The organism is Ruegeria sp. G10, assembly GCF_056533645.1.
Window position 1 is genome coordinate 342,539 of the sequence record NZ_JBQFOQ010000002.1, and the last position, 57,501, is coordinate 400,039.

The 57,501-nt window shown below is 58.6% G+C and carries 52 protein-coding genes and 2 pseudogenes (2 of these 54 only partly in view); 40 read left to right on the forward strand and 14 right to left on the reverse strand.

Annotated features, from left to right (window positions below; translation table 11 throughout):
- Positions 1-1,465: the 3' portion of a sulfatase-like hydrolase/transferase gene (locus tag ACR0KM_RS05385; protein WP_480858097.1), read on the forward strand. The gene continues 17 nt to the left of window position 1, outside the view; the window shows 1,465 of its 1,482 coding nt (coding positions 18-1,482); its start codon lies beyond the left edge, outside the window; its stop codon occupies positions 1,463-1,465.
- On the opposite strand, the gene ACR0KM_RS05390 is transcribed toward ACR0KM_RS05385, so the two are convergent.
- Genes ACR0KM_RS05390 through ACR0KM_RS05400 form a run of 3 tightly spaced genes read right to left on the reverse strand, consistent with a single transcriptional unit; the run spans position 1,462 to position 4,120 of the window.
- Complete coding sequence (locus tag ACR0KM_RS05390) at positions 1,462-2,283, reverse strand: amidohydrolase family protein (protein WP_480858100.1); 822 nt, start codon at positions 2,281-2,283, stop codon at positions 1,462-1,464. The genes ACR0KM_RS05385 and ACR0KM_RS05390 overlap by 4 nt on opposite strands.
- Before the next feature lie 13 nt (positions 2,284-2,296).
- Positions 2,297-3,457, reverse strand: a complete 1,161-nt coding sequence (locus ACR0KM_RS05395; RefSeq protein WP_480858101.1) for a mandelate racemase/muconate lactonizing enzyme family protein — start codon at positions 3,455-3,457, stop codon at positions 2,297-2,299.
- A gap of 9 nt (positions 3,458-3,466) precedes the next feature.
- Positions 3,467-4,120 (reverse strand): GntR family transcriptional regulator, encoded by a 654-nt coding sequence (locus ACR0KM_RS05400; protein ID WP_480858103.1) that lies wholly within the window; start codon positions 4,118-4,120, stop codon positions 3,467-3,469.
- Between the two features lie 203 nt (positions 4,121-4,323).
- On the opposite strand from ACR0KM_RS05400, the gene ACR0KM_RS05405 reads away from it, so the two are divergent.
- From ACR0KM_RS05405 to ACR0KM_RS05430, 6 genes are all read left to right on the forward strand, one after another.
- Complete coding sequence (locus ACR0KM_RS05405) at positions 4,324-5,433, forward strand: ABC transporter ATP-binding protein (protein ID WP_480858105.1); 1,110 nt, start codon at positions 4,324-4,326, stop codon at positions 5,431-5,433.
- 28 nt (positions 5,434-5,461) lie between these two features.
- On the forward strand, positions 5,462-6,739 hold the full coding sequence (locus tag ACR0KM_RS05410; RefSeq protein ID WP_480858107.1) for an ABC transporter substrate-binding protein: 1,278 nt from the start codon (positions 5,462-5,464) through the stop codon (positions 6,737-6,739).
- Positions 6,740-6,801: 62 nt separating this feature from the next.
- Positions 6,802-7,713, forward strand: coding sequence for a carbohydrate ABC transporter permease (locus ACR0KM_RS05415; protein WP_480858109.1), 912 nt, complete (start codon positions 6,802-6,804; stop codon positions 7,711-7,713).
- Between the two features lie 7 nt (positions 7,714-7,720).
- Positions 7,721-8,611 carry a carbohydrate ABC transporter permease gene (locus ACR0KM_RS05420; RefSeq protein WP_480858111.1) on the forward strand — a complete coding sequence of 297 codons (891 nt, stop codon included), beginning with the start codon at positions 7,721-7,723 and terminating at the stop codon, positions 8,609-8,611.
- Entirely contained in the window at positions 8,608-9,561 is a 954-nt protein-coding gene (locus tag ACR0KM_RS05425; protein WP_480858113.1) for an aldo/keto reductase, read from the forward strand. The genes ACR0KM_RS05420 and ACR0KM_RS05425 overlap by 4 nt, the downstream gene beginning before the upstream one ends.
- Complete coding sequence (locus tag ACR0KM_RS05430) at positions 9,558-10,490, forward strand: alpha/beta hydrolase (protein ID WP_480858115.1); 933 nt, start codon at positions 9,558-9,560, stop codon at positions 10,488-10,490. Before ACR0KM_RS05425 ends, ACR0KM_RS05430 begins: the two co-directional genes overlap by 4 nt.
- An 89-nt stretch (positions 10,491-10,579) precedes the next feature.
- On the opposite strand, the gene ACR0KM_RS05435 is transcribed toward ACR0KM_RS05430, so the two are convergent.
- From ACR0KM_RS05435 to ACR0KM_RS05445, 3 genes are all read right to left on the reverse strand, one after another.
- Positions 10,580-11,761 carry a Hint domain-containing protein gene (locus ACR0KM_RS05435; RefSeq protein WP_480858117.1) on the reverse strand — a complete coding sequence of 394 codons (1,182 nt, stop codon included), beginning with the start codon at positions 11,759-11,761 and terminating at the stop codon, positions 10,580-10,582.
- Positions 11,762-12,153: 392 nt separating this feature from the next.
- Positions 12,154-13,035, reverse strand: coding sequence for a CobW family GTP-binding protein (locus ACR0KM_RS05440; RefSeq protein WP_480858118.1), 882 nt, complete (start codon positions 13,033-13,035; stop codon positions 12,154-12,156).
- A complete protein-coding gene (locus ACR0KM_RS05445; protein WP_480858120.1) occupies positions 13,032-14,660 on the reverse strand; it encodes an amidohydrolase in 1,629 nt (542 codons plus the stop codon). Before ACR0KM_RS05445 ends, ACR0KM_RS05440 begins: the two co-directional genes overlap by 4 nt.
- Positions 14,661-14,757: 97 nt before the next feature.
- On the opposite strand from ACR0KM_RS05445, the gene ACR0KM_RS05450 reads away from it, so the two are divergent.
- The 5 genes from ACR0KM_RS05450 (at position 14,758) to ACR0KM_RS05470 (ending at position 20,442) form a co-directional block, all read left to right on the forward strand.
- Positions 14,758-15,696, forward strand: coding sequence for a LysR substrate-binding domain-containing protein (locus tag ACR0KM_RS05450; RefSeq protein ID WP_480858121.1), 939 nt, complete (start codon positions 14,758-14,760; stop codon positions 15,694-15,696).
- 241 nt (positions 15,697-15,937) lie between these two features.
- Positions 15,938-16,936 (forward strand): TRAP transporter substrate-binding protein, encoded by a 999-nt coding sequence (locus ACR0KM_RS05455; RefSeq protein ID WP_480858123.1) that lies wholly within the window; start codon positions 15,938-15,940, stop codon positions 16,934-16,936.
- A gap of 57 nt (positions 16,937-16,993) precedes the next feature.
- Positions 16,994-17,533 carry a TRAP transporter small permease gene (locus ACR0KM_RS05460; RefSeq protein ID WP_480858124.1) on the forward strand — a complete coding sequence of 180 codons (540 nt, stop codon included), beginning with the start codon at positions 16,994-16,996 and terminating at the stop codon, positions 17,531-17,533.
- Positions 17,530-18,819, forward strand: a complete 1,290-nt coding sequence (locus ACR0KM_RS05465) for a TRAP transporter large permease (RefSeq protein WP_480820344.1) — start codon at positions 17,530-17,532, stop codon at positions 18,817-18,819. The genes ACR0KM_RS05460 and ACR0KM_RS05465 overlap by 4 nt, the downstream gene beginning before the upstream one ends.
- A 9-nt stretch (positions 18,820-18,828) precedes the next feature.
- Positions 18,829-20,442 carry an N-acyl-D-amino-acid deacylase family protein gene (locus ACR0KM_RS05470; RefSeq protein ID WP_480858125.1) on the forward strand — a complete coding sequence of 538 codons (1,614 nt, stop codon included), beginning with the start codon at positions 18,829-18,831 and terminating at the stop codon, positions 20,440-20,442.
- 421 nt (positions 20,443-20,863) lie between these two features.
- Here ACR0KM_RS05470 and ACR0KM_RS05475 read toward each other — a convergent pair.
- The 4 genes and pseudogenes from ACR0KM_RS05475 to ACR0KM_RS05490 form a co-directional block, all read right to left on the reverse strand.
- Positions 20,864-21,616: pseudogene (locus tag ACR0KM_RS05475) on the reverse strand (integrase core domain-containing protein); the annotation flags it as partial.
- 167 nt (positions 21,617-21,783) lie between these two features.
- Complete coding sequence (locus ACR0KM_RS05480) at positions 21,784-23,220, reverse strand: NAD-dependent succinate-semialdehyde dehydrogenase (protein ID WP_480858127.1); 1,437 nt, start codon at positions 23,218-23,220, stop codon at positions 21,784-21,786.
- 94 nt (positions 23,221-23,314) lie between these two features.
- Entirely contained in the window at positions 23,315-24,280 is a 966-nt protein-coding gene (locus ACR0KM_RS05485) for a LysR substrate-binding domain-containing protein (protein WP_480858129.1), read from the reverse strand.
- Positions 24,281-24,289: 9 nt separating this feature from the next.
- The gene (locus tag ACR0KM_RS05490) at positions 24,290-25,060 is read right to left on the reverse strand and encodes an aspartate dehydrogenase (protein WP_480858131.1); all 771 of its coding nucleotides are present in this window, start codon (positions 25,058-25,060) and stop codon (positions 24,290-24,292) included.
- Between the two features lie 144 nt (positions 25,061-25,204).
- On the opposite strand from ACR0KM_RS05490, the gene ACR0KM_RS05495 reads away from it, so the two are divergent.
- From ACR0KM_RS05495 to ACR0KM_RS05530, 8 genes are all read left to right on the forward strand, one after another.
- Positions 25,205-26,158: a dihydrodipicolinate synthase family protein gene (locus tag ACR0KM_RS05495; protein WP_480858133.1), complete on the forward strand. Its 954-nt coding sequence runs from the start codon at positions 25,205-25,207 to the stop codon at positions 26,156-26,158.
- Positions 26,159-26,300: 142 nt separating this feature from the next.
- Positions 26,301-26,864 (forward strand): 3-hydroxyanthranilate 3,4-dioxygenase, encoded by a 564-nt coding sequence (locus ACR0KM_RS05500; RefSeq protein ID WP_480858135.1) that lies wholly within the window; start codon positions 26,301-26,303, stop codon positions 26,862-26,864.
- Positions 26,865-26,957: 93 nt separating this feature from the next.
- Positions 26,958-28,121, forward strand: a complete 1,164-nt coding sequence (locus ACR0KM_RS05505; RefSeq protein ID WP_480858137.1) for an ABC transporter substrate-binding protein — start codon at positions 26,958-26,960, stop codon at positions 28,119-28,121.
- 80 nt (positions 28,122-28,201) lie between these two features.
- Positions 28,202-29,128: a branched-chain amino acid ABC transporter permease gene (locus ACR0KM_RS05510; protein WP_480858138.1), complete on the forward strand. Its 927-nt coding sequence runs from the start codon at positions 28,202-28,204 to the stop codon at positions 29,126-29,128.
- A complete protein-coding gene (locus tag ACR0KM_RS05515) occupies positions 29,125-30,126 on the forward strand; it encodes a branched-chain amino acid ABC transporter permease (protein WP_480858140.1) in 1,002 nt (333 codons plus the stop codon). Before ACR0KM_RS05510 ends, ACR0KM_RS05515 begins: the two co-directional genes overlap by 4 nt.
- A gap of 3 nt (positions 30,127-30,129) precedes the next feature.
- Positions 30,130-30,885 (forward strand): ABC transporter ATP-binding protein, encoded by a 756-nt coding sequence (locus tag ACR0KM_RS05520; RefSeq protein WP_480858142.1) that lies wholly within the window; start codon positions 30,130-30,132, stop codon positions 30,883-30,885.
- Complete coding sequence (locus tag ACR0KM_RS05525; RefSeq protein WP_480858144.1) at positions 30,885-31,586, forward strand: ABC transporter ATP-binding protein; 702 nt, start codon at positions 30,885-30,887, stop codon at positions 31,584-31,586. Before ACR0KM_RS05520 ends, ACR0KM_RS05525 begins: the two co-directional genes overlap by 1 nt.
- 5 nt (positions 31,587-31,591) lie before the next feature.
- Positions 31,592-32,461: an alpha/beta hydrolase gene (locus tag ACR0KM_RS05530; protein WP_480858146.1), complete on the forward strand. Its 870-nt coding sequence runs from the start codon at positions 31,592-31,594 to the stop codon at positions 32,459-32,461.
- A gap of 21 nt (positions 32,462-32,482) precedes the next feature.
- Here the strand turns inward: ACR0KM_RS05530 and ACR0KM_RS05535 are convergent, their stop codons facing one another.
- Positions 32,483-33,475 (reverse strand): AraC family transcriptional regulator, encoded by a 993-nt coding sequence (locus tag ACR0KM_RS05535; RefSeq protein WP_480858148.1) that lies wholly within the window; start codon positions 33,473-33,475, stop codon positions 32,483-32,485.
- 148 nt (positions 33,476-33,623) lie between these two features.
- Here ACR0KM_RS05535 and ACR0KM_RS05540 point away from each other — a divergent pair, with 148 nt between their 5' ends.
- From ACR0KM_RS05540 to ACR0KM_RS05590, 11 genes and pseudogenes are all read left to right on the forward strand, one after another.
- On the forward strand, positions 33,624-35,123 hold the full coding sequence (locus tag ACR0KM_RS05540) for a flavin-containing monooxygenase (RefSeq protein WP_480858150.1): 1,500 nt from the start codon (positions 33,624-33,626) through the stop codon (positions 35,121-35,123).
- Between the two features lie 23 nt (positions 35,124-35,146).
- A complete protein-coding gene (locus tag ACR0KM_RS05545; protein ID WP_170715180.1) occupies positions 35,147-35,596 on the forward strand; it encodes a cupin domain-containing protein in 450 nt (149 codons plus the stop codon).
- A 138-nt stretch (positions 35,597-35,734) separates the two neighbouring features.
- Positions 35,735-38,020, forward strand: a complete 2,286-nt coding sequence (locus ACR0KM_RS05550) for a bifunctional salicylyl-CoA 5-hydroxylase/oxidoreductase (RefSeq protein ID WP_480858152.1) — start codon at positions 35,735-35,737, stop codon at positions 38,018-38,020.
- Complete coding sequence (locus ACR0KM_RS05555; protein WP_480858154.1) at positions 38,017-38,772, forward strand: SDR family NAD(P)-dependent oxidoreductase; 756 nt, start codon at positions 38,017-38,019, stop codon at positions 38,770-38,772. Before ACR0KM_RS05550 ends, ACR0KM_RS05555 begins: the two co-directional genes overlap by 4 nt.
- Complete coding sequence (locus tag ACR0KM_RS05560) at positions 38,769-39,230, forward strand: MarR family winged helix-turn-helix transcriptional regulator (protein WP_480858156.1); 462 nt, start codon at positions 38,769-38,771, stop codon at positions 39,228-39,230. The genes ACR0KM_RS05555 and ACR0KM_RS05560 overlap by 4 nt, the downstream gene beginning before the upstream one ends.
- On the forward strand, positions 39,223-40,023 hold the full coding sequence (locus ACR0KM_RS05565) for an enoyl-CoA hydratase family protein (protein ID WP_480858158.1): 801 nt from the start codon (positions 39,223-39,225) through the stop codon (positions 40,021-40,023). The genes ACR0KM_RS05560 and ACR0KM_RS05565 overlap by 8 nt, the downstream gene beginning before the upstream one ends.
- The gene (locus tag ACR0KM_RS05570; protein ID WP_480858160.1) at positions 40,023-41,183 is read left to right on the forward strand and encodes an acyl-CoA dehydrogenase family protein; all 1,161 of its coding nucleotides are present in this window, start codon (positions 40,023-40,025) and stop codon (positions 41,181-41,183) included. Before ACR0KM_RS05565 ends, ACR0KM_RS05570 begins: the two co-directional genes overlap by 1 nt.
- A complete protein-coding gene (locus ACR0KM_RS05575) occupies positions 41,183-42,802 on the forward strand; it encodes a benzoate-CoA ligase family protein (RefSeq protein WP_480858162.1) in 1,620 nt (539 codons plus the stop codon). The genes ACR0KM_RS05570 and ACR0KM_RS05575 overlap by 1 nt, the downstream gene beginning before the upstream one ends.
- Positions 42,803-42,811: 9 nt before the next feature.
- On the forward strand, positions 42,812-43,213 hold the full coding sequence (locus tag ACR0KM_RS05580) for an acyl-CoA thioesterase (RefSeq protein ID WP_480858163.1): 402 nt from the start codon (positions 42,812-42,814) through the stop codon (positions 43,211-43,213).
- Positions 43,214-43,633, forward strand: coding sequence for a RidA family protein (locus ACR0KM_RS05585; RefSeq protein ID WP_480858165.1), 420 nt, complete (start codon positions 43,214-43,216; stop codon positions 43,631-43,633). It abuts the gene before it with no gap.
- A gap of 197 nt (positions 43,634-43,830) precedes the next feature.
- Positions 43,831-44,064: pseudogene (locus ACR0KM_RS05590) on the forward strand (transposase); the annotation flags it as partial.
- 60 nt (positions 44,065-44,124) lie between these two features.
- Here ACR0KM_RS05590 and ACR0KM_RS05595 read toward each other — a convergent pair.
- The 3 genes from ACR0KM_RS05595 to ACR0KM_RS05605 form a co-directional block, all read right to left on the reverse strand.
- The gene (locus ACR0KM_RS05595) at positions 44,125-45,540 is read right to left on the reverse strand and encodes an FAD-binding oxidoreductase (protein WP_480858167.1); all 1,416 of its coding nucleotides are present in this window, start codon (positions 45,538-45,540) and stop codon (positions 44,125-44,127) included.
- A gap of 116 nt (positions 45,541-45,656) precedes the next feature.
- The gene (locus ACR0KM_RS05600) at positions 45,657-45,914 is read right to left on the reverse strand and encodes a DUF4242 domain-containing protein (protein WP_480820297.1); all 258 of its coding nucleotides are present in this window, start codon (positions 45,912-45,914) and stop codon (positions 45,657-45,659) included.
- Between the two features lie 28 nt (positions 45,915-45,942).
- Positions 45,943-49,542, reverse strand: a complete 3,600-nt coding sequence (locus ACR0KM_RS05605) for an adenylate/guanylate cyclase domain-containing protein (RefSeq protein ID WP_480858169.1) — start codon at positions 49,540-49,542, stop codon at positions 45,943-45,945.
- Positions 49,543-49,760: 218 nt separating this feature from the next.
- On the opposite strand from ACR0KM_RS05605, the gene ACR0KM_RS05610 reads away from it, so the two are divergent.
- The 9 genes from ACR0KM_RS05610 to ACR0KM_RS05650 form a co-directional block, all read left to right on the forward strand.
- Positions 49,761-50,657, forward strand: a complete 897-nt coding sequence (locus tag ACR0KM_RS05610) for a LysR family transcriptional regulator (protein ID WP_480858170.1) — start codon at positions 49,761-49,763, stop codon at positions 50,655-50,657.
- A gap of 75 nt (positions 50,658-50,732) precedes the next feature.
- Complete coding sequence (locus ACR0KM_RS05615) at positions 50,733-51,548, forward strand: putative hydro-lyase (protein ID WP_480858172.1); 816 nt, start codon at positions 50,733-50,735, stop codon at positions 51,546-51,548.
- 31 nt (positions 51,549-51,579) lie between these two features.
- Positions 51,580-52,614, forward strand: a complete 1,035-nt coding sequence (locus tag ACR0KM_RS05620) for a TRAP transporter substrate-binding protein (RefSeq protein ID WP_480858173.1) — start codon at positions 51,580-51,582, stop codon at positions 52,612-52,614.
- 116 nt (positions 52,615-52,730) lie between these two features.
- Positions 52,731-53,279, forward strand: a complete 549-nt coding sequence (locus ACR0KM_RS05625) for a TRAP transporter small permease subunit (RefSeq protein ID WP_480858175.1) — start codon at positions 52,731-52,733, stop codon at positions 53,277-53,279.
- Positions 53,276-54,562, forward strand: coding sequence for a TRAP transporter large permease (locus ACR0KM_RS05630; RefSeq protein WP_480858176.1), 1,287 nt, complete (start codon positions 53,276-53,278; stop codon positions 54,560-54,562). Before ACR0KM_RS05625 ends, ACR0KM_RS05630 begins: the two co-directional genes overlap by 4 nt.
- Positions 54,563-54,568: 6 nt before the next feature.
- Positions 54,569-55,222 carry a DUF2848 domain-containing protein gene (locus tag ACR0KM_RS05635; protein ID WP_480858178.1) on the forward strand — a complete coding sequence of 218 codons (654 nt, stop codon included), beginning with the start codon at positions 54,569-54,571 and terminating at the stop codon, positions 55,220-55,222.
- A gap of 13 nt (positions 55,223-55,235) precedes the next feature.
- The gene (locus ACR0KM_RS05640) at positions 55,236-55,979 is read left to right on the forward strand and encodes a 5-oxoprolinase subunit B family protein (protein WP_480858180.1); all 744 of its coding nucleotides are present in this window, start codon (positions 55,236-55,238) and stop codon (positions 55,977-55,979) included.
- A complete protein-coding gene (locus ACR0KM_RS05645; protein ID WP_480858182.1) occupies positions 55,976-56,998 on the forward strand; it encodes a 5-oxoprolinase subunit C family protein in 1,023 nt (340 codons plus the stop codon). Before ACR0KM_RS05640 ends, ACR0KM_RS05645 begins: the two co-directional genes overlap by 4 nt.
- Before the next feature lie 380 nt (positions 56,999-57,378).
- A protein-coding gene (locus tag ACR0KM_RS05650) for an MBL fold metallo-hydrolase (protein ID WP_480858183.1) crosses the window boundary here: on the forward strand, positions 57,379-57,501 show its 5' portion. 756 nt of this gene lie beyond the right edge of the window; 123 of the gene's 879 nt are visible here — the first part of the coding sequence; it begins with the start codon at positions 57,379-57,381; its stop codon lies beyond the right edge, outside the window.

A 57,501-nucleotide genomic window follows, 5' to 3' on the forward strand; every position in this document is an offset into this window, starting at 1 on the left:
CGACCGCCCCAACATCCTTTACATATTCAGCGACCAACATGCTGCCCGTATCATGGGCTGTGCGGGCGACATCGGCGCGGATACTCCGAACCTCGACAGGCTTGCCCAGAGCGGGGTGCGCTTTGATCGCGCCTATTGCCCGTCGCCTGTCTGCCTGCCGGCCCGGATGTCCATGCTGACAGGTCTGCGACCACATGAACAAACCTGCTGGACCAATGACGATATCCTCGACAGCGCGCACCCGACATGGCTGCACGGTCTTGGCGCTGTGGGATACAAACCGGTTCTGATCGGACGTATGCACTCACTTGGTCCCGACCAACTGCGTGGCTACGTCTCGCGCCCAATCGGAGATCACAGCCCCAGCTGGCCCGGCGTAGCGCGGCGCAGTCTGGGAAAGCTGAGCAAAACCAGCGGCCCTTTCAAGGACAGCATCGAGAAATCGGGACCCGGCCAAAGCTCTTATCAACTCATGGACGAAGATGTCTTGGCTGCCAGTATCGCGTTTCTCCAAGACCATGCGGAGCGAAAAGGGGACGAGCCCTTTTGCCTGACAGCAAGTTTCATGCTGCCGCATCCGCCTTATGTGGCCAGCGAACAGGATTTCAACGCCGTCGCCGCACGCGTACCGGCCCCGCATATTGCCCACCCTCCGAATGACGAACACCCGTGGATCCGCAGCTGGCGCGAGCTGAAACAGGTCGGCGACGTTTCACCTGAAGAGGTTCAGCGTGCGCGCCAAAGCTACTATGCGCTGGTTCGTCAACTCGACCGCCACATCGGGGACTTGTTGGCGACGCTGGATCAAATCGGGTGTGCAGACAACACTCTGGTCATCTATGTCTCGGACCACGGGGATCACATTGGTGAGCGTGGTCTGTTCTGGAAACACACCTTCTATGACGACGCGATCCGCGTGCCGCTGATCATGCGCTGGCCCGGTCACATCCCGCCCGGTCTCGAAATTCGCGAAACGGTCGAGACGGGCGGGTTGGGTAACACGATCCTGTCTCTGGTCGATGCACCGACGCTGCCGAACGCAACCATGACCAGCTTTGCCGACCTGATCACAAACCCGGATGCCGCAGCAACGCGACCCATATTCATTGAGTATTGCACCGATGACATGCCCGCCTGGGCGGAAGGACAGGCCGTGCAACAACGTGCCGTCATCGAGGGTCGATACAAGTTCATCTACTACCATACCTATCCGGCGCAGCTTTTTGATCTGGAAACCGACCCTTTGGAACTGCGCGATCTTAGCCAGGCCCCAGAGTATGCCGAGATCGCGGAAAGGCTACGAAATCTGGTCCTGCGGGATTGGGACCCCCAAGAGATTGGCGATCTGATTGAACGCCGTAAGGCAGACAAATTGCTGCTCAAGGCATGGGCTGAAAACACCAACCCGGCCGATCCTTGCCGCTGGGACCTGCAAGAAGATCAGAATTACCTGCTGCGGGATTAGCTGTCGTCTGACGCGCGGCCATAGAAACCAAGTGCTGTTCGATGCAGAATTTGCTCCCTCTCATCCGCCGTGAGGTCGGCGAGAAGGTCGCGCGTTATCTGCCGCCATTCACCGTAGTCAGAGGTCTCCAGCAGAACGGGGTAATCGCTGCCCCACATCAGCCGCGCGGGTTCAAAAACCCTTATCAGGTGCTCGAAAACCTTACGGTGATGATCGGGCTCCACGCTTTGCTGCGTGAAACCCGAAACCTTGCAAAATACATTGCGAAGATCGGCAAACTGTTGGATGGCCATTGACCAGCCGGGCAAGTCCTTTGGTGCAGGTTTTGCGGCATGGTTGATGACGATGCGCAAATGGGGATGCGCGCGAGCGACGGCCGCGACTGAATCGAGATGATGCGGTAAGGCCAGCGCTTCCAGAGCAAGCGCTGACTGTGCCAGCGCCGCAAATCCGGCGGTATATTCAGGGGTCGCAAGCCACTCGACCCCGCGCGCGGCACCCGCCATGGGTCGGATCGCCCGCAGCTTGGGGAACCGCCGAAGACGCTCAAGCACCCGGTCGATCTCGGCGGACGTCAGATCGGTCCAGCCTGTGACACCGACGATCCAGGGATGCTGCTCGGCAAGGTGAAGAAGATAACGTGTTTCATCCTCGGTTGGGGCCGCCTGCACCGCAATGCATCCCGACACGCCTGCCTTGGCCATGGCATCCGCAAAATCGGTCGGAAGAAAGTCGCGAAACAGCTTTGGACGCGCCTCAGTCAGCCAGGAATAGTCGCCTCGCGCCAGATGCCAGAAATGGACATGCGTATCGATCACGAAGGGTCGCCAATCAAAGCGACAGATCAAAGCTGCCGACGGACATGGCCTTTATTGCGCCAGTGTTCGGCATAAACCCGATGCCGGGGCCCTTCGGGACGGCGAGCCGACCCTCTGAAACAGTCAGGTCAATCTCTCCCAACTCGGTTCTCAGCGGATTGGGGTTTGCGTCCAGCTCCACCAATCCCTCGCCGCCGACTGCGGCGAGAACGTGAAGCGAGGCGGCAAGCCCAAGCCCGGTGCCCATGTAGTGCATCGTGCAGGTGGCCGCCGCTTTTGCCGCGTGCTGACCGACCGCGAAACTGCCGCTGACGCCTCCCCATTTGGCCACATCCGGCTGGGCGACACCCAGCCTTCCCACATCCATGAAATCCTGAAACTGCGTCAGGGACGTGATGTTCTCTCCACCTGCAATGGGCACGTCCACCGCCCGCGCCAGTTCGGCCCAATCGCTGAGCGGCGCGTCGGCCCGCAGGGGTTCTTCGACAAAACCCAGCCCTGCATCAGACAAGGCCGTCACGGTTTCGATCGCGTCGGACACTGACCAGTTCTGGTTGGCATCGACCATGATGGCGAGCCGATCCCCGACAACCGAGCGGACATCGCGCAGGATTTCGCGATCCCTGGCCAGCCCGTGGCCGATCTTGAGCTTCACGCCCCGGTGCCCGTCGCTGATGATCTGTTCCAGCGAGCGGTTCATATCCGACAGGTTCGGCGTGCTGGCATAGACAGGCACGGATGCGGGTGGGGTCGCCGACAAAAACGCGGACAAGGGTACACCGCGCCGCCGCGCCGCGATATCGGCCATTGCGGTGTCGATCCCCGACAGGCAATGGGCAAACGGCCCGTATTCGCCGGTGTGAATGATCATCCGCGCAAGGCTTTGTTCCAGAGTTGCGCGACAGTCCGAGTAATGATCGAACTGCGCTCCGATCAAAAGCGGCGCGATCACATCCTGCATCAGGTTTTGCCGCGCCAGATTTCCCCGGGGCGGGAAATTGCACCAGATCTCACCCCAGCCGACAACGCCATCGGTTGAGGTCAGCGCGATCAGCAGCCCGTTGCGAACCGGCATGGCGCCAAGCGAGGATTCGGGGCCGACCGGGGGACGCGCCGACACCGCGAAGGCCTGCACGCGGTCGATCTTGATAGGGTCTGGATCAGAGGGGGTCATGTCGCTGTCCTAGTAACCGACCAGAGTGTTGCGGGCCGAAGTTGTGAAATGCGCATCCAGCGCCTTTTGCACGCGGGCAAGATCACGCGTTTTCAGCGACTCGAGGATGGTCAGATGATCCTGCATCGCGGTGATATTAATCTTGCGCGGCGGCACGCGGCGGTGGACCTGTCGGGCGATACGCAGTTTGGTCTGCGTATATTCATGCGCCTTGGTGATCGCCTTGTTTTCCATCGACGCCACGATGGTGCGGTGAAAGTCGCGGTCGAAATCCAGAATGAACGCGTTGTGGGCCGTCAGGTCCTCGGCGGTTTCCAGACCTTGGAGGGCCGCGTGGTGGCGCGTGATCTGATCCTCGATCCAGTCATCCGTGACGATATCGATGAAGAAGGTCAGCGCGTGATTTTCGATCATCACGCGGAACTGCATGTTTTCGCGCATGAAATCGAGATCTGGATAGATGATCTTGAAACCGGCGCGCGGCTTCACCTCAACCAGATCCAGCTCTTCCAAAAGAACCAGAAGCTCGCGCAGCGGGGACATCGACGTTCCAAGAATCTCGCACAATTCAGCCTGGCGCACGACTTCGCCAACCTTGATTTTCCCGGATAGGATGGCCTGAACGAACTTTTCCAGGTCCTGGGATTTATGCGTTATCTTCATTGCCCCGCAGAGCTCCTGGCTGATCTGGCATCAGAATTGACTAATGATTGCCGACTTAAAAGGCTTCGTCAATCTCGCAATTGCCATTTTAAATATATTTAAACTTGCCGTAAAGAATTTTCCCGTCTAGGCTCCTGCCAAGCCGCCCCACCGCATTGGCGGGCCGGGTGGATCAGTATCAAGACCGGGAGGCGACCTGAAACATGGCTCAGGTTTCGTTGTCGAACATCAAGAAATCCTACGGCAGCGTCGAGTTGTTCGATGGTGTCGACCTTGACATCGACGCAGGTGAGTTTGTCGTGTTTGTCGGCCCGTCCGGCAGCGGAAAATCCACGCTGCTGCGCATGATCGCGGGGCTGGAATCAGTGACGGATGGGGTCATTGAGATCGAAGGCAATGACGTCACCTATGACGAGCCCTCTGATCGCGGCATCGCCATGGTGTTTCAGAACTATGCCCTTTACCCGCACATGGACGTCTACGGCAACATCGCCTTCAACCTGCGCCTCGCCAAGATGCCCAAGTCGGAAGTGCATGAACGTGTGATGGAGGCCGCGCGCATCCTGCATTTGGATGAGCTGCTCGACCGTTCGCCGGCGCAACTTTCTGGCGGACAGCGCCAGCGTGTTGCCATTGGCCGCGCGATTGTGCGCAAGCCCAAAGTGTTCCTGTTTGATGAGCCATTGTCGAACCTTGACGCGGCCCTTCGCACTCAAATGCGCCTTGAGATCGAGACCCTGCACCGTGAGATCGGGGCCACGATGATCTATGTGACCCATGATCAAACCGAAGCAATGACGCTGGCCGACCGCATCGTCGCGCTGGATTACGGGCAGGTTCAACAGGTCGGCTCGCCCGACGATCTATATAATGCACCGACAAACAAGTTCGTGGCCGGGTTCATCGGCTCGCCCAAGATCAACTTCCTTGCGGCAACAGTTCTGTCCGTCGAAGGGGACGCTGTTGTTGCCCGGATCGAGGGACATCCCGACACTCAGATTACCCTGACCGCATCTGGCCTGCAGGAAGGCGACCAAATCGACCTTGGTATTCGCCCCGAAGAATTTCACATCACCGAGGCCGATACCCAGCAGGACAATGTGCTCAGCCTTCAGGGAACCGTCGAGATTGCCGACCGGCTGGGCAATATCACCTATGCCTATGTCAATGCCGGTCTGGGCCAGAATCTGACGGTTCAGACATTTCAGAAACGTAAAATCCAGACCGACACCACCGTTACTCTGACGGTTTCCGCTGACCGGATTGATGTCTTCAATCCGCAGGGAAACCGTTGTTCACCGGCCAAGCCATAACTGACGCGCCCAAGAGGGAGGAATTGGGATGAATAAGACATTGAAAACACTGGCGTTCGGATGCGCCGCCGCGATCTGCGCCACGGGTGCTTTCGCGCAAGACAAGGTTAAGCTGTTGGTCTGGGGCGACCCGGTCCGCGAGCCCTTCTATCAGGCATTCGACGAAGCCCGCGACGACATCGACGTCGAGTTCGTGTCGGTTGCCCGCAACGAAATGGTCGCCAAGCTGCAACTGGCCCTACGCTCGGGCGAAGGCGTTCCCGACGCGATCTTCATGCAGGATGTCAACTTCGCCGCCCAGCTTTCGACCCGGCGCGCGAACTACCTGATGGAGCTTTCGGACAAGGTGGATCAGGAAACGGTGGACGGGTTTTACCCCACCTCACTGGCCCCCTGCGAAAAGGCCAACGGATCGCTGATCTGTCTGCGCAACGACGTGGCGCATTTCATGCTGTGGTACAACAAGCCCCTGATGGACGAACTGGGCCTCAGCGTCCCGACTACGTGGGAGGAATATGAGGCCGTGGGCGCAGCAGCGGCGGCCAATGACTCGGGCATCGTGTCCGGTGCGGTTGCCATGCATATTCCGCTGATGAATTTTCTCTACTCCAACGGGTGCGAACTCGCGGTGCCACTGCCGAATGATCCGGAGACACTCAAGATCAACGCAACCGCGCCCCAGTGTGTCGAAGCTGCGCAACTGGTGGACCGGATGCTGGACTCCGGCGCGCTAGCCCGCGTCGCGCCGTTCGATCCTGAGTTTCTGGAACTGGCGAAGGCCAATAAGCTGCTGATGATCCCCGGCCCTACATGGTTTGGAGAGTTCATCATCAAGCGCCGCTATGAATTTGCCGATGGCGTGACCGGCGTTGCCATGACCCCGAAATGGGCGGCACAGGATGAGCCCCTGATCTGGAGCTGGGGCGGCGGCGTCTGGGGTGGCTGGAAAGACACCGAGCATCCCGAAGCCGTTGTCGACCTGCTCAAGTTCGTGACCACCGATGCAGACGTGAACCGCACCGCTGTGACCATGCCCGCTTATCAGCCCGCTTCAGTCGAATGGGGTGAAGCATTTGACGGGTCCGGCTATTACGGCACCGACGGGTCCTTCGGAACCATGGTCGATGCGGCCGCGTTCGGTCATCCGGGCTACGCTTCCCTGCGGCTGGACACACGCGCCAGCTTTACCAAGGCGGTCGTGAACGATCTGGCCAGCGGCGCAAGCTTTGAATCTCTGCTGCCGCAGTTGCAGGAAGAGTTTGCAAATGCCGCGCAACTGGCCGGTTACAAGGTCGTGACAGACTGAAACCGTTAACGGGTGCGCCGCGACCCACATGCGGCGCGCCCGGTCCAAAGGGCTGAGAGACCATGCCATCACTCACGGAAACCGAACGAGAGACCCGCAAGCGCCGCGCGGCACGCAGACAGACATGGGTGTCTTATGCGCTGCTGCTGCCTTATCTGGCGCTGATGGTCATGTTCGCGGTCTTTCCCGTTCTCTACGCGTTCGGGCTCAGCTTCTTTGACACTTTTGAGAACGTATTTTGGGGTCTGACCAATTATCGCGAAGCCCTCAACGATTATCGTCTGGTGCCGGCAATCTTGAATGTGCTGCAATATGTGGTGGTCTGGGTTTCAATGATGGTGATCGGCGTGACGTTGCTTGCGCTGCTGCTGGACACTTTGTCCGAGCGTCCCGCGGCGATCGTACGCTCGGTCTATTTCATGCCCGGCGCGATTGCCTCATCCGCCGTTGTCGTGCTGTGGCTTTTCTTGCTGGACCCCTTGGTGTCGCCGTTCAGCTTTGTTTTTGAGGCCGTGGGCTGGGACAACCGGCAAAGCACCATCAGCGGTTTGGGAGAGGTCTGGATCTTTGCGCTGATGGGTTTTCTGGGCAATTCGGGCGGCTGGATCGTGGTTCTAGGCGGCGCGTTGTCCGGCCTGTCCCGCGATATTCTCGAAGCCGCGCGGATTGATGGTGCAAATCCGTGGCAAATGGCGGTTCGGATCAAAATACCGATGATTTCGAAGACCATCACGCTGATGGCGATCATGACGCTGGCGGTCGGGATGCAAATCTTTGTCGAGCCTCAGCTGATGTCTCTGGCAGGTGGTCAGTTCGACAAACCCGACTGGTCGGTCACACAGCTGGCTTACTTCTACGCCTTCCGCTTTGGTGATTTCGGCGTTGCCGCCGCGATCAGTACGCTGTCGCTGGTCCTGCCCCTGATCATCGCCTTCACGCTGATCTTCGCCACCCGCTTCTACAAAATCGACTAGGCCCGTCATGGATACGCTTCTTCCCAAGAACAAACTGCGCATCAGCTCCTTTGTGATCTGGTCGATCCTTGCCTTCTTCGTCGTGGTCTATGGTCTGCCCCTGCTGTGGCTGTTCATTGCGGGCACGCGCAGCGAAAGCTCGCTGATCTCCGATCCGCCGCTGGCCTTCGGCAGCTTTGCCACAATGAAAGAAACCTTTCTGAACCTCGCAGGCTACAACAATTTCCAGATTCTGACCTGGGCCCTGAACTCGGTCATCTACACGGTAGGCAGCGTGACGCTGACACTGGTCTCATGTATTCCCGCCGGATACGCGCTGGCAATGTCAGAGTTTCGGGGCCGGAAACTGATCCTGATCATGACGCTTGTGGCTATGATCACCCCGTCGCAGGCGATAATCCTGCCGATCTTTCTTGAGATGACGCTGCTGGGTCTGACCAACACCTATCTGGGGCTGATCCTCGCCTCGTCCTTCTTTCCGTTCGGCGTTTATCTGTCTTATATCTACTACACCACATCGCTGCCCAAAAGCGTGGTGGAGAGCGCGCGGATCGACGGTTGCGGGCACTTTCAGTGCTTCATTCACATGGCGCTGCCTCTGGCGAAACCGCTGCTGGCGCTGGTTGCGTTCTTCAGCTTCGTCAACAACTGGAACAACTACTTCCTCGCCTTCGTGCTGATCTCGGATGACAGCAAGCAAAACCTGCCGGTGGGTCTGACCACGCTGATCAACTCTTCCGGGGCCCTGAACCCGCAAGCGGCGGCAAACAATCTTCCCATCGGTCAGCCCGAAGCAATTCAGGCCGCAATTCTGGTCGTCCTGCCCATCATTCTGGTCTTCCTCGTGTCGCAGAAATACGTGCGCTCGGGCCTGAATGCCGGGGCCGAAAAGGGATGATCCCAACCCGCAGGCTGACCCGATCCGGGCTTGAATTGTCCGAGTTGGGTTTGGGCTGCGCAACACTGGCCTTTGATGCGTCCCCAGACGCCCTTTCCGACGCGCGCCAGATGCTGGGACAAGCCGTCAAAGCCGGTATCGGATATTACGACACCGCCCCTTTTTATGGGCGCGGACTGTCTGAACGTTTGGTGGGGGACGCGCTGCGCGAACAGGATGGTGTTGTGCTTTCAACCAAGGTTGGACGCCTTCTGAAGCCGGAAATCCAAGCACCGACGCATATGCCCTTTCGTGTGGAATTTGACTATACCTACGATGGCATCATGCGCAGTTTTGAACACAGTATTCAACGGCTTGGACTATCCAAGATCGACATCCTTCTCTGCCACGACCTAGGCCAGCAAACCCATCGCGACGCCGCCCCCGCGCAGTTTGCCGCTTTCTTCGACAAAGGCGGATATCGCGCCATGGAAGAGCTTCGCGGCTCGGAAGACGTACACGCGATCGGGTTGGGGGTGAACGAAACACAGGTCTGTCAGGATGCTTTACAGCATGGAGATTTTGATCTCATTCTACTGGCTGGTCGGCATACATTGTTGGAACGGACCAATGCGTTAGCCCTGTTCAAAGCATGTAGCGCCACAGGGACCGACATCGTGATTGGCGGACCCTTCAACTCTGGCATGCTTGTGGGCGGAACCACCTACAACTACGGCGAAATTCCAGAAGATGTGGCGCTGCGGCATCAAAACCTTCTGGCCTATTGCCAAGCATGGGATGTGGAACTGGGAGCGGCAGCCCTGCAATTCCCCCTGCGTCATTCCATCGTCAAATCGGTGGTACCCGGGCCAAAGTCACCCTCAGAACTGCATCAAATTCTCGATTGGTTCGAAACCGAAATCCCTCAGGACTTCTGGGCGGGCCTCAAAGCGGGGACGTCAGACGAATGAAAACCCCATGGATCGACCCCGAACTTCAGTATTTGCTCGAGACCGCTCCAAATCGACCACCGCTTACGCCGGCGACTGTTGAATACTATCGCACAACCAGAATTGAGGCCGATCCAACCCCGTTTTTTCCCAACGCAAAACAACCAACACGCCACAGGGTCGATGCCGAACATGGTACGATCGACGTTTACGAGTTCAAACCATCCAAGCCGAACGATGACACAGACGCGTTACTCTGGCTGCACGGCGGCGGCTATGTGATGGGCCACGGCAATGACGCCTGGTTCGGAACCTTGTTTGCCGAAACCGCAGGCGTACGCGTCTTCTCAGTGGACTACCGGCTGGCACCGGAACACCCCTACCCCGCTGCCCTGGATGATACATGGGCCGTCTTGAACTGGATGGCAGATGAGGCCCAAGCACTTGGGATCTCACGGTCGCGCATCGCAATCGGCGGAGCAAGCGCCGGTGGCGGGCTGGCAGCAGGCCTTGCACTGCATACTCGTGATCTGGGCGGACCTGAGGTTGCGTTTCAACTGCTCCTTTACCCCATGCTCGACCACCGCCACGATACAGCGTCAGGAAAGATGAACGTCCCGCGCTGGCCGCGCGCGACATCTTTGGCCGCCTGGGATATGTATCTTGCTGGTAAGCCACCGCAGGCTTCGTCGGTTCCTGCGGTTGCAAAGACCCTGTCAGGATTACCGCCCGCCTTTCTGACCGTCGGCGAGGCCGATTTGTTTCTTGACGATATATGCACATACGCGACTCGGCTGACGGATGCTGGTGTGACCTGCCAGATCAAAACATATCCGGGCGTGTTTCATGGGGCCGAGATACAGGGGTACGCCACATCTATTGGCCAAGAAATGACCAACGACTATATCCACGCGCTTTTGCTCGGGCTGAGCGTTGCTTCAGACGAATAAGCCCCAGCAAGGCGACGGGGCGCGAAACATCCGACTGATGTTTCAGATGGACCGCGCAACGCTAGAGTGCGACGGGCATCTGGATTTGGTCAGCGATTGGACGCATGCGGCGATTGCCAACCTGAATCCAATAGCGGGACACTGTTCTTGATATGTCGCGCGGCTAAATTCTTCTGCCTTTTCTGGATCGGCAGGTGGGCTGCAGGATTTGGCGCAAAACCCTCACGCGCCACCTCAGGGAACATCGCTAATATCTCTTCCCTGCTTTGCGAACTCAAAGCGTCAAGCGCCTGTTTGCCAAGAAACAGGCTTTCTGTCGGTGCGCCTTCGGCAAAGATGATCTCATGCTGATCGAACATCAGATGAAAATAGGTGATGTCACCTGGCTCATCCACAACAGAAACCCCCGACATCTCGGTCAGATTGATTGCTGCGACCAGTGAATGCGCATCGCCAAACATGCGCTTGGATATGCGCGACGACGCAAGCATGCGATGCTGCCGGGACACCAACAGGTCACGGTTTGGCAAACCATTACCCAGGCTATGATGACAAATCCTGATCGGCTTGAGTTTGGTGTTCGCATCGAGTTGCGCGGCGGAAAGATAGCGGCGACCCACCCAACGGATGGGCTGCGGGCCATTGTTCAGGGTGACAACCTCATCACCTATTGCGAGGTCTTCCACCAATCGCACACCTCCGGGAACCGCGATGAGCGTGCCGGCGGTGAAGCACGGCACTTCCGAGTTGTCCGGCGTGCGCGGCCCCGAAACGTTATTGCCGTCTTCGTCGAATTGAACCGACTCACCGGGCCCGACCGTTGGTGCATTGGTTGTCGTTGCACCGTCGGCGGCCCCGCCCGTCAGTGTAATCGGGCCGTTGCTTCCGATGCCGATCGCATCGTCAACCTCGCCCGTTGAGGTGTTGGTCAGTGCAACATAGTTGGCCTCATCGGACACTTGGCTAGGTGTGGCGTTGATTAACTCCCGATCGGCACTTGTGGACGTAATCGTATAGATCGTGAAGTTAGGATTATCCGGATCCGGGACGCCGACGAGGTCGCTTAATCTGACTTCGGCATTGACCACCCCCGTCGCCTCGATGTTGTCGCCCCCGTCATCCATAAGGGCGCCGTCATTGCCATAAAAAGAAACAACGAAATCGGCGGGATCATCGTCTGGCCCCAGAGTGATTTCCACGAACTCATGGGTCGTGCTGTCAGCGACATCTACGTCCGCGGTCCGGTAGTGAATCTCGGAGATGAAAGCCATTTCGTTACTCTGCTTCAGGGGCCATTCGTGTCCCGGCCAATCGCCCTTTTAAGTTGAGCTTATCGGCATCAAACGCGACAGGAGTCAGTATGCCGCTGTTTATTTAATAAAGTCTGCAGGTGCAACTTGGCGTAGGCGAACCAATCGCTATCACGCCTTTTTTTCAAGAACTGTACTAAGGCGAACTCGTTGATTCGATTAGGGGTGTTAAAGACGCCAAACTTACTGCCGCGATCGGGCTCGCAGCAGTATTGATCGCGAAGCAGCGGACTAAGTGGTGTCAGCGCCCGATTTCTGGTTGGCAAAATGCCATAGCGGGACCGCCGATTGATCAAACCTCAGCTCCACACCAAGTGCCTTTCAAGACACCTTTGCACATACTCGGCGGTTGTCTATGCCACCCGCTCGCAGACATCAGCCCACCATGCGTCGCAGCTCTCAGGGGTCAAACGGGCACTCAGGCCGATCCCGATGAGCTCAGTTTGCGCAGGCTGAGCAACTTCACAAACTTCGAGTGAGGGGCCGACAACCTGGACCAGGAACCCGACACCATCTCTTCCGCGCACATGGCCCTTCAGACGATACAGCGCTTCGGGCCGCTTTCTCAACACCCCGGATAACTCTGCCTGATCAAAGCACAGTGGTCCGGCATATGACCATTTTTGATAGGCTGGATGCGCAGTCTGCGTTAGATACGAAGTGTCTTGCCCCGTCATCAGAAGCTGCTCGATCCCGAGTTGATCGCTTGCCATCGTGATTGCGCCGGGGTTCAGTGCTGACAGATCGCCAAGCAAGCTCTCACCTGGATCTGATTTGCTGATGGCAAGCACCTGGGCGCAGGCGATCTGGTGTTTGAATTGCGCGGTAATCAATGGATCGCGCGCCAGCGTCTCAAACTGGAGGCCATCCACAACCGTCACAATTCCTGAATACTGCAGGTCCGGCTCGGCATGGGCAACGTTTGCGATACGCGCCGGATCGGCGATACCGCTTGCCTCGACGATGAGGTGATCAGGTCGCGGGCAACGATCCAAAGCGTCGCCGATAGCAAGGAACAGGTCTGCACCCATTGTGCAGCACACACAGCCGTTGGACAGTTCCAGCGTGTCCTCTCTGGCGGAAATCAGCAAACTGGCATCGATGTTGATTGCGCCGAAATCATTCACCAGCACGAAAAGCCTTAGCCCGTGATCCGATCCCAGTATGCGATTGATCAGGGTCGTTTTGCCCGCGCCGAGATATCCGCCGATCACTGTCAGAGGCAAACGGTTCATAGACGATAGACCTTGCCATCCAGCACGGTACCCAGAACCGGTATGTCTTTCAGCCCGCGCGGGTCAACGGCCAGAGGGTCATCCCCCAGCATGACAAAATCCGCGCGCTTGCCCGGTTGGATCGAACCGATTTCGCCATCCATTTTTAACGTCTGAGCCGCGCCAAGAGTAATCGCGTAAAGTGCCTCTTCGACGGTGATGCATTGGGCAGAGCCGAGTGTTTGTCCGCTCATGGTCTGACGGTTGACGGCGCACCATGCCGTGAACAGAGGGCCCAGCGGCGTGACCGGCGCGTCGGAATGAATTGCGGTGACTACACCTGCGTCCAGACAATCCCGTACGGCATCCATCGCGCGGGCCCGATCCGGACCAATGGTCAAAGCGGCATGCTGATCGCCGAAATACCAGATGTGGTTGGCGAAGATATTGCACGCGACACCCAGTTCGGCAGCGCGGTGGAACAATGCTGCATCCATCATCTGACAGTGTTGCAGCACATGGCGCGCACCGGGCCATGGGTGCTTGCGCGCAGCGGCTTCCAAGGCGTCAAGCGTCACCTCTGCGGCCTCATCCCCGTTCACATGGATATGCATTTGCAGGCCACGCTTTTGCATCTCTTCACAGAGCTGGAATATCTGTTCAGGAGCGGTGTTCCACAATCCGTTTGGCTGACCGCCGATGTAGCCGGGCGCACGCACGCGCGCTGTCCAGCCCTGTATCGAGCCATCGGTCATCAGCTTGACCGCACCCAGCCGCAACTTGTCTGTCGAGCGTTTGCGCATCGCCGTCGCCTGATCCGCGATCTCGGCTGCGGTGCCCCCCATTGCGCCCAGCGCAGGGACAAGACGCGCAGGAAATTTTTCACTATTGGTCGCCGCAATCAGGCGGTCGATGTCATCTTCGGTGAGTGTGGCAAACAGATCGGTAACGGTGGTTACACCCGCGCGATTGCAGACCTCTCCATAGGATCGAATGACAGCTTCCGTTTGCGTCAGCGCGCGGAAATCGATGCCTGTGCGCCGCATGATCGGAAACATGGCGGCCATCTCCTGCAGTTCACCCGTTGGCTGACCATCGGCCCCCTTGATCACGCCCTCAACATTTGTATCCGCGTCGTACCCGGCCAACGCCAAAGCCGCACTATTGGCACAGAGCAGATGAAAATTCGAGAAAAGGATCGCGATGGGCCGGTCTGTGCTGACCTGATCCAGATGATGGCGACCCAGGCGTTCGGTCGTCAGAAAGATCGGATCAAAGCCCCATCCCACCAAGGGCTGATCCGGCGCAAGAGTTGCTTCAAATGCCCTCAGGCGCTCGATCACCTGCTCAATGTCGGTCATGCCCGTGTGCAGTTGCCCCTGTGGGTCAATCCTGTCGTGGTAACCGCAATAAACATAGTCCCACATGGCACCTGCCATCATATGCGCGTGGCCTTCAACAAATCCGGGCATCAACACGCTATCAGAAAGATCGATGTAACTGTCCGCGCCGCCCCAAGGATCAGCGCAATCTGCCCCACCAACGGCCAGAACGCGCCCGTCCCGAACCGCGACATAGTCTGCGTATGGAAGGTTCCGGTCCATCGTCACGACCGCTTTTGCATGGAAAAGAAACGTTTGGCCCATATCCCTCTCCTGCCGTTTCCAAACAGCTATCCAAGCTTGGTCGCTTGGAAAAATAGAATTAGTATCAGTGTATCATACAAAAAATACAGGTTTACTTGTGCGCTTCACTCTCAAGCAACTTCAATACTATGACGCGGCCCTGCGCACCGGGTCGATCGCCCGTGCATCGGTTGAGATGAATATCTCCCAGTCGTCGATCACTGCGGCCATCGATATAATCGAAAGTACCACCCAGGCAGAATTGCTGCGACGTATGCCCGCCAAGGGTATCGTGCCAACCGATAAAGGCCTGGAGATCGGTGCGCGTATCCGGGTATTTCTGGAGCAAGCGCGCATCTTCGAATCTGACGTGCTGACGCTGACTGGTGATCCTGCAGGAACTCTGCGACTGGGATGCTATGCGCCGACGGCGCCTTATGTACTGCCACCGATCCTCAAACGTATCTCGCAAGACTTTCCTAAAATCCGGGTCGAGATCAAAGAAGGCGATATGCTCAGCATTGCTGAGATGCTCAACAGCGGCGTGGTTGATCTGGCATTGACCTACCGTCGCGCCGCACCCAAGGCACAACCTTTTCTGCCGATGTTCAGGGCCGCACCAATTGCATTGATACCCGATGTGTCGCCCCTTGCGCAAAAGGCACAGGTCGCCTTGTCCGATTTGGCGGATCTGCCGATGATCTTGTTGGATCTGCCCGGTGCGCCCGATTATTTCGAGGCCCTTTTTATCGCCGAAGGGCTGAGATCGCGCGTTGCACATACCACCAAAAGCTCATCTGTCCTGCGTGGCATGGTCGGGGCCGATCTGGGTTACGCAATCTTGAACATCTGCGGACCCCTGGATCGAATGGGTCAAAACGGATACGTGGCGCGCCCGATCTCGGGGCCTCAGGACGCGCCCTTTTACGGAGTGGCCTATACCGGGGCTGGCAAACGGTCAGCGCTGGTTCGGGCGGTATTGGAAACGTGCGGCGCGATCGCGGACCAGGGTGGGTTTGACCATCTTTTGTCGGTCGGTGCAGCGAGCGACACCTGATTGCACCAAAAAATGTAGGAATACCCTGACAAAACAGGTGTTTTCTGCGTGAATAGGGATTGAGTAGCGTTTCCCATAACACTCACCCCGGCGGAAGGTTTGCCAAGCTCTGTCTGGGCAGGGCTTTCGCAGATCCGAATTTGCAGAATCCAACGGTCTCGGATTAGCCTTGCGTGAAGACAAAAGAAGGAACGAGGCAACAAACAGCAAGACAACACGCGCGACCAACCAGGAGGACTTTATGAAACTGAGCAAATTTAGAAACGTGACGCTGCCGGTACTGGCGTTTGCGCTATCCGCCACATCCGCTTTGGCCGCAGATATAACGATGAACGTCGGCTTTGGTGCGCCTGAAGAGTCCCTGTACGGCCGATTTGGTAAGATTTTCCAAGAGAAAGTAGCCGAACACACAGACGGTTCGATCGAAGTCAAACTGCGTTGCTGTAACCAGATTTCCAGCGAGGATGAGGCGTTCAAGGCGATGCAGCTTGGCACCGTGGACGGCTTTTTCATCACGGCCAACAATGTCTCGCCCCACTGGCCGCTGATGGACGTTACCGTGCTGCCTTACATCTTCCAGAACTCAGATCATCTGGATCGCGTGCTGAATGGGGAAGTCGGTCAACAGATGAAAGACCAGCTGCAGGCCGATACCAGTGTACACCTGTTGGCTTTTGGTCCGGCGCTGTATCGTGACTTCTATAACTCGGTGCGTCCAGTGAACACGATGGCCGATATGGAAGGGCTGAAAATCCGCGTGCCCAAGAATGAGGTGATGATCGCCACGTTTGAAGCCTTTGGCGCAAACCCAGTGCCCCTTGCGTGGTCCGAGACCCCCACCGCGCTGCAAACCGGTACGGTGGATGGCGGTGACAATGGCACCTCCTTCATCCGCGACATGAAGTTCTTTGAGTTTGAGCCGCATCTGGTCATTCTCGAACATTTCGTAGCCTTCGCGCCTCTGTTCGCGTCCGACAACTTCATGAACAAGCTGAACGATGAGCAGCGCGCCCAAATCCTTGCCGCCGCAGAAGAGGCCGGGGCCGAATTCGCAGCGCAGGTCGCGAGTGAAACCGAAGAGGTTCGCGCATGGCTGGTCGAAGAAGGCGGAATGGCCCGTACCGACCCGGACCGCACCGACTTTATTGCCGCCGCTCAGGGCGTGCAGCAGGAGTTTGCGGAAAAACGGGGTGAGGATTTCATCGCGTTGGTGAACGCCATTCAGGCCGCCGCCCAATAAACAAACCGGGCGCCACAAGGCGCCCTTTTTCGGCCCGGTAAGCGGACGAGGGACAAAATGGCTGCACTCAAGTGGCTCGAACGGCATTTCGAGGAGCTGATCTGCTGCACTTGTCTGGCGGTGATCGCCGTTGCGGTCTTTGCGCAGGTGGTGGCGCGCTATGTGTTTCAGGTCGCCCTGCACTGGACCGAGGAAACCGCGGCCATGTGCATGGTCTGGGCGGTCTATATGGGCGCATCGCTCTGTGTGCGCGAACGGTTTCACATCCGCATCATGGTGGCGGTACAGGCCCTGCCCACCGGCTTTGGCAAGATCGTCATTTTCATCGCCGATATCTGCTGGGCCTTTTTCTGCCTCTTCATGTTGCGGATCAGCTGGGATTATCTGGCCGTCTTCTGGCGATTTCCCGAAACCAGCCCCAGCCTCGGCATCAACCAGTTCTACCCGCAAACCATCCTGGTGATTGGCTATGGGCTGATGCTGATCCGTCTGGCGCAAACCTATATCAACTGGTGGCGTGACGGGCGAAACGGCCTGCCGGGTATGCTGGCCGAGGAATGGGAAGCGACTACCAAGGATCAGGAGCATCAGATATGAGTGCTCTGATGGTTCTGGCCATCGCCTTTGTCCTGCTGACGGTCATTGGCGTGCCACTGTTTGTGTCGGTCGGTCTGACCACAGCACTGGCGCTGTATCTGATTGATATCCCCTACACGCTGATGGCGCAGACCGGCTATGGCAGCCTGACGCCCTTCCCTTTGCTGACCATTCCGCTGTTCGTGCTGGCCGGGCGATTGATGGAGGTGGGCGGCATGGCCACCCGCATGATCTCAATCGCGACCAACCTTGTGGGGGCCTATCGCGGCTCGATGGGGTTGGTGACGGTGTTTGCTTGTATGCTGTTTGCCGCGCTTTCGGGCTCGGGCCCTGCCACCACGGCGGCGATTGGCTCGGTCACGGTTCCGGCCATGAAGCGCGAAGGCTATGACGTGCCCTTCGCCGCCGCCATCACCGCCAGTGCGGGCGCATTGGGCAGTCTGATCCCACCTTCGAACCTGCTGATTATCTACGGGCTGGTCTCAGAAACCTCGATCCCGCGTCTGTTTCTGGCCGGGCTTATCCCGGGGCTGATGGTCACGATCCTGCTAATGATCACCACTTACATCGTCGCCCGTCGGCGCGGATATGGTGGCGACGGCGAGCGGTTCTCCTGGGGTCCATTTCTGCGCGCGGCGTGGGATGGAAAATGGTCTATTGGCGCGCCGGTTTTGATCCTTGGCGGCATCTATGGCGGGGCCTTCACCCCGACCGAGGCCGCAGGTGTGGCCGTGTTCTATTCACTGTTCGTGGGCTTTTTCATCTACCGCGAACTGACGATCAAAAAGCTGATCGAGGCGCTGCGTTTTACCTCCCTACTGACCGGCATCCTGATCCTGCTGACGCCCACGCTGGCCTTCGGACAATTGACCGCGTTCTATGACGTGCCCACGGCGGTGCAGGACGGTATCACCTCGATCACCGAGAACAAATTCCTCGTTCTGCTGCTGATCGGCGTATTCTACATCTTCATCGGCACGTTCATGGAGTCACTGGCCCAGATCGTCCTGTTCACCGCTGTGTTCCTGCCGCTGGTCAGCTCTCTGGGTGTTGATCCGGTGATGTTCGGCATCTTCACCGTCATCACCTGCGAGATCGGGTTCCTGACGCCGCCCCTTGGCGCGAACCTGACGGTTGCTGCGCGGATATCCGGGATATCCATCGAACGCATATCCGTCGCTGTCCTGCCCTTCATCCTCGCCTATATCATCGGCATGGTGATCCTGATATTCTTCCCCGACCTCACCACCTTCCTGCCCGACTGGCTGTACGGAGAAGCGAAATAGGAGGCGCCCATGTTCGATCTTGTTCTGAAAGGCGGCACCATCGTCGATGGCACGGGACAGGACGGCTATGTGGGCGACGTAGCGATCACAGGCGAGACCATCAGCGCCGTCCTGCCCGCCGGTGAGTTGGCCACGCAGAAGGCCGCGCAAGAGATCGACGTGTCGGGTCTGGTGGTGGCTCCAGGGTTCATCGACATGCACACCCATTCCGATTTCACCCTGATCGCGGATGGGCGCGCGGAAAGTCAGGTACATCAGGGTGTGACCACCGAGGTGATCGGCCAATGCGGTATCAGCTGCGCGCCGGTCAACTCGCCCGGCGACATCAGCCGCGTCGCACCATGGTACACTGATCAGGCAAAGCATGACACATGGCTAGGCTTCGGCGACTATCTGGACGTGCTGGACGCTACGGACCTGGGCGTGAACGTGATGGCCTTTGTCGGCCACGGCACGGTGCATCGCGCAGTGCTGGGCGACCAGCTGCATCCGGGTGAAGCCGAAGAGGTTGCCGAAATGGCCCGGTTGGTCGATCAGTGCATGGACGAAGGCGCAGGCGGTTTTTCCTCGGGTCTGGAATACTTCCCCGGCAGCCTCGCGGCGCCCGAACATCTGGTGCCGATGTGCGAGGTTGCGGCCAAGTACAAACGCCTCTATGCCACCCATGTGCGCAACCGCGACACGCATTACGATCTGGGCTTTGCCGAGGCCATCGCCACCGCACGCCAATCGGGCGCAAAGCTGCAGATCAGTCATATCCAGCCCAAATTCGGCGCGCCGGATTATGCGATGGATCATACGCTTGAGATGATCGAGCTGGCGCGTCGCCACGACGTAGACATCGCCTTTGACGTCATCCCGCATGATTGGAACCACACGCTGATGGCGGCGATCCTGCCGAAATGGGCGCAGGCCGGGTCAGTCGATGATGTGCTGAAACGGCTGGCCGATCCTGAATGCCGCGATAAGATCAAGGCCAACCCGCAGCCCATGTGGCTGATCGTCAAGGCCGAGAAATGGTCAGACATCATCCTGCTGAACGCCACCGTCAACAAGGACATCGTCGGAGCCGACTTTGCCGAGATCGGGCGGATGCGCAATTGCCATCCCTATGACGCGGTGCTGGATATTCTGCTGGAGGAAGGAGAGAACCTGATGGCCTGTATGTGGTCCTCCAAATCCTTCCGCAACTCGGATGTGGAACTGTGTCTGGATCAGCCGGAATGCGCGGTGATCTCGGACACCGTGGCAATCGCCAACGAGGGCATCCTGAAAGACCATATCGGCTCGCTATCGGGCTATGGTTGGGCGGCGCGGTTCCTTCAGTATTATGTGCGCGACAAGGCAGTACTGACGCTGGAGCAAGGTATCGCCAAACTCACCTCGATCCCAGCGGATCGTCTTGGGCTGAATGCACGGGGACGACTTAAAGCGGGACACCATGCGGATATCTGTGTTTTCGACCCGACCAGTATTTCCAGTAATGTCTCGACCAAGTACCCTCGTCGATACGCCTCGGGCATCAGTCATGTTTTGGTCAACGGACAGTTTGCAATGAAGGACGGCCGGCGCACTTCCAACAATTCAGGTCGGGTGCTGCGCGAATTCGCTGATTTGCGTTAGATAGAGTGCGATATTTACCGTTTGTTTTGGCTGTTTTGTCGTTGAACAGAAGTGATCTCAGAAAACTGGACAGTTGCCCACGGTATATCCAGAGTTTCTGAAGGGAGACAAAAATGACGAAACGCTGGAGATACACCATCCAGTATAAATCCAAAGGCGCGCCGACAGCGCTATGAGGTGAAAATGCTCTGAAATCCCATCTCCGGGTCATTTGCGGTTAGATTTTTCGCCATGAATCCCGAGCCAGGAAAGGAGCGGATGTGATGAAAGCAGCGAGATTTATGGACGAACCGGAAGATTTTTGTTTTGAAACGGGTGGCAGATTTCTGAAATGTGTCCTTGATCAACCGCACCTGATTGGTCCAATTTGACTATACGGCCTTTGGTCCATCGGGACGATGGTTTCAGGGGCTGATGGACGTTAGCCAAATGCGCTGTGCGTTTGTTTCGTGTCGCAGTGTTTCCTCAATTTTTCGATGAAGATTCGCGCCTCGCGCAGGCTCTAGAAGACTTCACCATTCAAGAACTCACCCCCAAATCGGGCATAGTAGCTTTCGCAGAACCCTTTTTCCTAAGGAGACCCTGTTTCGATGTAAGCCATCTTTTCGACGACGGCTTTAATTCAGTCCTGTAAAGCTTAAGCATCGAACACCCAGCCATCGTCAGACCGAATGAACGCAGGCACACCGCGCAATGTAAACCGGTCGTCCAGCGCATTGATGCCATTGCCCGAGTTCAGATTACGATCTACGCGGACAGCCAGACGTTCTTGGCCGTGTTGATCAATGATGTTTAGCGTCCGCAGCGCCTTTCCGTCGTCAGCCCGGCAATGTACGAAGTCCTAAGACCAAAACAGGATCAAGGCGTTCATGCCAGAACCGAACGCGCGATCCGGCATTGAGCCGGAGCCGCCCTTTCTTTGGTTGTTTCGGTGACACTCTCAGCCCTTTTCGTCGAAACAGCCTTTCGGCCCTTTTGTCGTTCACATTCCACCCTACACTGCGTGGGCGGCGTTCCGAGACAGGCAGCTCAGTACGAACACGATCAAAGCAGGCGCGGCAGCGAGCAGAGCTTAAAAGTTTGCCTTCGCTGCCACAGCGAGAATTAGCTTGCCCAAAGTCAGATCCGACACGGCCTTTCTTATCTGTTCTTTCTCTTTCTGAATGAGTTTCAGGTTTCCTGCAGATTCGGAGAGTTTCTTGCCTTCCGGTCCAACCGTCAGCACCCAATGCATAGAGTTTTCTGTCTGTTCCCGGAATGCCTAGGTGGTATCGCCGTTTTTGAGTTTTCCCGCGTAATCGGTGCAGAGCAGTTGCAACCGAGAGCCCAGTTAGGCGGGTACTACACAATCTTCATGCTGTGCGAGATGTTCTTGACAATCTGATAGTTCGCCAGCCCTTCGGTGCCGCCTTCGCGACCCGAGCCGCTGGATTTGACCCCGCCGAAAGGTGTCTCTGGCAGCGATGCCTCCAGCGTGTTGAACGAGATGTTCCCGGCCTCAATCTCTTCTGTCATTTGATCAATGTAATCGGCACGGTTGGTGAAACCATAGGCCGCCAGACCGTAAGGAACCGCATTTGCCTCTCGGATCGCCTCGTCCAGGGACGCGACGGGGTTGATCACAGCCAGCGGACCAAAAGGTTCTTCCTGCATCACGCGGGCGCTGTCCGGGACATTGGCCAGAACGGTCGGCTGCAAGAAGTATCCCCGGTCGCCGACAGCGCTTCCTCCTGTGCACAATTGGGCACCCTGTGCCTGCGCATCCTCGATCAGTTCAAGCAGGGCGGGCACACGGCGTTCGTTGGCCAGAGGCCCCATTTCTACGCCGGGCTCGATGCCATTGCCCACGACCGTCGCCGCCGCGCGATCTACAAAGGTGGTCAAAAACCTGTCGAAAATGCTCTCGTGTACGAAAAAGCGGGTTGGCGACGTGCAGACCTGCCCGGCATTGCGATATTTACGCACCGCACCGCTGAGTGCGGCCTGTTCGACATCGGTATCTTCGCAAACAATGACCGGGGCATGCCCGCCCAGTTCCATCAGAACGCGTGTGTCATGCTGTGCCGCCAAACCCGACAAATGGCGACCGACAACTGTTGAACCGGTAAAGGCAACAAGACGCACCGACGGCTGGCTGATCAAGTGGGCCGAGATGTCGGCTGGCGTGCCAAAAACAAGGTTCAGAACCCCGCTGGGCAAACCCGCGTCGTGAAACGCGCGTACGATATGCTGCGCCCCTGCGGGCGTTTCCTCGGCTGCTTTCAGAATGATGGAACATCCGGACGCCAGGGCCCCGGCAATCTTGCGGGCGGGCTGGCTCATGGGGAAGTTCCAGGGGGACAGACCCAGCGTCACGCCGATGGGCTGGTGATGCACAACATAGCGCACTCCCGGCGCCGATGGGATCACCCGACCATATGTACGCACCGCCTCACCGGCATCCCATTCGAAGAACTCACAGCCGCGAATAACCTCGAGCCGGGCCTGTGTCAGGGGTTTACCATGCTCGGCTGTGATCGATTGTGCGATCTCTTCCTGTCTTTCGCGCATCAGAGCGGCTGCTTTCAACAGAACATCGGCGCGGTCCCGCGGAGCGGTATTGCGCCAGACCCGAAATCCCGCTTCCGCAGCTTCCAGAGCATCGTCGAGATCGTTTTGCCGTGCATGAGGCAGACGGCCGATTTCCTCTTCGGTGGCCGGGTTGAGGACCGGCAGCGAATCCGGCGTTTTTCGCCATGCTCCGCCAATATAGAGATGCAGGTCCGGATAGATGCTCATTTGGCCCTCGTTTTCGCCTGTTGTGGCAAAATCCCATGCCTGCGCACCCTGCATCAATTGAATTGAGCAAATACTGGTATCCGTTTGACTGATATCAGCCCAATCCCTGTATTCCCTTTAGCCTGAGCGCTGCGTTGCGCAGGGCGTGCAGAAAGGCCGCGCCCGCTGGCGACAATGATCGCTCTCCCCGATGCGAGGCGCCGACCGGCCCAGCGCCGAATGGCACCTCCCAATCGACCTGGCTTAGCACGCCGCGCTCGATGTCCGGGGCCGCAACATGCGCGGGCATCAAACCGATGAACGCGTGGCGGCGCAGCAGGGACCGGTTGGCCAGATAAGACACCGACTCGATGGCAACTTCGGGTGTGAACTGACTTTGCTTCATGAAGTACTGGTCAGTCTGCCGCCGCAACGTGGTCTCAGCCGGGGGCAGTATCCAGCTAAAGGGCTGTAGCTGCTCGAAGGATACGGCCTGCGCAGCAGCCAGCGGGTGCGTGGGTCCGACGACCGCGATGACCCGTTCATCAAAGAACTTCTCCTGCACGATCTTGACGCGATGGCGGCGGCTGGGCAGCCGTCCTACCACAATGTCGATCTCACCGGTCAACAGACCGGGCATCAGCACCTCGTTTGTTCCTTCAGAGATTTTGATCGCGACCTTTGGGCGATCGCGAAGGATTTGTTCGACCGCAAGCGGAATCAAGGCGGGCGATGCGGCAAGCAGGGTGCCAACCACCACGCGTCCACTGTTGCCTTCGTTCAGATCATCCAGCTCCTGTGCGGCATTCGAAACCTGGGCGAAGATCAGTTTGCCGTGCCGTATCAGGGTTTCCCCAAAGACGGTGGGCACGACACCGCGATTGGTGCGTTCGAATAGCTTGACCTCGAAATCAAGCTCCAGATCCTGAATCATCTTGGTCGCGGCAGGTTGGGATATGCCCAGATCGCGCGCCGCGTTCTGAATGCTGCCGCGTTGGCCCACCGCAACAAGCAGGCGAAGCTGCCGCAGTTTCAGGCGGGTCAGGGCGCGATCGACAATGCGGTTGTGTCGGGTGACCATGGCTTGACCTCAGATGACGATGTCGGACTTTTCGCGTGCAATCGCTGCCACGACGCTCATCGCGGCCAGCGCAGAGCTGCGCGGATTATCCGGCAGGGCGCGACCTTCAATCCGGAAGGAAAACGATCCGAACGCGCCGCTGGCATGGATTTCATGAATATTGGCGGTGATCGACGGATCAGCCACCAGCCGCACGCGCGTCGCCTCGAACCCCGCTCCGGCCAGTGCCACTGCCGCCGCGACATTGGCATTCTTGGGGTAGCTGAGCGCCGCCTGCCGGGCATCCCCTTCAAAATGCGTTGCAGGCACGGACAGAGCGTCGAGATCAATCCGCTCTTCGGCAATCGACCCTTTCCACCCGGCGGGGGGTTTTCTGGCTGTATAGATCACCTCGCTCAGCCCGCCCACTCGCGCCGCTGCCAGACAGTCCAGTGCTCCGATGGCGCCACTGGCCAGCAAGAGGCGCGCACCACCCTTCTGCGCGGCCTGCAGCAGCATTTCATGACTGCCTGCATCGGCCAGTGCCCCCAGCGAAACTGTAATCAGATCAATACCGCGTTCGAGTATCGCCGGACCATGTTCGATCAGTGCCGAATGCCCGGCGCATTCCACCATCAGTTCCGTATCGCTCGGTAACGCCGCTACACTGGACACCCGTTGCACGCCATCGTCACCACCCGCGCTCTGTTTGCCAGCGCGGACAAGCAGGACATGCGGACAACCCAATTGCGCGCCGACATAACGTCCTATCGCGCCTTCTCCAATAACTCCGATCTTCATGGCCCCTCCCGTTTGAAAACCAGATATCTGAAATCCAAAGCGTTTGGATATAAAAAAATCGGATAGCTATATTGGAGATATGGATTGGCAATCCACCGCGACGCTGCGCCTTTATGCCAAAGCGAAGACAGGGGAACCCGCGCGATGCAATACGCCAAACACGAAGCCAAAGCTTATGCGCGCGAGACCATGCGCGGTATCTGGGCTGCTGCCCTCAACCCGTTCGATGAAAACCTGGCTTTCGACGAAATTGGTCTGCGTCGTAACATCCGCCATTGGATTGACGATCTGGGCATTCAGGGGCTGTTCATCGCGGGCAAGCAGGGCGAGTTCTGGTCGATGTCCCTGGAAGAACGCAAGCGCAACATGACCGTCGCGGTAGAGGAATGCGCGGGCAAGGCCGGGACTATTATGTCCATTTCGGATCAGTCGGTCGAAACGGTGCTGGAACTGGGCCGTCACGCTCAGGACTGCGGTGCGGATTACGTAGTGGTGCACGCGCCGATGCTGAGCTTTTGCCACGATCGGGATGAGGTTCTGTATCAGTACTATAAATACCTATGTGACAGGCTGGACATCGGTATCGCCATGTGGAGCCACCCCGACAGCGGCTACCTGATGGAGCCCGAAACCTGCGCCCGGATCGCTGAGCTGCCCAATATCATGGCGATCAAGTATTCTGTGCCGCGTGAGATGTATACGCGGCTGACACAGATTGCCGGAGACAGAATACTGGTATCGACCTCTGCCGAGGACGACTGGCTGGACAACATCGAGACCTTGGGTTGGCAGCTTTATCTGTGCTCGTCGCCGCCGTATCAGCTGCAGACAAAGAACGATCGTCGCATGCACGAATACACAGAGCTGGCCTTTGCCGGTCAGTTTGAAGCCGCCCGGCGGGTGCGCGACAGTCTGGAACCGGTCCGCAATGCGATCCGAACCACCAAGCCCGGAGGGAAACCAACGGCGCATGGCAAGTATTGGCAAGAGCTTTTGGGTCAGGTTGGTGGCCGGGTACGGCACCCCATGTTGGAGTTGACAGAGGCCGAGAAAGCGTCGGTATCAACGGCATTTGAAGCTTGTGGACTGCAACTTTGATCTGTGGACCGTCCAGTATCAGCTATCAGGAAAGGTGATATCCAGTTTCCCTGAAACAAATGTTTCCTTGCGCGCCCCTCCTCTAGGCTTTCATATCAGGACTAAAGGTCCCGTTGCGACACGAACCCAACCGGAGGAGACCATGGCACTGCATCCGACGCTGAAACCCTTCAATTTCAGAAAATGGGTCGAAGACAATGCCGATAAACTGCGCCCGCCGGTGGGGAACCAGCTGCTGCACAAAGAAGGCGACATGATCGTCATGGTCGTGGGCGGTCCAAATACGCGCGTCGATTTCCATGATGATCCGGTCGAGGAATGGTTCTTTCAGCAAAAGGGCGACATGATGCTGAAAATTGCCGACGGGGGAAAAATCTATGACGTCCCCGTGCGCGAGGGCGAGGTTTTCATGCTGCCCCCGCATGTCCGCCATGCTCCTCAGCGCCCTCAGGAGGGATCGGTCGGCATCGTCGTCGAAGCCCCGCGCCAGCCCGGCATGAAAGAGGGATTCGAATGGTTCTGTTTCGACTGCGAAGCTCTGGTTCACCGCGAAGAGGTGGCGCTTGATGGCCCCGAGGGGATCGTCACCGCCCTGCCCAAGATCTATGACGCGTTCCACAACAGCCCCGAGGCACGCACCTGCCCCAAGTGCGGCACTATGCACCCCGGCAAAGGCAAACCGCCCGAAGGCTGGGTAAAGCTTTAAGCTTGAAAGTTTAGACTTGAAATAAATCACAGAGCGCATAAAGTTCATACAAAAAAGCGCCAAACCGCAGCACACAACAATAGGGAGACTGAAATGAGGACCACAAAACTTGGGCTATTGGCCGGTTTGATGCTGTCTGCGACCGCGGCGGTCGCCGAGGACCTCAAGATCGGCATGATCACCACCCTGTCCGGTCCGGCGGGCTATTTGGGCGCGGATGTGCGCGACGGCTTCATGCTGGCGATTGAGGAAGAAGGCGGCACCCTGGGCGGCGTCCCGGTTGAGGTTTTGGTCGAAGATGACGGACTGAAACCCGAGAACGGCCGCGCCATCGCCGAGCGCTTTCTGGAGCGTGATGAGGTTGAGATCATGACCGGCATCATCTTCTCCAACATCGCACCGGTTGTCGCGCCGCTGACCCTGCGGGCAGACCGCTTTTACATCTCGCCAAACTCGGGCCCCTCACAATTTGCGGGCAGCAAGTGTCACGAGAACTATTTCGTGGCCTCCTGGCAGAATGACTCGCTGCACGAAAGCGCCGGAATCAACGCCAACAATCAGGGTTACAAGAACGCCTACATCCTTGCGCCCAACTATCAGGCAGGCAAGGACGCACTGGCCGGGTTCAAGCGCTATTTCGATGGCGAGATCGTAGGCGAAACCTATACCCAACTGGGTCAAACGGATTATGCCGCCGAAATCGCCAAGATCCGGGCCGCAGACCCCGAAATGGTATTCCAGTTCCTGCCGGGGGGCATGGGCATCAACTTTATGAAGCAATATGATCAGGCGGGTCTGCGGGATGAAATTCCGCTGGTACTGGCCGCACCCTCGTCAGACATCAATATTCTGCGTGCAGTGGGCGAAGCGATGGTGGGCGTTGCCAACTCGTCGCACTGGAATCATGACCTGGACAACGAGGCAAACAAAGCATTTGTCGCCGGGTTTACCGAGAAATATGACCGCCTGCCCACCGTCTATGCCAGCCAGGGCTATGACACCGCGCGTCTGATCGCTAGCGCGCTGAAGGCAACGGGCGGCAAGGTGACCGAAGATATGGATGGCTTCCGCGAGGCCCTGCGTGCGGCCGATTTCGACTCGGTGCGCGGCCCGTTCCGCTTCAACTCGAACAACCACCCGGTTCAGAACTGGTATAGCCGTGTAGTGGTCGAGGAAGACGGCCAGTTCCGCAACAAGACCACCGGCATCATCGCCGAGGAACATGCAGACGCCTATGTCGGTGATTGCAAGCTGTGATCGCAGCCTGAAAACAGGGGCCGGCCTGTCCGCGATACGCCGGCCCTGACCACACCCTATCCCAGCAGGTACCCCAAGACGTGTCTCAGCTTGTTTTCGAGCAGCTCCTGAACGGCATCCAGCTGGGCATGTTCCTGTTTCTGGTCTCAGCCGGTTTGACGCTGGTGTTTGGCTTCATGAACATCATCAATTTGGCCCATGGCTCACTTTTCATGATCGGAGCCTATTCGGTTGCGTTAATCTCGGGTGCGACGGGGTCGTTCTGGATCGGGCTGATCCTGTGCCTGCCGATCACCGCGCTCGCCGCGTTTCTCATAGAAGTCCTGATCATCCGACCGCTCTACACCCGCGATCATCTGGATCAGGTGCTGGCGACTTTCGGACTGATCCTGTTCATCAACGAAGGCACCACAATGCTGATGGGCCGGACGCCGCAATTTGTCGACGTGCCTGCCGCGCTGTCCGGCAGTGTCGAATTGTTCGGCGTATTCTCCTACCCGCTCTACCGGTTGGCGATCATCGCCTCTGGCCTGATCGTGGCTGTCATCCTGTGGTTCATCATCACCCGAACCCGCGTCGGGATGCAGATCCGGGCGGGCACCACCAACCGTGAGATCGTGCAGCAGCTGGGCGTGAATATCGACGGGCTGAACACCGCGATCTTCGTCGTCGGTGCCATGTTTGCCGGTCTGGCCGGAGCGATGGCCGGTCCGCTGACCTCGGTCGAGGTCGGGATGGGTGAAAACCTGCTGATCCTGTGTTTTGTCTGTATCGTGATCGGTGGCATCGGTTCGATCCGTGGCGCGCTGTTCGGAGCGTTGACCGTGGGTATCGTTGACACGATGGGGCGGTCGTTTCTGCCTTCGATCCTGGGTGCGTTTCTGGACCCGGCCTCTGCCAGCGGGATTGCGGCGGGGCTGTCGTCGATGTCGATCTACCTGCTGATGGTGATCGTGCTTGTACTGAAACCCACGGGGCTGTTCCCGGTTGCCGGACGGGCCTCATGATCAGCGAACGTCACCTGCCCAAAGTCTTCGCCCTTGGCGTATTGGCCCTGCTGGTGCTGCCGTTTCTGTTGCAGGCGGCGGGCTCATCCTATCTGATCTCGACCGCCACCCGTCTGGTGATCTTTGCCATTGCCGCCATCAGCCTTGACCTGCTGATAGGCTATACCGGGCTGGTGTCCTTTGGCCATGCGGCGTTTCTGGGGGTCGGAGCCTACACGGTCGGCATCCTGTCCTTTCACGCATACGAAGGCGACACGTTCTTTGGCCTGCCGGGCACACTCTCCGGTCTGATCGTTCTGCCGCTGGCGGTGGGTTTGTCCGCCCTTGTTGCGCTGGCTATCGGTGCCCTGTCCTTACGGACCAAGGGCGTCTATTTCATCATGATCACGCTCAGTTTCGGGCAAATGCTGTTCTTTCTGTTCGTGTCGCTTGAGAAATATGGCGGGGATGACGGAATGATGATGTTTGACGGGCGGAATACCCTGCCCGGGCTGGACCTGAATGATCGCATATCCTTCTACTATTTCTGTCTGACCTGCCTGATCGCATTCTTCTGGTTCTGTCGCAGGCTGGTGGCGTCGAAATTCGGCCGCACCCTGCAGGCGATCCGCCAGAATGAGGCGCGCTTGTCCTCGATCGGAATCCAGCCCTACACCGCCAAACTTCTGATCTTTGTCATCGCCGGGGCCGGGGCCGGTCTGGCCGGGGCGCTCTCAGCCAATCACACCGAGTTCGTCAGCCCCGCCCTCACCCATTGGACCCGGTCGGGCGATCTGATGATCGTGGTCATTCTGGGCGGCATCGGTACCCTGCTGGGCCCGGTGCTGGGCACCATCGTCTTTCTGCTGTTGGAAGAGTTCCTGCCCTTGATCCTGCATTCCATCGGGCTGGATTTGCTCAGCGAACACTGGCGGTTTGTGCTGGGGCCGATCCTGATCCTGATCGTGCTGTTTGCCAAATCCGGCATCTACGGCCTGCTGTTCCGGGCGAAGGAGTAGGCAATGCTGCAGATCCGTAACCTGTGCAAGAATTTCGGAGCGCTGGCGGCGACCAACGACGTGTCGCTGGATGTCGAAAAGGGCACGATCCACGCGCTGATCGGCCCCAACGGGGCGGGCAAGACGACGTTGATCGCTCAGATTTCGGGCTATTTGACGCCGACTTCGGGTTCGATCAGCTTTGATGGGCAGGACCTGCTGGCCATGCCTGCGCATCTGCGTCCCCATGCCGGGCTGGTGCGCAGTTTTCAGGTGACCTCGGTGTTCCCCGACCTCACGGTGATCGAAAATGTCTGCCTTGTGCTGCAATCCATGAACCATCAGGTGTTCCGCCTGTTCCGCCCCGCCGCCGCCGACAAGGCGGAACGCGCCGAGGCGATGGGCATCCTTGAACGCGTGTCCCTTGGCGCCGAGGCCGAAACCGTCACCCGCAATCTGGCCCATGGGCAGAAACGGCAGGTCGAGATCGCAATGGCTCTGGCCGCTCGCCCCAAGCTACTGCTTCTGGATGAGCCGATGGCAGGCATGGGGGCGGAAGAAAGCCGCCAGATCACCGCCTTGCTGGACGGGTTGCGGGGCGACATCACCATGCTGCTGGTCGAACATGACATGGATGTGGTGTTCGGCCTCGCCGACGAGGTCTCGGTTCTGGTCTATGGCAAGGTCATCGCCAGCGACACACCTCAGGCGATCCGGCAGGACCCTGATGTGCAACAGGCCTATCTGGGCGGGCATGAGTTTCACGATGGGGCTGTGTGATGCTGCAGGCTGAGAATATCCACGCCGCCTATGGCTCGTCCAAAGTGCTGTTTGGCATTGATCTGGAACTGCGCCAAGGGCAGCTGGTCGCCATGATGGGTCGCAACGGGATGGGCAAGACGACGACCGTGCGGGCGATCACCGGGCTGACCCCGGCCATGTCGGGCGCGGTTCGGCTGGACGGTCAGGACATTACACGGCTGAAGCCGCATCAGATCGGTCAGGCCGGTGTTGCGCTGGTGCCCGAGGGTCGCCAGATCTTTCCAACCCTGACCGTGCGCGAGAACCTGATCGCCACCGCCCGCACCCGCCGCGATGCAACGCAGCCCTGGACGCTGGAGCGGGTTTTCGACCTGTTTCCCCGCCTGCGCGAACGGGCCGGGCAGATGGGAGATTCCCTGTCGGGTGGTGAGCAGCAGATGCTGGCCATCGGGCGCGCATTGATGACCAATCCGCGCCTTCTGATCCTAGATGAGGCGACCGAGGGCCTCGCGCCGCTGATCCGCCATGAAATCTGGGAAATTCTGGCTGAGTTGAAAGCCGAAGGTCAGACCACCCTGGTGATCGACAAGAACCTTGATGAAATGGCCCCGGTTGCAGATTACGCCTATGTTGTGCTGAAGGGGCAGATCGCATGGCATGGCGATATTGCAGCCATGCGCGCCACGCCGGATTTTGCAGAAACCTATCTGGGAGTCTGAGCCGGATGCAGGTCTATCGCGGCATGGATCACGACACGCTGGAGCGGGAATATAATGCGCGCGCAACGGTCGATGACTTCGAGGCCGAGATGCGCAATTACCAGACCCTGAGTGATCAGAGCTATGCCCAATGCAAAGTGGTCCGCGATCTCGTCTACGGTCCCCATCCGGACGAGCGCTTTGACCTGTTTCCGGCAGAAAAAGGCGCGCCGGTACTTGTCTTTATCCATGGCGGATACTGGCGGTTTCTGGGCCGACGAGACAGCGCCTTCATGGCACGAGCCATGGTGGAGAACAACATTGCAGTAGCAGTGGTGGAATACACTCTGGCTCCTGCCGCGACACTGGACCTGATCGTCGATCAGGTCCGCCGGGCTGTCGCCGCAATCTACCGCCAAGCCGGGGCGCATGGGGTTGACCACGATCAGCTTTATGTTTGCGGATCCTCAGCCGGCGCGCATCTGGCCGCTATGGCGCTCGCGACAGATTGGACGGATCAGTTCGGACTGCCCGCAGATCTCGTCAAAGGTGCCATTCTGGTCAGCGGCCTGTTCGATCTCGAACCGGTGCGTCTGTGTCGTCCAAACGAGTGGCTGAACCTGAGCCCCGCAGATGCGGTACGTAACAGTCCCATCCACCAAACACTACCGCCAACGCCACCGGTTTCCATCTATTGGGGCGAATACGAAACCGATGAGTTCAAACGTCAGAGCCTCGCCTTCGCGCGGGAGTTGCGTAGGCAGGGCTTAGCCGTCTCGGCAACCGAGATAGCTGACCGCAACCATTTTGACGTTATCGTCGACCTCGCAGATCGCGACCGGACGCTGTTCAACGACACCATCGCATTGATGACCACGCCCCATCGCATAGAATGATGCCCTGCGCGTACCAGAGAGCTACTGGACAGTCTGGCTGGGTAGGACGCCAAAGCGCTCTTTGTAGTCTCGGGAAAAACGCCCCAGATGCGAAAAGCCGCTGCCGAATGCGACCTGAGTGATACTTGGCCCATCCCGCCGGACAGCCAACTGATAATATGCCGCGTCCAGACGCGCGTTCCTGAGATATCGCATCGGAGTCACGTTGTAGCGGCGGCGAAAGCCCTTTTGCAGCGTTCTGATATTCACGCCAGCCTGCGCTGCGATATCTGCCAGAGTAATTGGCTCGCCTAGATTGGCGTGAATGTACTCGACGGCAAGTCGCAAAGCATGCGGTGTCGCCCCGGTATCTGCATTCTCCAGAATGTGCGAGACATTGCTACGTTGCAGCGTCAGTAAAGCATGGGCCAAGTCCATCTCGACCTTAAGATCACTGCTTTGCCTTTCACCAAATCGGAGCGATCCCTGATCTGTCGCATTGGCGCAGGCCAGAACCATCTGCTTTAGACGCGCACCGTTGCGCGATGTCAGGTCGACCCGCGTGTCAAAGCGCACCGGCCCGGGCAAAGGCGCGCCGCTCACGCTTTCGGCGATGGCATGCAGATGCATCTTGCTGATCTGAAGGATCAGCTTGCGGCAGTCACCCGTCCACATCATCCGCGTCGCACGGTCGGGGTTCAGTAGTGTTGCCATCGATGAGTCTGCGAGAACCTCCTCGCCCCGATGGGTCACACAGGACTGGCCCGACAGCGGGATCTGCAACAGGTAGAAGGATCGCAACTGACCCGGGTCGATACTGACATCGGCACCATAATGCAGATAGTTCAGCGACACATCCCGTCCGGCCACATGGTTATGTGTGACCGCAAGCCCCGCGTGGCGGCCCATCTGTTCCAGCCGATGATCGCAGAATTTCTGCGCCACACAGCTGCGTGCCTCGTCCAGATCACCGGTTTGAAGCAGCGGAAATCGGTTCAGAAAGACTGAGGTGCAGGGATGAGGTCTAGGCGTCACAGTGAAGTCTCCTGCCGTCACGCTAGCAGGCGACCGATTTATTTCAAGCCTAAAGCTTTTAGGCGCAGAATGGTTCGTTTTTTGGACAAACGAATACACGAACCTTGTGCACACTCGTCCAAACGCAGCACATGCAGGGAGGATGTGAATGTCGGCAGGCGCAGCAAAACGCAAATCGGTTGCGGTGATCGGAGGCGGTGTCAGCGGTTTGGCCGCGGCCAAGGCCTTTGCCGAACGGGGCCATGACGTCACCGGGTTTGAACGCAGCCATGACTTTGGCGGCGTATGGGAATTGTCGCGCTCTTACCCGGACGTGCAGACGCAGTCGCCCAAGGATCTGTATTGCTATACCGACCACCCGATGCCGCAAGATTATCCCGAATGGCCCAAGGGTCCGCAGGTGCATGAGTACCTGCTGTCCTACGCGCAAAAGCACGATCTGGCGCGGTTGTTTCGCCTGAACACCAACATCAAGGCGATGGAGCGGCGCAGCGACGGGCAACCCGGCTGGACGCTGACGGTTGAGGCCGACGGCGTGGAACAGAGCGAGGATTTTGACTTTGTCGCGGTCTGTACCGGTCAGTTTTCGAAAAAGAACATCATCTCTCATCCCGGTCAGGAGGCGTTTCAAGAACGCGGCGGGCAGGTGATGCATTCGTCGGAATATACCGATCCCAGCATTGTGCAGGGCAAGGATGTTGTCGTTCTGGGGGGCTCGAAATCTGCGACCGATATTGCGGTGAACGCCACCAAGAACGGCGCGAAATCCGTGCGGCTGGTCTATCGCGAGAACGTCTGGCGCATCCCGTATTTCGTGGGCGGGATCAACTTCAAGCACCTGCTTTACATGCGCGCGCAGGAACAGCAGTTCAACCAATGGGGAAAATCCCCGGCGCAGCGCGCGATTGCTGCGCTGTTCAAACCGCTGGTCTGGGCAAATTTCCGCGGACTCGAGACCCTGTTGAAACTGCAGCTGGGTCTGAAAAAGCACAATATGGTGCCTGATATTCCGATCGAAAAGGATGTTTCCTGTTCCGTTCCCATCGTCACGCCCGGTTTCTTCGAGGCGCTGAATGCGGGTCAGTTGCAGACCACCATCGGATCGTTCGACAGCTATACCGAGGACGGGCTGAAGCTGACCACGGGTGAGGTCGTGCCCTGCGACGTCGCCGTTCTGGCCGTTGGCTGGAAGCTGGGCGTGCCCTATCTGCCGCAGGCCTATCAGGACAAGCTGATCGAGGCCGACGGCCAGTACCGCGTCTATCGCCTGTCCGTGAACCCCGATCTGCCGGATATGGGCTTTGTCGGCTTCAACTCCAGCTTCTGCACCATCCTGTCGGCTGAAATGATCGCCAACTGGCTGGTGCGCTATGCTGATGGGCAGTTGGCCAACCAGCCTTCGGAGGCGCAGATGACCGAGAACATCGAGATGATGCTGAACTGGCGGCGAAATGAGCGCCCGGCGGCGCAGATCTATGGCGGCCTGTGCTCGGCGCCCTTCCATTTCAAGCATTTCGACGAATTGCTGGCCGATATGGGGGCTGCAAAAACCAAACGCAGCAACCCGCTGGCCGAGCAGTTTCGGTATCCGGATGCGGCGGCTTATGGTGAATTCCTCGCCTCGGCCCCGCAATACTCAGCGACCTGACGACATAACCCAAGGAGGACCCGATGAAAGATCTGGAAAAAGGCATCACCAAGAACGGTGTCGGCTACAAGGAAACGACGTGGAACATTCTGGGGCAGGTCTATTACCCCAAGGCCGTTTGTGAGACGACATTTGCCTTTGAGACCAACTCGAACCCCGGCGATTTTGTGCCCGTCCACATCCACCCAACGCAGGACGAGTTCATCCTTGTGCAAGAGGGCGAGCTGGACCTGAAACTGGATGGCGTCTGGACCAAGGCCTATGCCGGTGATCTGGTGCGGATGCCGAGGGGCATTCCGCATGGCTATTTCAACAAATCCGACAAACCGGCCCGCGCGCTGTTCTGGGTCTCGCCCATGGGCAAGCTGAAGGACCTGTTCGAGGAATTGCACGAACTGACCGATGTCGAGCAGGTGGTGAAAATCTCGGCCGAGCACGAGGTCGATTTTCTGCCGCCCGAAGCAAACGAATAAGACCGGCATCCGGCGGCGTCCCTGCCGCCGGGACTTTCCAAGGCTCACATTTACTTCAAGCTTAAAATTTTAGACTTGAAGTAACTGCAGGCCCGACCTAGGCTTTCAACCATACGCTATTCTGATCAGGAGGGCACAATGCGCGTCGCTTGTCTGGGAGGGGGCCCCGCAGGGCTTTACTTTGCCATATCGCTGAAGCTGCGCCAGCCCGATGCCGAAGTTGTGGTAATCGAGCGGAACAAGCCCGACGACACATTCGGCTGGGGCGTGGTTCTGTCCGACGAAACGCTGGACAATCTGGCCGCAAACGATCCCGTAAGCGCCGCGGCCATCCGCGATCACTTTGCCTATTGGGACGACATCGCGGTGCATTACCGAGGCGAAAAGATCGTCTCGACCGGGCATGGCTTTTGCGGCATCGGGCGCAAACAACTGCTGCTGCTATTGCAGGCCCGCGCGCGGGAGTTGGGCGTTGATCTGCAGTTCGAAACCGAAGCCACCAGCGCCACGGACTATGCCAAGGACTACGACATCGTCGTTGCCTCGGACGGGCTGAACTCAAAAACCCGCACGGAACTGGCGGCGCATTTCAAACCCGATATCGACATGCGCGCCTGCAAATTCGTCTGGCTCGGCACGCATCAGAAATTCGACGACGCCTTTACCTTTATCTTCAAGGAAACCGACAAGGGCTGGCTGTGGGTCCACGCCTATCAGTTCGACGATGACACCGCGACCTTCATCGTCGAGACTGATCAGGCAACATGGGACGCCTACGGCTTCGGCGACATGAGCCAACAGGAAAGCATCGCCGTCTGCGAAGAGATCTTTGCCGAATATCTGGACGGTCACAGCCTGATGACCAATGCCAACCATATCAGAGGTTCAGCCTGGCTGAGTTTCCCCCGCGTTCTGTGCGAGAACTGGAGCCATGAGAACATCGTGCTGATGGGCGACGCCTCGGCCTCGGCACATTTCTCAATCGGTTCGGGCAGCAAACTGGCGCTGGAGAGCGCGATCGCGCTGGCGGAATATGTTGACACCATGCCCCTGCCCGACGCGCTGACCCGATATCAGGAGGATCGGCGGCTGGAAGTGCTGCGCCTGCAATCGGCGGCCCGTAACTCTCTGGAATGGTTCGAGGATGTGGGGCGGTATCTGAACCTTGATCCGGTGCAGTTCAACTATTCGCTGCTGACACGCTCGCAGCGGATCAGCCACGAAAACCTACGCCTGCGTGATCCCGAATGGTTGGAAGGGGCCGAACGCTGGTTTCAGACGCGCGCAGGTGGACCCGAGACACCGGTACGCGCGCCCATGTTCGCGCCCTACCGGTTGCGAGGGATGGATCTGACCAACCGTGTCGTCGTCTCGCCAATGGCCCAGTACAAAGCTGTCGACGGCTGCCCGACCGACTGGCATTTCGTCCATTATGCCGAACGCGCCAAGGGCGGGGCCGGGCTGGTCTATACCGAGATGACCTGCGTCTCGCCCGAAGGCCGCATCACGCCGGGCTGCCCCGGCCTCTATGCGCCCGAGCATGAAGCCGCCTGGGCGCGGCTGACCGATTTCGTCCATTCCGAGACGCAGGCCAGGATCTGCTGCCAGATCGGCCATTCGGGCCGCAAGGGCTCGACCCAGCTGGGGTGGGAGGAGATGGACGCGCCGCTGCCGCAAGACAACTGGGATCTGGTCTCGGCCTCGGCGATCCCATGGTCGGACCGCAACGCCACCCCGCGCGAGGTCACGCGGGCCGAGATGGATGCGATCCGCGATCAGTTCACGCAGGCCGCGCAGATGGCCGACCGCGCCGGGTTCGACATGATCGAACTGCACGCGGCACACGGGTATCTGATCTCGTCCTTTATCTCTCCGCTGTCGAATACCCGCTCTGATGAGTATGGTGGCAGCCTCGAAAACCGTCTTCGCTATCCGCTTGAGGTGTTCCGCGCCATGCGGGCCGTTTGGCCCGATGACAAACCTATGTCGGTGCGTATCTCGGCCAACGACTGGACCGGCGACGATGGCGTGACACCCGAAGAGGCGGTTCTGATCGCGCAGGCATTTTCCGAGGCCGGGGTGGATATCATCGACGTGTCCTCAGGTCAGACCTCGACCCGGGCCAAACCGGTCTATGGCCGCATGTTCCAGACGCCGTTCTCGGACCGTATCCGCAACGAGGCCGGTCTTGCCACCATGGCGGTTGGCAACATCTATGAGCCAGATCATGTGAATTCGATCCTGATGGCCGGGCGCGCCGATCTGGTCTGCCTTGCCCGTCCGCATCTGGCCGATCCTTACTGGACGCTGCACGCCGGAACGCAGATCGGGGACCGCCACGCGGATTGGCCCCTGCCCTATGAGGCAGGCCGCGATCAGCTGTGGCGCAATGCCGACCGCGAGGCGGAGGCCATTCGCGCATGACCCTGCAAGCCAAGCATATCGTGATCAGCGGCGGCGGCAGCGGGGTCGGGGCCGAACTGGCGCAGGCCTTCGCGGATGCAGGCGGCAAGGTCACCATACTGGGCCGCAGGCTGAGCGCATTGCAAGAGGTTACGGAAGCAACCGGTGCCCTGCCCTTGCGCTGCGATGTGACCGACGGCGAGGCGGTCCGCGCCGCCATCGACAAGGCCCGCGCCATTCACGGGCCCGTCTCGGTGGCCATCGCCAACGCAGGGGCCGCGCCCTCGGCCCCGTTCCACAAGATTTCGGCGCAGGAGTTCGACGCGACGCTGGCGGTCAATCTGGGCGGGGTGTTCCATCTGTGGCAGGCTTGTTTGGCGGACATGAAAGCGGCGGGTTGGGGGCGGTTGATTGCGGTGGCCTCGACCGCGGGCCTCAAAGGATACGGCTATGTCAGCCATTATTGCGCGGCCAAGCACGGGGTCGTGGGCCTGACGCGGGCCTTGGCGCATGAGCTTGGCCCCTCGGGCGTCACCGCCAATGCGATCTGCCCCGGGTTTATCGACACGCCGCTACTGCAGCGCTCACTGGACGCGATTACCGAGAAAACCGGCATGTCCAACAACCAAGCGGCCAAAACCATTCTGGCCGGCAACCCGCAAGGTCGCTTTGTCTCCACGCAAGAGGTCGCAGGCGCAGCATTATGGCTCTGCTCGGACGCGGCCGCATCCATGAACGGGCACGCCATGGCCCTGTCGGGAGGTGAAATTTGACGAACGCGCCCGCATCAAAAGAACGCCTGCGGCTGTGGCTGCGCCTGATCAAGACCCAGCGCCGGATCGAGGCCGAGCTGCGCGAGCGCCTGCGCACCAGCTTCAACACCACCCTGCCCCGGTTTGACGTGATGTCGGCGCTGTATCGCAATCAGGACGGGCTGAAGATGTCGGAACTGTCGCGAATGCTGATGGTGTCGAACGGTAATGTCACCGGGATCGTCGACCGGCTGTGCGATGACGGGTTGATGCAGCGCGAAACCGTACCGGGGGATCGGCGGGCCAACAGGGTGCGTCTGACAGCGGCCGGAGTGGATGAGTTTCTGAAACAGGCGGCGGCGCATGAAAGCTGGGTCAGTGAGTTGCTGGGCGGGCTGGACGCGCAGACCAGCGCCCAGATCGGGCTTCTGCTGAACGGCGCGCTGCCTGATGCCGGGGAAGGGGCACAAGATGACTGAAACACCAAAGCACTTTCTGCTGAATTGCGAGAACCGGATCGCCACGATCTGCCTGGACCGCCCCGACCGCAAGAACCCGCTGACTTTCGACAGCTATGCCGAGCTGCGCGACTGGTTCCGCTCCCTGCCCTATCGCGACGATGTGGATGTGGTGGTCTTTGGCTCGAACGGTGGTAATTTCTGCTCGGGCGGTGACGTGCATGACATCATCGGCCCGCTGACCCGGATGAGCATGAAGGAATTGCTGGCCTTTACCCGCATGACCGGCGATCTGGTCAAGGCCATCGTGAATTGCGGCAAGCCGGTGGTTGCGGCCATCGACGGCGTTTGCGTCGGCGCGGGCGCGATCATCGCCATGTGTTCCGATCTGCGCATCGCGACGCCCGAGGCCAAGACCGCGTTCCTGTTCACCCGCGTCGGGCTGGCAGGTTGCGACATGGGGGCCTGTGCGATCCTGCCCCGGATCATCGGACAGGGCCGCTCGGCAGAACTGCTCTATACCGGGCGGTCGATGTCGGCCGAAGAAGGCGCGGCCTGGGGGTTCTTCAACCGTGTTGTGCCTGCACCTGATCTGGCCGGGGCCGCGCAGGATATGGCGGCGCGCATCGCTGCCGGGCCGAATTTCGCCCATATGATGACGAAGACCATGCTGGCGCAGGAATGGTCCATGTCCATCGAACAGGCTATCGAGGCCGAGGCGCAGGCGCAGGCGATCTGCATGCAGACCGGCGATTTCAAACGCGCCTATGACGCGTTCATCGCCAAGGAAAAACCGGTGTTCGAGGGCGATTGATGGCAGATCAAAGCTTCCTCAACTGGCCGTTCTTCGACGACCACCACCGCGCCCACGCTGCAGCGCTGAACCGCTGGGCCGACGATGCGCTGGCGCAGATCGACCACAGCAACACGGATGCCGCCTGCCGCGCGCTGGTTAGCGCGCTGGGGCAGGATGGCTGGTTGCAGCCCACCGCCGCCATCGGGGATGAGGGGCTGGATGTGCGGGCGCTGTGCCTCAGCCGCGAGGTACTGGCGCGCCATGACGGGCTGGCGGATTTCGCCTTTGCGATGCAGGGGCTGGGGACCGGTGCGATCTCGTTGTTTGGCTCGGGCCAGCAACAACAGGAATGGCTGCCGCTGACGCGCAGCGGGCAGGCGATCTCGGCCTTTGCCCTGACCGAGCCGCAATCGGGTTCGGATGTCGCCAACTCGACCATGACCGCCACCGAGGATGGCGACGCCTACGTGCTGAATGGCGAGAAGACGTGGATTTCGAATGGCGGCATTGCGGATGTCTACACCCTCTTTGCCCGTACCGGAGAGGCTCCCGGTGCGCGCGGGCTCAGCGCCTTTGTGGTCACGCCTGAAATGCCGGGGTTCGAGGTGGTTGAACGGCTGCACACCATCGCCCCGCACCCGCTGGCAACTCTGCGCTTTACTGATATGCGCGTGCCGAAATCGGCGATGATCGGCGCGCCCGGCCAGGGGTTTCACATCGCCATGTCGGTGCTGGACGTGTTCCGCTCAACCGTCGCGGCGGCGGCGCTTGGCTTTGCCCGCCGCGCGCTGGACGAGGCGCTCGCGCGCGTGACCACGCGGCACATACAGAACGCGCCACTGTTCGATCTGCAGATGGTGCAAGGCCATGTGGCCGACATGGCGCTGGATATCGACGCCAGCGCCCTGCTGATCTATCGCGCCGCCTGGACCAAAGACAGCGGCGCACCGCGCGTGACGCGCGAGGCGGCGATGGCCAAGCTGTTTTCGACCGATCAGGCGCAAAAGGTGATCGACCGGGCGGTGCAACTGCATGGCGGCGACGGTGTCCGGACCGGTAGCAAGGTTGAGGAACTGTACCGCGATATCCGGGCCTTGCGTATCTACGAAGGGGCCTCGGACGTGCAGCGGGTGGTGATCGCGCGGCAGACGCTCGGGCAATATCACGGAGGAGACTGATGGCGCAGTATACCGGACATATCGACACGTTCGCGCGGGATAACCTGCCGGCCCCTGAGGCGCAGCCTGATTTCCTGCTGGACGGGTTCGACTATCCCGCCAGGCTGAACGCCGCTGTCGAGCTGACGGACCGGATGGTCGATCGCGGCTTTGGCGATCACACCGCGCTGATCGGCAACGGGCGGCAGCGCACCTATAAAGAGCTCAGCGACTGGACCAACCGGCTGGCGCATGTGCTGGTCGAGGATCTGGGCGTGAAGCCCGGCAATCGTGTGCTGATCCGGTCGGCCAACAACCCGGCCATGGTGGCCTGCTGGCTTGCGGCGACCAAGGCGGGCGCGGTGGTGGTCAACACCATGCCTATGCTGCGCGCCGGAGAGCTGACGCAGATTGTCGACAAGGCCCAGATCACCCATGCGCTGTGCGACACGCGGCTGATGGATGAGCTGACGAAATGCGCCAAGTCCTCGGAACATCTGAAATCGGTGGTGGGTTTTGACGGCACCTCGAACCACGACGCCGAACTGGACCGTCTGGCGCTGGAGAAACCGGTGCGCTTCGACGCGGTTGAAACTGCGCAGGACGATGTGGCCCTGCTGGGCTTCACCTCGGGCACGACAGGCGATCCCAAGGCCACTATGCATTACCACCGCGATCTGCTGATCATCGCGGATGGCTATGCCAAAGAGGTGCTGGGCGTCACGCCCGAGGATGTGTTCGTGGGCTCTCCGCCGCTGGCTTTTACTTTTGGGCTGGGCGGGCTTGCGATCTTTCCGCTGCGGTTCGGCGCGGCAGCGACCTTGCTAGAGACGGCCACGCCGCCCAACATGATCGACATCATCGAGAAATACAAAGCCACCGTCTGCTTCACCGCCCCCACCGCCTATCGCGTGATGATGCGCGCGATGGACGACGGGGCCGACCTGTCCAGCCTGCGCGCCGCCGTCTCGGCGGGTGAGACTCTGCCCGCGCCAGTTTACGAGGAATGGATCGAAAAGACCGGGAAACCGATGCTCGATGGGATCGGCGCGACCGAGATGCTGCATATCTTCGTATCGAACCGGTTCGACGACCACAAACCGGCCTGCACCGGCAAGCCCGTTACCGGGTACCAGGTGCGCATTCTGGACGAAACAGGCACCGAATGCCCGCCGGGCCAGCCCGGGCGCATGGCTGTGCGCGGCCCGACCGGGTGCCGGTATCTGAACGATGACCGGCAGGCGGGCTATGTGCAAAATGGTTGGAACATCACCGGCGATACCTTTGTGCGCGATGACGAAGGGTACCTGCATTTCGCCGCCCGCAATGACGATATGATCGTCTCGTCCGGCTATAACATCGCCGGACCCGAGGTCGAGGCCGCGCTGCTGTCGCACCCCGCAGTCGCCGAATGCGGGGTGATCGGAGCACCCGACGACATGCGCGGCTCGATTGTCGAGGCCCATGTGGTCCTGTCCCAGGGGCATCAGGCCTGCGATGCGCTGGCCCAACAGCTTCAGGATCACGTCAAGGCAGTGATTGCGCCCTACAAATACCCGCGCTCGATCGTGTTCATCGACCAATTGCCCAAAACCGCAACGGGCAAGATTCAGCGCTTTCGCCTGCGCCCGGCGGGTTGAGGCGAGCGCATGTTCACCTGCCCCCAGAAAGTCTTGTTCAAGCATTGCGACCCCGCCGGGATCGTCTTTTACCCGCGCTATTTCGAGATGATGAACGATTGTGTCGAGGCGTTCTTTACCCATATCGGCCACCCGTTCGAACAAATCCACGGTTCCGGCGCGGTTCCCACCGTGAATATCGAGGCGCGCTTTCCCCGGCCCAGCAGACACGGCGATCACCTGACCCTGAACCTGCAGGTGCTGCGGATCGGGACATCGAGCCTGAAGCTGACCATAAACGCCCGCTGCGCGGACGAGGCCCGCATGAGCTTTACCGCCACGCTGGTTCACATCGACGATCAGGGCAAACCTGCCGCTTGGCCCGCCGCGATGCGCAGCGCCCTGACCCCCTATCTGAAAGACGAGGACTAAATGGCCCATACTGAGATTTTTCCCGACGGCTGGGCTCCGGCCAAAGGTTATGCCAATGGCGTTCTGGCCCGTGACGGGCAATTGTTCGTCGGTGGCCAGATCGGCTGGAACGCGCAGCAGGTGTTCGAAACCCATGACTTCATCGGCCAGATGGAACAGGCCCTGCGCAATATCGTGGCCGTGGTCGAAAAGGCCGGTGGCCAGATCGAAGATATCACCCGCCTGACATGGTATGTCACCGACAAGCGAGAATATCTGGCCCGCCAGCGCGAGATCGGTCAGGCCTATCGCCGCGTTCTGGGCCGGCATTTTCCGGCGATGACCATGGTTGTCGTCGCTGGATTGATCGAAGATGAAGCTCTGGTTGAAATAGAAGCTACGGCTGTTGTCTCACGTCGAACCGACCGAGGATTGGTATAGCGACGTTGGCCGCACACCGAGAGCTCCGTGCCCAGCTTTGATCTAAAACTCGACGCTTCTGCAATGCAAGAATGATCCAGACTAAACCTCTGAGACATAGCTACAGTGGAATGCCGCGCAGGCTCATGAAGCCGTCAGTTGTGATCCTCGTGCAGCCCGCTGCGCCGGTGGCAGCGGCTTCTGGGTAAACGGACGGTGCCGACTGGTTCAGAAAAGCGTTGTTAGGCAGAGGGATACGCGCTTGCATTCCCCGGCGCAAGCAACACAAGACTACGGTTCAATACGACAAACGCAGATACAAACGCCGCAGCCAGATCAAGATCATGTTTGGGTGGCTCGAGAACCGGCGGCGCTTGGCAACGAGATAAGACCGCTGCCGGAAGGTCTTCCTTTCTGTCATCGCTTTCGCGGCAACCGTCATCTACTGGCTAGATGTCCTGAACTCTATAGCGAAACTCAAGACATCACTCTCGATTGGTATCTGTAGTCCCTCACGTAGGCAGTATATTGTGGTTCACCCTGAACAAATTGGCGGGATCATAGGTGCCCTTGATCCTGGAAAGCTTCTCACCGTTTTCGCCATATGCTCCGGCCATGTGGTCCGTTTCGTCTTCGGGCATAAAGTTCACATACGCGCTTCCGCTCGCGTGCGGCTGCATCTGGTCGTAAAGCTTGCGCGCCCAATCAATACACTCGGCATCCTTGCTGGGGTCCTCCCAACGCGTGTGAACATTCATGATGAAGTGAGCAGATCTTTGGGGATAGGCGGTCGAACCCGCCTCAACGCGTGCCATTGCGCCGCCCACATGGGCAATAAAGACTTCACACGCAGGGTCGGGCAGGCTGGATATGGCTTCCAGCAGACCAGAGATTGCGCCCGGAGAAAGCGTCTCGAAGTCATGGCTTTTCCAATAATTCCTAGCCCCTGGTGTCAAAAGCGGGTCAAAAGCAGCCTGCCAATCTACAAACTTATGGGGTGATATTACATCGGCGATCGGTTCACCTAGCGCGCGCAATATCGCCATGGCTTTTTCACCTTCCGCCATCGGGCCGCTATAGCAAGCTGCAAAGATCAGCACCTCTCGTCCGTGCCACTCAGATGGCAGGAACGGAAGAGGAGGCGCTTTGCGCATCACGCTCCAAACGGTCAGTTCATCCGGAGAGTTGTCGGCAATGGCGGCAAATTCAGCGAGGAGCGTTGGTGCATTTTCTATCGGATGAACGATGAGGCCAGACAGGACGTCGGGTCCCAGCTCATGCAGTTGAAACTCGAATGAAGTCACCACACCAAAGTTTCCACCCCCTCCTCGGATGGCCCAGAAAAGCTCCGGGTGGCTTGAGGGAGAGGCCGTTACAATGGCTCCGTCTGCGGTCACGACCTCCGCCGAGAGCAAATTGTCGATCGTCATGCCAAATTTCCGAGTGGTCCATCCGAAGCCACCGCCAAGCGTGAGGCCTGCGATGCCCGTGGTCGAATTGATCCCAACGGGAACGGCAAGTGCATGTGCCTGTGTCTCGCGATCCACATCTCCAAGCAGTGCCCCCGGCGCAACCCGAGCCGTCTTGTTGACAGGGTCGACGTGAACCGACCGCATCTGGGAAAGATCGAGCATGACCGTTTCGTCCGCCACCGCGTGCCCTGCAATCTGATGCCCACCTGACCGAACTGACATTACGAGACCGGCGTCTCGTACGAAGTTCACAGTCTTCTGAACATCGCTCGCCCCCAGTGCGCGGATCACGAAACCTGGGTACCGTTCGAACATACTATTCCAAGTTGTTCTTGCATCTTCGTATTCCGGGGTGCCCTTCTGGTAGACCCCGCCGCGCAGCGATACATCAAGAGCATCTAACGCGTCTTGATCCACAGTTGCCGTATTGCCGTCGAGTGTTTTCAGGTCAAACATGCATAAGCCTCCCTATTGTCAGGTTAGGCTTCTTGCAGGGCTGCCTCGGGTAGTGTTGTTTCCTTCACGTTGCGCCGCAAAGGTCTTCCATTGATCTGGTATGAAAAGCCTGATGCTCAGGCGAAGACTGCCGGATCTATCCGATCCACCGGCGTTATGACATCGGCAGGAATATTCAGGCGTTCTGCCGCCTTTCTGAGGCTTTCCTCATCGGGGGCTTCGTACAGGCAGTATGTTTTTCGCTTGTCCGCGCTGAGGAATGAAAAAATCCACTCGACGCCGACTTCGTCATTGATCTCTTTGATGTGAATTTTGTCTTCGTCGCTGACGTTCAGCTGCTCAGCAAAATTTCTTTCAATTATGTACCTTGGCATAAAGTCCCCCAGAAACAGTTTTATTGCCTCAGCTCGCTACTCCTTCGAGCCTTGACCTTAGGGAAACCATACCTAATTTCTGCGAAATTGCCAACGCTTCCCCTTCCAGTTGAAAGGCCTGTTCTACGTCCATCGGGCGCCCCCTTCGCCGCAATGCAGTTGCATATGCAGCCTTGCTATGCGCAATCCAGGGTGGGCATTTCATGCGGGTGTCAATTTCAATGGCCTTCTGGAACATCACCTCAGCGGCATCCCAGTCTTTCAAAACCGAGCCCAAACTGCCGAGGCGTCGAGCCGCTGCGCCAGTGCATACGGTGGTTGCCCCGGCGGTAATCGTCAGTTCGTCGTACGGGGCCAACAATTCATAGAGCGTCTTGGCATGTTCTCGATGTTCAATGGCCACACATATGTCGGCCAGATAGGACAATGTCGTTGAATACATGGCGTCGGGTGGAAGATCGAAGCCATTGTCAGCCATTTCATTCAGGATACGTTCGGCAGGTTCCTTATATCCCAGTTCGGCAGCGATGACGCCAAAACCCGGCTTCCACGAAATGTCTTCAGGGCTGTCTGTCATCAGCTTCTTGATCACAGGTGCGACCTCGTGTAGCCGGTTTTGCTCGCGGCGGATTGTGAACATCTGAACCCCGAAGACGCCCTCAACATGCTCCCCATGGGTCTTTCGACCGATCTTCACCGCCTCGGTGGCGTGTTTTTCTGCTTGCACAAAATCGCCGTCCATAATTGCAACCATGGCGCGTGCGTGTTTCTGAACCCAATAGAGTTGCAGATGATTGTCCTTTTCCGAAATCTCAGTGAGCAAACCCAGAGAATGGTCCATCAACTCGCGGTCAGCCATCTCGGCGCCCACGAACAAGCTCAGAGTACGGTCTCGTCCTTGATCGATACTGCCAAGATTCTCGGCCACAGCATGCATCGCCTCCAGGTTCTCACGCCAATGATGGGCCTCTCTGCCCTTTCGCGCAACGAATGGGGCTCCAAAATGCATCATCATGACTGAGAACTGTGATTTATAGTCGCCCAGTTTTGCAGCCAGTTCCATGGATTGCTGGCCGAAACGCGCACCTTCAGACAACTGGCCGACAAACATATGCGCGCGCGCAAGTTGGCTCATCAATCTGCACCGACGGACCTCATCATCATCGGGCAAATCTTTCAGCGCAGTACCGCATAGTTCGATTGCCTCACTGTGCCTTTCGCTGGACATCATACATGAGTCAGCAAAGTGGTTGGCGGCGTCAGCGGCCAGCTCGATGTTGTGCATCGCCCGGGCCGCGTCGGAAGCCTCTTTCAGAACTGCGATGCCCTCGGGCAATTGGCCGAGGCTGTCATGGCTGCGGCCTACCAAAATCTTACCTTTGATCAGCTCTGAATTGGAGTTTGAACCGAGATTTTCGGCAGCGCGCAAAGTCTCTTGGGCGTTCGTCATAGCTTCTTGGCTTGCAGATCGCGCCAACGCCATTTCTGTCGCAATTTGCCATTTTTCAAACGCAGCCCTCCAATCCTCTGCCTCGGATAGATGGCGCGCGACGAGTTCAGGGCGACGCTCGATCTCAGATGACCTTATCCGCATCAAAGCACGCGCCACATCTGCGTGTTGTCGTCTTCGGGTCGAACTCAGCATGGATTGATAGGCGGTATCGCGAATAAGAGCATGGCGGAAAACGAAATGCCCGCGATTGTGTCCGCTTTCAAAAATCAACCCTGTTCGAGAAAGCTCTTCGAGGCATTTGTCGACATCAGACTCTTCAAGGCCCTTCGCGGCAGATAATATGTTAGGCTCAAACTCCCGGCCAATTACCGATCCTGTAAGAGCGACCTGTTTTGCCTCTGGCGAAACTGCGTCCAGCCGCGCCATCAACGCGCCTTTCAGTGACGAAGGTATGTGGCCGTGCCCCTGCTCGCCGGATTCGAAAATGGCTCGGGTCACTTCTTCCACGAACAGTGGAACGCCATCGGTTTTTTCAATTATTCTAGAGATCAGAGCTTCGTCAGGTTTCTTGCCCGTAATGTTTTCGACAAGGTTTGAGACATGCGCGGAATCAAATCGGCGCAAAACCAGAGACTGTACGTGTGTGTCCCCATCATCACGGGCTATTTCCCACCCGGGCCTGTGGGTTATCAAGATCATCAGAGGAAGATCGGTGCATATCGACTTAAACCGCTCCAACAAGGCTTGGGTGGAAGGATCGATCCAATGAGCATCTTCTGCGCACAAAACAACCGGGCGCACACTTGATCGCACCTGCACTGTGTGGATCAGTGTTTGGATTGTTGTATCGCGCTGCTCCTGCGGTGACATCTCAAGCACCTTCTGGGCCAGCGCACTACGAGGCGCGACCAAGGCTGCAAATACAGGCAGAACCTGTTCCCAATCCAACCCCGGACGCCCTTCAAGCATCTTTCTGACGTGCTCAAGGATCAGATTGTCGTCAAAGTCCGGCTCAACCCCCGCATCCTGGGATATTCGTTGGGCAACCGGATGAAATGGGCTGCTGCTGAGATAGGGAGAGCAGTTCAGTCTTATGACATCGGCTTGGTCATTTTCGGCGATCTCTGCGAGGAATTCCTCAGTAAGTCGCGATTTTCCGATTCCGGCTTCACCGGATAGCAGTACAACCTCTCCGTGACCATTCTTAGCACGTTGCCATGATTGCAGCAGGATACCCTTTTCGTAATCCCGACCAATCATGACGCTGTCGACGTCGTCTCGATATGAGGCGCGAAACCGGCTTTCTGCACTGCGTTCCGACACCACTTTCTGCAGAACACGTGGTTCAGCAAACCCCTTTAGCTCTGTTTTTCCAAGGGATTTAAACTCGAATATCCGATGTAAAGCGGTCTCGGTTTCCTCAACCGTCAAAACGACTGAGTTTGGCTCTGCATGTTCTTGGATCCGTGCCGCAAGATTGACGACCGGACCAGTCATGGCCCCTTCCTCATACGTGTTTTCGCCAATGGTATCGCCGACCACTACATCACCGCTCGCGACGCCCAGTCTGACCGACAATCGCTCTCCATCAGGCGTTTTGAGCTCCCTGACGCGACCAACGGCCTCAAGACCGGCTTTGATCGCCCGGATCGCGTGATCTTCGTACGCCCGCGGCCAACCGAAAAACACAAGAAGACCATCGCCCAAGTACTTTGCGACGTAGCCACCATAGCGGCTTACGGCTCCGGCAACGGCATCTTGGTAGTTTTGTAGCAATTCCCGCATGTCTTCGGGATCAAAGCGATTGGTAAGTTCGGTTGAGCCGACAAGATCGGCAAACAAAACGGTTACGTGACGCCTCTCTGCGGTAGCCGGTTCACTATGCTTCCGTTTCGGCGGATCATCACTTTGCGCATTGCCTGAAGTGGGCGCTTGAACGCTTTCGAGCGCTTTTTCCTGAGCTACTTGTGACGATGCAGTTGTGTGCCGTTGATCGACTATCTCTTGTATCGCAGCGAGGATGATTTTGCGGTGACCAAGACTTACCCCCAGCTCTCGTAGGTCTTCTCCAGACAATAGTGGCAAAACACGTGTATCAATATCGTTTTCCGCAAAAACATCTGCGTACTGACTCAGGTCGAGATCGTTTAACCACTTATCTATTTCAACCGACATCTTTGGATCATGCGGAGATACGCGTAACTAATCAAGAATACGCTTTCAAACCAGACTGGCATATTCATTGCATAGCGTCAGTGTTCATTGTTCGCCGGGTCACGCAGGGGATGGATCGCAGCTGAAGTTAATGGCCGACCGGCGATGCCCCAGCTTCTTGCGAGCGAGGAGTTTCAGTTGCACTATCCAATCTGGGATAGTCGAGCGAGATATCGACAATGACACGGATTAACCTGGAGCAATTGCGGACCTTCCTAGCCGTCGTGCGGCATGGCGGTGTTCGCAGGGCGGCGACTGCGCTCGGCCTGACCCAACCAGCCGCGACAACTCGGATCAAGAATCTGGAAGACACGCTTGGGTGCGAGCTTTTTGAGCGCGAAGCGGGGGGCATGCGATTGACCAAGCGCGGCGAGCTTCTTTTGGTGCACGCAGAGAAGTTTGAGCATCTGACCGATCTGGTTGAAAGGGACGTGATCGATCCTGCCGGCGTCGAGGGTAGGTTGCGGCTTGGCGTCTCCGAGACCATTGCTCAATGCTGGTTGCCGGACTTGGTGTCACGACTGCACAACTGTTACCCTAGGTTGGAGATCGAGTTTAATGTCGATATCTCGGCACATCTGCGTGAAGGCCTGATGAGCCGGGACATCGATCTTGCGATCCTTTTGGGCCCCATTTCTGAACACAAGGTCAACAACATCGAACTGCCGGGTTTTGATCTGGCCTGGTACGCGTCGGGGTCGCGAGGTGATCCGTTGGAAGCTAGCGATCTAAAGCAACCGGTTTTGACTTACGCCCGCAACACCCGACCATATCGTGAGTTGAAAGAGATGCTTTTCGAGCGTGTTGGGCCGGATGTCTCGCTGTTCCCGTCCACCTCGTTGTCGGCTTGTTTTCGGCTGGTCGAAGCCGATTTGGGCGTGGCCGTATTGCCGCGGGCCCTAGGTGCAGAGCACGTGGCAGCCGGACGGATTGTTGAATTCGATCCGGGATGGGTGCCCTCGCCGCTGCAATTTACAGCCTCGTACCTGGGAGAGCCCAAAAGCCACATGATAGACACTGCAGCGAAGATGGCGCTGGAGGTGGCGAACAGATATCACGGAGATAAAAATTATTGATCAAATGTGACAAAAAATATCAATTTGATTTTATAGTCTCGAATTGTGACCCTCCGGGTAGTCGAGGAGGTACCTGTGACCGGGTCTTACGAATTGCTCAAATCGCGCCCGCTGATCGATCAACGTACAGCGATACGGGCCGGGGATTACCGCGCGCATACTGCCGGGCTTGGGCAGGGCTATCTGCAAGCGAACCTTGCCATCATGCCCGAAGCCTATGCGCTGGATTTCATGCGTTATTGTCAGCGCAATCCCAAGCCGTGTCCTTTGACCGGAGTGTCCGATACAGGTAACCCGATGATGTTCACGATGGGCCGCGACATCGACATCCGCACGGATGTTCCGGCCTACAATATCTATTGCGATGGCAAGCTGGCAAACTCGGCCCATGATATCCGTGACATATGGCGCGACGATCTTGTGGCCTTTGCGCTTGGCTGTTCCTTCACCTTCGAACATGCGCTGATACGGGCCGGGATTCCGGTCTGGCATATCGCAAACAACACCACCGTGCCCATGTTCCGGTCCAATATCGATACAGTGCCCGCGGGTCCGTTTTCCGGCAAGATGGTGGTGTCGATGCGGGCAATCCCGGAAGACCGGTTCGATGAGGTCATCAGGATTTCCCGACGCTTCCCGCTGGCCCATGGAGCCCCGATCCATTGGGGCGATCCGGTCGGGATCGGCATCGAAGACGTCTCAAGACCCGAATGGGGTGACCCGGCCCCGGTCGCACCCGGCCAGATCCCGGTGTTCTGGGCCTGCGGCGTGACCCCGCAGGTCGCGATCGAGGCGGCGCGCCTGCCGCTCTGCATCACGCACAAACCCGGGCACATGCTGATCTCGGATGTAGCCGAGGACGCGGAAAACCCGGTTCTGACTTTCGACTGACACAACCAAAAAGTTCAACAAGGAGACACAGATGAAACGAATTTCAGCATTCCTTGCCGTCACCACAGCGCTGGCTGCGCCGGCACTGGCCGAAGACCTTTCGGTGGTCGGCAGCTGGTCCGGCCTGCCGCTGCACAAGGAATATGAGGCGCCGTTCTGGAGCGAGACGCTGCCAGCGGCTTCCGGCGGCAACATTACCGTCAACCTGACCACGCATAACCAGATGAACCTTGGGGTGGGCGATGTATTCCGCCTGCTGGGTGATGGTGTCTATGACGTGGCGATGACCGTGGCAGACTATGCCGTTGCCGACGCGCCAGAGCTTGAGGGGCTGGACGTGCCGCTTCTTGCCCTGAACGCAGACGATGCACGCGCCATGGTCGATGCCGCCCGCCCGATGGTGGCGGACATCTATCAGGATCGCTTCAACAGCCATGTTCTGGCCATCGCGCCCTATCCGCCGCAGGTGGTCTTCTGCAATGCCGAGGTCTCGGGGCTGGATGATCTGCAAGGCCTCAAGGTTCGTGCCTCGGGTCGAATGACGGCCAAGTTCCTTGAAGCCTTGGGCGCCGAAGGTGTGAATGTCAGCTTCTCCGAAGTACCCGGTGCGCTACAGAAAGGTGTTGTGGATTGCGCGGTGACTGGTGCGGGCTCCGGCTATTCCGCAGGTTGGTGGGAAGTGTCCACGCACCTGATGCCGATCCCTCTGGGTGGCTGGGACAGTGTTGTGACCGCCATGAACCTGGACAAATGGAACAGCCTTGATGCCGACACGCAGGCGTTGATCACCGAACAGGTCGCGGCTGAATTCGAAGACCCGGCATGGGCCAGCGCGCAGGACGCGTTGGTGAATGATATCGCATGTCTCACCGGCAATGGGGAGTGCCCGGCGGGCGAGGCGCGCGGTATGACACTCGTCGATGTTTCGGATGCCGATTTTTCCAAGGCGCGTGAGGTACTGGTGGGCGAGGTGTTGCCTGACTGGGCTGAACGTGCGGGTGGCGACTGGGCAGATCGCTGGAACGCCAGCGTCGGTTCCACCGTTGGTGTGACCATCGCGAACTAAGTGTATTGGGTGGGTGCGCATGCGCCCATCCAGCCCTTGGGCTTTCAACGTCTGGCTCTGAGCATCGATGATCCAGCCCGTTATTTGTGAGCCAACAGACAGGTCAGAGGCCCCGCATGGAGCATACGGTTCTTGATAATCTACGTCGCGTGAACAGGTGGGTTGCCATTCTGACCGGGATCGTTCTGCTGGGATGCGCGTGTGTCGTTTTGATGGATATCGTGCTGCGTCAGATCGGATCCTCTTTTGGCGGAACGGATGAGATATCCGGCTATGTCATGGCCATCGCCACCTCTTGGGGCATGGCATTCACGCTTTTGGAGCTGGGGCATGTGCGGATCGATTTTCTGCGCGCCCGCACCGGGCCGCGGACCCGGGCTCTGTTCGACCTTTTTGCGATGACGGTGATGGCAGGAACGGTCACTCTGATCGCTGTCAAATGCTGGCCGGTTCTTGCCCGTTCACTGGCGAATTCCTCGCGGGCAAACACGCCGCTGGAAACACCGCTGGCCTTGGTGCAGGCCCCTTGGTTCGCCGGTTGGGTTTGGTTCGCGATCATGTCGTGGCTGACATTGTTGGTCGCTTTGATCATGGTTGCGAAAGGCCGCTTTGAGCAGTCCGAGGCCGCAATCGGCTGCTTTGGTGAAGAGGAGGCCGTGAAGTGATCACCTATATCTCGATCGGGCTTCTGGGGCTGTTGTCGCTGTCGATTCCGGTCGGCATAGTCCTCTTCCTGCTTGGTTTCGGCGTCGATGCCTTTTTCAGCCCGTTTCCGTTGATCCGGGGATTGGGAAATCAGGTCTGGTCGACATCGAACAACGCAACCCTGATTGCCATTCCTTTCTTTGTCCTTCTGGGCGAAATTCTCGTGCGTTCCGGCATTGCCATGCGGACCTACGCCGCGCTTGATCGGTGGGTCAGCTGGCTGCCGGGTGGTCTGGTCCATGCCAATGTCGCCACGGCCACGATGTTTTCGGCCACATCGGGGTCGTCGGTGGCAACTGCCGCCACGGTCGCGACGGTCGCAATGCCGCAGGCCGAAAAACTGGGCTATGATCCCAAGCTGTTCTCGGGCGCTATCGCGGCGGGTGGCACATTGGGCATCATGATCCCGCCTTCGATCAATTTGATCGTCTATGGTTTTCTGACGCAGACCTCTATTCCGCGCCTGTTTCTGGCGGGACTGGTGCCCGGTCTGGCGCTGGCTTTGGGCTTTATGGCCATCACAATGCTGATTTGCATGATCCACCCTGGCTTGGGCGGTACCCGGCGCGTGTTTCCCTTTGCCGAGATGCTGCGCGCGCTGCTGCAGCTGATCCCCATCGTACTGCTGTTCACGATCATCATCGGAACGATCTACAAGGGTTGGGCCACCCCGACCGAAGCCGCTGCTGTCGGCGTCGCCGGGGCGGTGGTGATTGCGGGGTTTTTCGGCGGGATCAGCCTGAAAATGTTCACCGAGAGTATTTTGGGTACGGTCAAGATCACCTCGATGATCATGCTGGTCGTGATCGCGGCTTCTTTCCTGAATTTCACTCTGGCCTCCGCGGGATTGGGGCGTGAGCTGGAAGCCTTCCTGGGCGGTCTGGGTCTGTCGCCCATGGGCACGATTCTTGTTGTGGTGCTGATCTATATCGTGCTGGGGTTCTTTATCGAGACATTGTCGCTGATGGTGGTCACTATCCCCATCATCGTGCCGCTGGTGGTGGCACAGGGCTTTGATCCGATCTGGTTTGGTATCCTGATGATCGTCCTGATTGAAATGGCCCTGATCACGCCGCCTGTGGGCCTCAACCTCTATGTCGTTCAGGGTGCGCGCAAGTCGGGCAAAATGAGCGAGGTGATGCTGGGCAGTATCCCTTATGTGGTCGCGATGCTGATTATGGCGGGTCTATTGATCGCCTTTCCAAGCATCGCACTTTATCTTCCGTCGGTTCTGGGTGGGTGAGACATCATGCAGTTTTTCGTAGATAAGACGGCGATCCCGGGCCGGATCGATCACCTGATTGTTGCCGGTTGGACCGGGCGGGACGTTGCTGCGGTGCAGCATCACATTGATGAACTGGCGGCCATCGGTGTTGCCCCGCCAAGTCAGGTGCCCCTGTTCTATCGGGTCTCAACCGCGCTGCTGACCCAATCGCCCGAGATCGACGTTCTGGGAACCGCCACGTCAGGAGAGGTCGAGCCGCTGCTCATCCGGCAGGACGGCACGCTTTATCTGGGGCTCGGCTCGGATCACACGGACCGAGAGCTTGAGGCCGTATCTGTCGCGGCCTCCAAACAGGCCTGTGCAAAACCGGTCTGCCGGGACCTGTGGCGGTTCGACGAAGTGGAATCCCATCTCGACCAGTTGATCCTGCGATGCGAGGTCGAGGAAGGCGGTAAATGGGTGCTGTATCAGCATGGTCCACTGGCCGCGATCCGACCCTTGCAGGATCTGATGGAGGGGGCCGGGCTGTCCGACGGTCAGGCGATGTTTTGCGGCACACTCGGGGCGGTTGGCGGGGTACGTCCCGCCACCTCCTATCGCATGAGCCTTACCGACCCGGTCAAGGCACGCGCGCTGGAATTCGAGTACCGCGTCCGATCCCTTCCTGTCATCGCCTGAGGATGTGAGTGGAATGCCCGGAGATGTGTCCTCGAAGTGGCCCCGGATTCGGACCGCGGGATATGACGGGTTCGTCATCAGCTTTGCCGACAGCTTGAGCGAGCCGGCGAACCGGGCAGCGCTTGCGTTTCGGTATGCCATCGAAAAGGCCGGTTGGTCAGGCGTCGAAGAAAGCTCGACCTCTCTGGTGTCCGCCTATCTCAGGTTCGACCCGCTGGAATGCGATCACAGCATGATGCGCGCGGCGTTGGACAGTTTGCTGGCCGAACAAGACTGGTATGCTGCGGCGCTGCCAACGGGGCGTAGGTTGTGGCGCGTGCCGACAGCCTATGGCGGCGATCTGGCACCACAACTGGCTGAAGCCGCCCAAGCGGCAGGCCTCAGCGAGGCAGAGGCGATTGCGTCGATTTCAACAACCCGCGTCCGGGCCCAGACCATCGGTTTCGCTCCGGGCATGCCGTATCTGGGTGAATTGGCCCCCGAATGGAACATCCCAAGACAAACCGAGCTGACCGCACAAGTACCCGCCGGGGGGCTGTGCATGGCAATCCGTCAACTGGTCTTGTTTCCGGTGGCCACCCCCACCGGGTGGCGTCATATCGGCCAAACCGCGTTGCGCCTGTTTCGACCGGACGCAGATGAGCCATTCCTGTTTCGGCCCGGAGACGAAGTGCTGTTCGAACCGACAAGCCCTGAGACTTTGGAGAGCTTGAGACATGACGAGAATGGTGGCGCAGTCTTTGAGGTCATCCGATGACGCGCACGCTGACCGTCCATCGCATCGGCCCCGGTGCAACCGTTCAGGATCTTGGCAGACCCGGGTATCTGGCCTTTGGTTTGTCGCGCGGCGGTGCTGCGGACCGGTTGGCCTTGGCGGAAGGCGCCGCACTGCTTGGGCAGACGCCGGATCAAGCCGCACTGGAAATGGTCGGAATGGGCGGGGAGTTCGAGGCAAGCGAAGACGTGCGCATTGCGCTGACCGGCGCCCCGATGGCGGCTAATATAGAAGGCGCGCGCATCGCCTGGAATGCAAGTCATCTGTTGCCCAAGGGTGCGCGCTTGCAGATCGCTTCGGCGCAAACCGGGACATACGGGTATTTGCATCTGGGCGGGGGGATTTCGGGGCTTCGGCAGTTGGGGTCCTGCAGTGCCCATCTTGCAGGCGGCCTCGGGGGTCATGTGGAAGCGGGCGCTCAGCTTGCAGTTGGTTTGGACAAGAAAACGGAGACAGGTCTGAAACTGCCCATTGAAGACCGGTTCGGCGGCGGGGCCATCCGGATTGTCGCCAGCCTTCAAACAGAGCTGTTTCCGTCTGACGAGCTGGCCCGTTTTGCCGCGACACGCTTTCAACGCGATGCGCGCGGCAACCGGATGGGTGTGCGCTTGGTCCCCGATGGTGCGGGTTTCCAAAGCAAGGCAGGCCTGAGTGTCTTGTCCGAGGTGATCGTACCGGGCGACATACAGATCACCGGCGACGGCACGCCTTTTGTGCTACTCAGCGAATGCCAGACGACAGGCGGATATCCTCGGATCGGATCGGTCCTTCCCGCCGACCTGCCACGCGTGGCGCAAGCGCGCCCGGGCGAATGCCTGCGGTTCTCCTTCGTGTCTCTGGAAGAGGCTGTCGCTATCCAACGGCGCGCCAGGACGGATGAAGAAGCCCTGCGGACACAGCTGACACCATTGGTTCGCAACCCCGCCCTAGTCGCCGATTTGTTGTCCTATCAGCTGATCAGCGGCGTCACAGCAGGTCATGACTTGGACGAACAAGCCTGATGACCCGAAGCGCAGATTTTAATGCCAATATGGGCAAGAGTTTTAATACATGGCAGTTAGGCGATGATACTGCATTGCCGAATGTTGTGATGTCAGTCTACGAGCAATGCTGTACCTCAGCGAACGCTGGCATTGCAGGCTGCGGGCACCATATTTTTACCGGTCAGTGAAGGTTGGCTTTGGACCGTCCTCGCTCAAGCCACAAGCGCCATAGGTTGAACTCAGAGCCTGAGCCAGAGCCCGTATCGAGTCAAAATTTGACCAACATCATAGCCATCCCAGTTTGCCGGGATTTGCTTGAAGCGGGTAGCTGAGAAGTACATTCTCGTTTTTGTTGATCCCCGACGACACAAAACCGATCCAACTAACCAGGAAATGAGATGTCTGTGTCGACTTCAAGCCTGCGAGTATTAGAAGTCACACCCAACGTGCTGGCATTTTACGATGGGCGGGTCGCCGGCGTCCGGTTGCATTCCAATGAACCTAACTGGTTAGATGACGGT

What these genes read in the sequence shown, in the direction of transcription:
- ACR0KM_RS05470 (WP_480858125.1), top strand. Translation starts at nt 18,829, where the DNA reads ATGTTCGATCTTGTTCTGAAAGGCGGCACCATCGTCGATGGCACGGGA.
- ACR0KM_RS05440 (WP_480858118.1), bottom strand. Translation starts at nt 13,035, where the DNA reads ATGAACCGTTTGCCTCTGACAGTGATCGGCGGATATCTCGGCGCGGGC.
- ACR0KM_RS05400 (WP_480858103.1), bottom strand. Translation starts at nt 4,120, where the DNA reads ATGAAGATAACGCATAAATCCCAGGACCTGGAAAAGTTCGTTCAGGCC.
- ACR0KM_RS05540 (WP_480858150.1), top strand. Translation starts at nt 33,624, where the DNA reads ATGTCGGCAGGCGCAGCAAAACGCAAATCGGTTGCGGTGATCGGAGGC.
- ACR0KM_RS05575 (WP_480858162.1), top strand. Translation starts at nt 41,183, where the DNA reads ATGGCGCAGTATACCGGACATATCGACACGTTCGCGCGGGATAACCTG.
- ACR0KM_RS05520 (WP_480858142.1), top strand. Translation starts at nt 30,130, where the DNA reads ATGCTGCAGATCCGTAACCTGTGCAAGAATTTCGGAGCGCTGGCGGCG.
- ACR0KM_RS05480 (WP_480858127.1), bottom strand. Translation starts at nt 23,220, where the DNA reads ATGAGCATCTATCCGGACCTGCATCTCTATATTGGCGGAGCATGGCGA.
- ACR0KM_RS05500 (WP_480858135.1), top strand. Translation starts at nt 26,301, where the DNA reads ATGGCACTGCATCCGACGCTGAAACCCTTCAATTTCAGAAAATGGGTC.
- ACR0KM_RS05445 (WP_480858120.1), bottom strand. Translation starts at nt 14,660, where the DNA reads ATGGGCCAAACGTTTCTTTTCCATGCAAAAGCGGTCGTGACGATGGAC.
- ACR0KM_RS05585 (WP_480858165.1), top strand. Translation starts at nt 43,214, where the DNA reads ATGGCCCATACTGAGATTTTTCCCGACGGCTGGGCTCCGGCCAAAGGT.
- ACR0KM_RS05580 (WP_480858163.1), top strand. Translation starts at nt 42,812, where the DNA reads ATGTTCACCTGCCCCCAGAAAGTCTTGTTCAAGCATTGCGACCCCGCC.
- ACR0KM_RS05485 (WP_480858129.1), bottom strand. Translation starts at nt 24,280, where the DNA reads ATGGTCACCCGACACAACCGCATTGTCGATCGCGCCCTGACCCGCCTG.
- ACR0KM_RS05565 (WP_480858158.1), top strand. Translation starts at nt 39,223, where the DNA reads ATGACTGAAACACCAAAGCACTTTCTGCTGAATTGCGAGAACCGGATC.
- ACR0KM_RS05405 (WP_480858105.1), top strand. Translation starts at nt 4,324, where the DNA reads ATGGCTCAGGTTTCGTTGTCGAACATCAAGAAATCCTACGGCAGCGTC.
- ACR0KM_RS05530 (WP_480858146.1), top strand. Translation starts at nt 31,592, where the DNA reads ATGCAGGTCTATCGCGGCATGGATCACGACACGCTGGAGCGGGAATAT.
- ACR0KM_RS05415 (WP_480858109.1), top strand. Translation starts at nt 6,802, where the DNA reads ATGCCATCACTCACGGAAACCGAACGAGAGACCCGCAAGCGCCGCGCG.
- ACR0KM_RS05620 (WP_480858173.1), top strand. Translation starts at nt 51,580, where the DNA reads ATGAAACGAATTTCAGCATTCCTTGCCGTCACCACAGCGCTGGCTGCG.
- ACR0KM_RS05425 (WP_480858113.1), top strand. Translation starts at nt 8,608, where the DNA reads ATGATCCCAACCCGCAGGCTGACCCGATCCGGGCTTGAATTGTCCGAG.
- ACR0KM_RS05545 (WP_170715180.1), top strand. Translation starts at nt 35,147, where the DNA reads ATGAAAGATCTGGAAAAAGGCATCACCAAGAACGGTGTCGGCTACAAG.
- ACR0KM_RS05455 (WP_480858123.1), top strand. Translation starts at nt 15,938, where the DNA reads ATGAAACTGAGCAAATTTAGAAACGTGACGCTGCCGGTACTGGCGTTT.
- ACR0KM_RS05495 (WP_480858133.1), top strand. Translation starts at nt 25,205, where the DNA reads ATGCAATACGCCAAACACGAAGCCAAAGCTTATGCGCGCGAGACCATG.
- ACR0KM_RS05555 (WP_480858154.1), top strand. Translation starts at nt 38,017, where the DNA reads ATGACCCTGCAAGCCAAGCATATCGTGATCAGCGGCGGCGGCAGCGGG.
- ACR0KM_RS05435 (WP_480858117.1), bottom strand. Translation starts at nt 11,761, where the DNA reads ATGGCTTTCATCTCCGAGATTCACTACCGGACCGCGGACGTAGATGTC.
- ACR0KM_RS05635 (WP_480858178.1), top strand. Translation starts at nt 54,569, where the DNA reads ATGCAGTTTTTCGTAGATAAGACGGCGATCCCGGGCCGGATCGATCAC.
- ACR0KM_RS05420 (WP_480858111.1), top strand. Translation starts at nt 7,721, where the DNA reads ATGGATACGCTTCTTCCCAAGAACAAACTGCGCATCAGCTCCTTTGTG.
- ACR0KM_RS05465 (WP_480820344.1), top strand. Translation starts at nt 17,530, where the DNA reads ATGAGTGCTCTGATGGTTCTGGCCATCGCCTTTGTCCTGCTGACGGTC.
- ACR0KM_RS05640 (WP_480858180.1), top strand. Translation starts at nt 55,236, where the DNA reads ATGCCCGGAGATGTGTCCTCGAAGTGGCCCCGGATTCGGACCGCGGGA.
- ACR0KM_RS05605 (WP_480858169.1), bottom strand. Translation starts at nt 49,542, where the DNA reads ATGTCGGTTGAAATAGATAAGTGGTTAAACGATCTCGACCTGAGTCAG.
- ACR0KM_RS05505 (WP_480858137.1), top strand. Translation starts at nt 26,958, where the DNA reads ATGAGGACCACAAAACTTGGGCTATTGGCCGGTTTGATGCTGTCTGCG.
- ACR0KM_RS05600 (WP_480820297.1), bottom strand. Translation starts at nt 45,914, where the DNA reads ATGCCAAGGTACATAATTGAAAGAAATTTTGCTGAGCAGCTGAACGTC.
- ACR0KM_RS05550 (WP_480858152.1), top strand. Translation starts at nt 35,735, where the DNA reads ATGCGCGTCGCTTGTCTGGGAGGGGGCCCCGCAGGGCTTTACTTTGCC.
- ACR0KM_RS05610 (WP_480858170.1), top strand. Translation starts at nt 49,761, where the DNA reads ATGACACGGATTAACCTGGAGCAATTGCGGACCTTCCTAGCCGTCGTG.
- ACR0KM_RS05625 (WP_480858175.1), top strand. Translation starts at nt 52,731, where the DNA reads ATGGAGCATACGGTTCTTGATAATCTACGTCGCGTGAACAGGTGGGTT.
- ACR0KM_RS05515 (WP_480858140.1), top strand. Translation starts at nt 29,125, where the DNA reads ATGATCAGCGAACGTCACCTGCCCAAAGTCTTCGCCCTTGGCGTATTG.
- ACR0KM_RS05410 (WP_480858107.1), top strand. Translation starts at nt 5,462, where the DNA reads ATGAATAAGACATTGAAAACACTGGCGTTCGGATGCGCCGCCGCGATC.
- ACR0KM_RS05525 (WP_480858144.1), top strand. Translation starts at nt 30,885, where the DNA reads ATGCTGCAGGCTGAGAATATCCACGCCGCCTATGGCTCGTCCAAAGTG.
- ACR0KM_RS05570 (WP_480858160.1), top strand. Translation starts at nt 40,023, where the DNA reads ATGGCAGATCAAAGCTTCCTCAACTGGCCGTTCTTCGACGACCACCAC.
- ACR0KM_RS05395 (WP_480858101.1), bottom strand. Translation starts at nt 3,457, where the DNA reads ATGACCCCCTCTGATCCAGACCCTATCAAGATCGACCGCGTGCAGGCC.
- ACR0KM_RS05460 (WP_480858124.1), top strand. Translation starts at nt 16,994, where the DNA reads ATGGCTGCACTCAAGTGGCTCGAACGGCATTTCGAGGAGCTGATCTGC.
- ACR0KM_RS05645 (WP_480858182.1), top strand. Translation starts at nt 55,976, where the DNA reads ATGACGCGCACGCTGACCGTCCATCGCATCGGCCCCGGTGCAACCGTT.
- ACR0KM_RS05595 (WP_480858167.1), bottom strand. Translation starts at nt 45,540, where the DNA reads ATGTTTGACCTGAAAACACTCGACGGCAATACGGCAACTGTGGATCAA.
- ACR0KM_RS05430 (WP_480858115.1), top strand. Translation starts at nt 9,558, where the DNA reads ATGAAAACCCCATGGATCGACCCCGAACTTCAGTATTTGCTCGAGACC.
- ACR0KM_RS05490 (WP_480858131.1), bottom strand. Translation starts at nt 25,060, where the DNA reads ATGAAGATCGGAGTTATTGGAGAAGGCGCGATAGGACGTTATGTCGGC.